General features: G+C 58.7%; 56 protein-coding genes (1 of these 56 only partly in view). 44 read left to right on the forward strand and 12 right to left on the reverse strand.

Features of this window, described 5'->3' with window-relative positions:
• Both AAHA41_RS18960 and AAHA41_RS18965 read left to right on the forward strand, forming a co-directional pair.
• Window positions 1-16, forward strand: the end of a protein-coding gene (locus AAHA41_RS18960) for a VOC family protein (protein WP_323069253.1). Its footprint begins 362 nt before the window's first position; only the last 16 of its 378 coding nucleotides appear in the window; its start codon lies beyond the left edge, outside the window; it ends in the stop codon at window positions 14-16.
• 80 nt (window positions 17-96) lie between these two features.
• Window positions 97-861, forward strand: coding sequence for a GNAT family N-acetyltransferase (locus tag AAHA41_RS18965; protein ID WP_323069252.1), 765 nt, complete (start codon window positions 97-99; stop codon window positions 859-861).
• Window positions 862-930: 69 nt separating this feature from the next.
• Here the strand turns inward: AAHA41_RS18965 and gyrB are convergent, their stop codons facing one another.
• The 4 genes from gyrB to dnaA are packed head-to-tail and all read right to left on the reverse strand — an operon-like array spanning window position 931 to window position 6,940.
• The gene (gene gyrB, locus AAHA41_RS18970) at window positions 931-3,342 is read right to left on the reverse strand and encodes a DNA topoisomerase (ATP-hydrolyzing) subunit B (RefSeq protein ID WP_323069250.1); all 2,412 of its coding nucleotides are present in this window, start codon (window positions 3,340-3,342) and stop codon (window positions 931-933) included.
• A complete protein-coding gene (recF, locus tag AAHA41_RS18975) occupies window positions 3,339-4,442 on the reverse strand; it encodes a DNA replication/repair protein RecF (protein WP_323069249.1) in 1,104 nt (367 codons plus the stop codon). Before recF ends, gyrB begins: the two co-directional genes overlap by 4 nt.
• 2 nt (window positions 4,443-4,444) lie before the next feature.
• On the reverse strand, window positions 4,445-5,548 hold the full coding sequence (gene dnaN, locus AAHA41_RS18980) for a DNA polymerase III subunit beta (RefSeq protein ID WP_042031091.1): 1,104 nt from the start codon (window positions 5,546-5,548) through the stop codon (window positions 4,445-4,447).
• Window positions 5,549-5,563: 15 nt separating this feature from the next.
• Window positions 5,564-6,940: a chromosomal replication initiator protein DnaA gene (gene dnaA, locus AAHA41_RS18985; RefSeq protein WP_323069247.1), complete on the reverse strand. Its 1,377-nt coding sequence runs from the start codon at window positions 6,938-6,940 to the stop codon at window positions 5,564-5,566.
• A 311-nt stretch (window positions 6,941-7,251) separates the two neighbouring features.
• On the opposite strand from dnaA, the gene AAHA41_RS18990 reads away from it, so the two are divergent.
• The 34 genes from AAHA41_RS18990 to AAHA41_RS19155 all read left to right on the forward strand — a co-directional run bounded on the left by AAHA41_RS18990 (window position 7,252) and on the right by AAHA41_RS19155 (window position 40,024).
• On the forward strand, window positions 7,252-8,010 hold the full coding sequence (locus tag AAHA41_RS18990) for an amino acid ABC transporter substrate-binding protein (RefSeq protein WP_033115252.1): 759 nt from the start codon (window positions 7,252-7,254) through the stop codon (window positions 8,008-8,010).
• Window positions 8,011-8,679 carry an amino acid ABC transporter permease gene (locus AAHA41_RS18995; protein WP_323069246.1) on the forward strand — a complete coding sequence of 223 codons (669 nt, stop codon included), beginning with the start codon at window positions 8,011-8,013 and terminating at the stop codon, window positions 8,677-8,679. It abuts the gene before it with no gap.
• Between the two features lie 12 nt (window positions 8,680-8,691).
• Window positions 8,692-9,426: an amino acid ABC transporter ATP-binding protein gene (locus AAHA41_RS19000; protein WP_043851676.1), complete on the forward strand. Its 735-nt coding sequence runs from the start codon at window positions 8,692-8,694 to the stop codon at window positions 9,424-9,426.
• A gap of 270 nt (window positions 9,427-9,696) precedes the next feature.
• Window positions 9,697-9,831 (forward strand): 50S ribosomal protein L34, encoded by a 135-nt coding sequence (gene rpmH, locus AAHA41_RS19005; RefSeq protein ID WP_005307156.1) that lies wholly within the window; start codon window positions 9,697-9,699, stop codon window positions 9,829-9,831.
• The gene (gene rnpA, locus AAHA41_RS19010) at window positions 9,831-10,190 is read left to right on the forward strand and encodes a ribonuclease P protein component (protein WP_005342318.1); all 360 of its coding nucleotides are present in this window, start codon (window positions 9,831-9,833) and stop codon (window positions 10,188-10,190) included. Before rpmH ends, rnpA begins: the two co-directional genes overlap by 1 nt.
• The gene (gene yidD, locus AAHA41_RS19015; protein WP_010672280.1) at window positions 10,157-10,405 is read left to right on the forward strand and encodes a membrane protein insertion efficiency factor YidD; all 249 of its coding nucleotides are present in this window, start codon (window positions 10,157-10,159) and stop codon (window positions 10,403-10,405) included. The genes rnpA and yidD overlap by 34 nt, the downstream gene beginning before the upstream one ends.
• A 5-nt stretch (window positions 10,406-10,410) precedes the next feature.
• Window positions 10,411-12,057, forward strand: coding sequence for a membrane protein insertase YidC (yidC, locus tag AAHA41_RS19020; protein WP_323069245.1), 1,647 nt, complete (start codon window positions 10,411-10,413; stop codon window positions 12,055-12,057).
• A gap of 110 nt (window positions 12,058-12,167) precedes the next feature.
• The gene (gene mnmE / locus AAHA41_RS19025) at window positions 12,168-13,529 is read left to right on the forward strand and encodes a tRNA uridine-5-carboxymethylaminomethyl(34) synthesis GTPase MnmE (RefSeq protein ID WP_071914522.1); all 1,362 of its coding nucleotides are present in this window, start codon (window positions 12,168-12,170) and stop codon (window positions 13,527-13,529) included.
• Window positions 13,530-13,943: 414 nt separating this feature from the next.
• A complete protein-coding gene (mioC, locus tag AAHA41_RS19030) occupies window positions 13,944-14,393 on the forward strand; it encodes an FMN-binding protein MioC (RefSeq protein ID WP_071914511.1) in 450 nt (149 codons plus the stop codon).
• A 508-nt stretch (window positions 14,394-14,901) separates the two neighbouring features.
• On the forward strand, window positions 14,902-16,791 hold the full coding sequence (gene mnmG, locus AAHA41_RS19035) for a tRNA uridine-5-carboxymethylaminomethyl(34) synthesis enzyme MnmG (protein WP_323069244.1): 1,890 nt from the start codon (window positions 14,902-14,904) through the stop codon (window positions 16,789-16,791).
• Between the two features lie 21 nt (window positions 16,792-16,812).
• Window positions 16,813-17,439, forward strand: coding sequence for a 16S rRNA (guanine(527)-N(7))-methyltransferase RsmG (rsmG, locus tag AAHA41_RS19040; RefSeq protein WP_033115246.1), 627 nt, complete (start codon window positions 16,813-16,815; stop codon window positions 17,437-17,439).
• 26 nt (window positions 17,440-17,465) lie between these two features.
• Window positions 17,466-18,269 (forward strand): ParA family protein, encoded by an 804-nt coding sequence (locus AAHA41_RS19045; protein ID WP_033115245.1) that lies wholly within the window; start codon window positions 17,466-17,468, stop codon window positions 18,267-18,269.
• Entirely contained in the window at window positions 18,266-19,174 is a 909-nt protein-coding gene (locus tag AAHA41_RS19050; protein ID WP_104016726.1) for a ParB/RepB/Spo0J family partition protein, read from the forward strand. Before AAHA41_RS19045 ends, AAHA41_RS19050 begins: the two co-directional genes overlap by 4 nt.
• A 190-nt stretch (window positions 19,175-19,364) precedes the next feature.
• Window positions 19,365-19,775 carry an ATP synthase subunit I gene (locus AAHA41_RS19055; protein ID WP_033115243.1) on the forward strand — a complete coding sequence of 137 codons (411 nt, stop codon included), beginning with the start codon at window positions 19,365-19,367 and terminating at the stop codon, window positions 19,773-19,775.
• 8 nt (window positions 19,776-19,783) lie between these two features.
• A complete protein-coding gene (gene atpB, locus AAHA41_RS19060) occupies window positions 19,784-20,563 on the forward strand; it encodes a F0F1 ATP synthase subunit A (RefSeq protein ID WP_033115242.1) in 780 nt (259 codons plus the stop codon).
• Between the two features lie 61 nt (window positions 20,564-20,624).
• Entirely contained in the window at window positions 20,625-20,867 is a 243-nt protein-coding gene (gene atpE, locus AAHA41_RS19065) for a F0F1 ATP synthase subunit C (protein WP_005307205.1), read from the forward strand.
• A gap of 55 nt (window positions 20,868-20,922) precedes the next feature.
• Window positions 20,923-21,393, forward strand: a complete 471-nt coding sequence (atpF, locus tag AAHA41_RS19070; protein ID WP_005342350.1) for a F0F1 ATP synthase subunit B — start codon at window positions 20,923-20,925, stop codon at window positions 21,391-21,393.
• A gap of 13 nt (window positions 21,394-21,406) precedes the next feature.
• The gene (atpH, locus tag AAHA41_RS19075; RefSeq protein WP_041210473.1) at window positions 21,407-21,940 is read left to right on the forward strand and encodes a F0F1 ATP synthase subunit delta; all 534 of its coding nucleotides are present in this window, start codon (window positions 21,407-21,409) and stop codon (window positions 21,938-21,940) included.
• A gap of 15 nt (window positions 21,941-21,955) precedes the next feature.
• Window positions 21,956-23,497 (forward strand): F0F1 ATP synthase subunit alpha, encoded by a 1,542-nt coding sequence (gene atpA, locus AAHA41_RS19080; protein WP_042031086.1) that lies wholly within the window; start codon window positions 21,956-21,958, stop codon window positions 23,495-23,497.
• A gap of 42 nt (window positions 23,498-23,539) precedes the next feature.
• Complete coding sequence (gene atpG / locus AAHA41_RS19085; protein WP_041210471.1) at window positions 23,540-24,406, forward strand: F0F1 ATP synthase subunit gamma; 867 nt, start codon at window positions 23,540-23,542, stop codon at window positions 24,404-24,406.
• Between the two features lie 33 nt (window positions 24,407-24,439).
• Window positions 24,440-25,828, forward strand: a complete 1,389-nt coding sequence (gene atpD / locus AAHA41_RS19090) for a F0F1 ATP synthase subunit beta (RefSeq protein WP_026455856.1) — start codon at window positions 24,440-24,442, stop codon at window positions 25,826-25,828.
• 18 nt (window positions 25,829-25,846) lie between these two features.
• Window positions 25,847-26,275 (forward strand): F0F1 ATP synthase subunit epsilon, encoded by a 429-nt coding sequence (locus AAHA41_RS19095; RefSeq protein ID WP_033115239.1) that lies wholly within the window; start codon window positions 25,847-25,849, stop codon window positions 26,273-26,275.
• 94 nt (window positions 26,276-26,369) lie between these two features.
• Window positions 26,370-27,737, forward strand: coding sequence for a bifunctional UDP-N-acetylglucosamine diphosphorylase/glucosamine-1-phosphate N-acetyltransferase GlmU (gene glmU, locus AAHA41_RS19100; RefSeq protein ID WP_201968457.1), 1,368 nt, complete (start codon window positions 26,370-26,372; stop codon window positions 27,735-27,737).
• Window positions 27,738-27,757: 20 nt separating this feature from the next.
• Entirely contained in the window at window positions 27,758-29,161 is a 1,404-nt protein-coding gene (locus AAHA41_RS19105) for an undecaprenyl-phosphate glucose phosphotransferase (RefSeq protein WP_323069243.1), read from the forward strand.
• Window positions 29,145-30,500: an outer membrane beta-barrel protein gene (locus AAHA41_RS19110; protein WP_323069242.1), complete on the forward strand. Its 1,356-nt coding sequence runs from the start codon at window positions 29,145-29,147 to the stop codon at window positions 30,498-30,500. The genes AAHA41_RS19105 and AAHA41_RS19110 overlap by 17 nt, the downstream gene beginning before the upstream one ends.
• Window position 30,501: 1 nt before the next feature.
• Window positions 30,502-31,041: a polysaccharide biosynthesis/export family protein gene (locus AAHA41_RS19115; RefSeq protein ID WP_201963337.1), complete on the forward strand. Its 540-nt coding sequence runs from the start codon at window positions 30,502-30,504 to the stop codon at window positions 31,039-31,041.
• 15 nt (window positions 31,042-31,056) lie between these two features.
• Window positions 31,057-33,198, forward strand: a complete 2,142-nt coding sequence (locus AAHA41_RS19120) for a polysaccharide biosynthesis tyrosine autokinase (RefSeq protein WP_323069241.1) — start codon at window positions 31,057-31,059, stop codon at window positions 33,196-33,198.
• Window positions 33,195-34,409, forward strand: coding sequence for a hypothetical protein (locus AAHA41_RS19125; RefSeq protein WP_323069240.1), 1,215 nt, complete (start codon window positions 33,195-33,197; stop codon window positions 34,407-34,409). Before AAHA41_RS19120 ends, AAHA41_RS19125 begins: the two co-directional genes overlap by 4 nt.
• Window positions 34,406-35,785: a capsular biosynthesis protein gene (locus AAHA41_RS19130; protein WP_323069238.1), complete on the forward strand. Its 1,380-nt coding sequence runs from the start codon at window positions 34,406-34,408 to the stop codon at window positions 35,783-35,785. The genes AAHA41_RS19125 and AAHA41_RS19130 overlap by 4 nt, the downstream gene beginning before the upstream one ends.
• Complete coding sequence (locus AAHA41_RS19135; protein ID WP_323069237.1) at window positions 35,782-36,792, forward strand: glycosyltransferase family A protein; 1,011 nt, start codon at window positions 35,782-35,784, stop codon at window positions 36,790-36,792. Before AAHA41_RS19130 ends, AAHA41_RS19135 begins: the two co-directional genes overlap by 4 nt.
• On the forward strand, window positions 36,789-38,006 hold the full coding sequence (locus tag AAHA41_RS19140; RefSeq protein WP_323069236.1) for a glycosyltransferase family 4 protein: 1,218 nt from the start codon (window positions 36,789-36,791) through the stop codon (window positions 38,004-38,006). Before AAHA41_RS19135 ends, AAHA41_RS19140 begins: the two co-directional genes overlap by 4 nt.
• Complete coding sequence (locus AAHA41_RS19145; protein ID WP_323069234.1) at window positions 38,003-38,506, forward strand: serine acetyltransferase; 504 nt, start codon at window positions 38,003-38,005, stop codon at window positions 38,504-38,506. The genes AAHA41_RS19140 and AAHA41_RS19145 overlap by 4 nt, the downstream gene beginning before the upstream one ends.
• Window positions 38,493-39,620, forward strand: coding sequence for a glycosyltransferase family 4 protein (locus AAHA41_RS19150; RefSeq protein WP_323069233.1), 1,128 nt, complete (start codon window positions 38,493-38,495; stop codon window positions 39,618-39,620). Before AAHA41_RS19145 ends, AAHA41_RS19150 begins: the two co-directional genes overlap by 14 nt.
• Window positions 39,617-40,024, forward strand: a complete 408-nt coding sequence (locus tag AAHA41_RS19155; protein ID WP_124242573.1) for a hypothetical protein — start codon at window positions 39,617-39,619, stop codon at window positions 40,022-40,024. Before AAHA41_RS19150 ends, AAHA41_RS19155 begins: the two co-directional genes overlap by 4 nt.
• Window positions 40,025-40,056: 32 nt before the next feature.
• On the opposite strand, the gene AAHA41_RS19160 is transcribed toward AAHA41_RS19155, so the two are convergent.
• From AAHA41_RS19160 to blrA, 6 genes are all read right to left on the reverse strand, one after another.
• On the reverse strand, window positions 40,057-41,454 hold the full coding sequence (locus tag AAHA41_RS19160; protein ID WP_323069232.1) for a DUF4832 domain-containing protein: 1,398 nt from the start codon (window positions 41,452-41,454) through the stop codon (window positions 40,057-40,059).
• Window positions 41,455-41,588: 134 nt separating this feature from the next.
• The gene (gene creD, locus AAHA41_RS19165; protein ID WP_323069230.1) at window positions 41,589-42,938 is read right to left on the reverse strand and encodes a cell envelope integrity protein CreD; all 1,350 of its coding nucleotides are present in this window, start codon (window positions 42,936-42,938) and stop codon (window positions 41,589-41,591) included.
• Between the two features lie 118 nt (window positions 42,939-43,056).
• Complete coding sequence (locus AAHA41_RS19170) at window positions 43,057-43,536, reverse strand: DUF1566 domain-containing protein (RefSeq protein ID WP_323069229.1); 480 nt, start codon at window positions 43,534-43,536, stop codon at window positions 43,057-43,059.
• Window positions 43,537-43,647: 111 nt separating this feature from the next.
• On the reverse strand, window positions 43,648-44,442 hold the full coding sequence (blaOXA, locus tag AAHA41_RS19175; protein WP_323069228.1) for an OXA-12 family class D beta-lactamase: 795 nt from the start codon (window positions 44,440-44,442) through the stop codon (window positions 43,648-43,650).
• 83 nt (window positions 44,443-44,525) lie between these two features.
• Window positions 44,526-45,947: a beta-lactam sensor histidine kinase BlrB gene (gene blrB, locus AAHA41_RS19180; protein ID WP_323069227.1), complete on the reverse strand. Its 1,422-nt coding sequence runs from the start codon at window positions 45,945-45,947 to the stop codon at window positions 44,526-44,528.
• Window positions 45,944-46,615, reverse strand: a complete 672-nt coding sequence (gene blrA, locus AAHA41_RS19185) for a beta-lactam response regulator transcription factor BlrA (protein WP_323069225.1) — start codon at window positions 46,613-46,615, stop codon at window positions 45,944-45,946. The genes blrB and blrA overlap by 4 nt, the downstream gene beginning before the upstream one ends.
• Window positions 46,616-46,737: 122 nt before the next feature.
• On the opposite strand from blrA, the gene AAHA41_RS19190 reads away from it, so the two are divergent.
• Together AAHA41_RS19190 and glmS are read left to right on the forward strand one after the other, a co-directional pair.
• A complete protein-coding gene (locus AAHA41_RS19190; RefSeq protein ID WP_041210464.1) occupies window positions 46,738-47,511 on the forward strand; it encodes a DeoR/GlpR family DNA-binding transcription regulator in 774 nt (257 codons plus the stop codon).
• A gap of 56 nt (window positions 47,512-47,567) precedes the next feature.
• Window positions 47,568-49,400, forward strand: coding sequence for a glutamine--fructose-6-phosphate transaminase (isomerizing) (glmS, locus tag AAHA41_RS19195; protein ID WP_323069224.1), 1,833 nt, complete (start codon window positions 47,568-47,570; stop codon window positions 49,398-49,400).
• Window positions 49,401-49,460: 60 nt separating this feature from the next.
• On the opposite strand, the gene AAHA41_RS19200 is transcribed toward glmS, so the two are convergent.
• Entirely contained in the window at window positions 49,461-50,237 is a 777-nt protein-coding gene (locus tag AAHA41_RS19200) for a LuxR family transcriptional regulator (RefSeq protein ID WP_033115220.1), read from the reverse strand.
• Window positions 50,238-50,447: 210 nt separating this feature from the next.
• On the opposite strand from AAHA41_RS19200, the gene AAHA41_RS19205 reads away from it, so the two are divergent.
• Genes AAHA41_RS19205 through AAHA41_RS19230 form a run of 6 tightly spaced genes read left to right on the forward strand, consistent with a single transcriptional unit; the run spans window position 50,448 to window position 55,278 of the window.
• Window positions 50,448-51,209, forward strand: a complete 762-nt coding sequence (locus AAHA41_RS19205) for a DUF3450 domain-containing protein (protein WP_182926623.1) — start codon at window positions 50,448-50,450, stop codon at window positions 51,207-51,209.
• Complete coding sequence (locus AAHA41_RS19210) at window positions 51,206-52,513, forward strand: MotA/TolQ/ExbB proton channel family protein (RefSeq protein WP_323069222.1); 1,308 nt, start codon at window positions 51,206-51,208, stop codon at window positions 52,511-52,513. Before AAHA41_RS19205 ends, AAHA41_RS19210 begins: the two co-directional genes overlap by 4 nt.
• Window positions 52,510-53,040, forward strand: coding sequence for a MotA/TolQ/ExbB proton channel family protein (locus AAHA41_RS19215; RefSeq protein ID WP_042037184.1), 531 nt, complete (start codon window positions 52,510-52,512; stop codon window positions 53,038-53,040). Before AAHA41_RS19210 ends, AAHA41_RS19215 begins: the two co-directional genes overlap by 4 nt.
• Window positions 53,037-53,438, forward strand: coding sequence for a biopolymer transporter ExbD (locus AAHA41_RS19220; protein WP_005339369.1), 402 nt, complete (start codon window positions 53,037-53,039; stop codon window positions 53,436-53,438). Before AAHA41_RS19215 ends, AAHA41_RS19220 begins: the two co-directional genes overlap by 4 nt.
• The gene (locus AAHA41_RS19225) at window positions 53,435-54,097 is read left to right on the forward strand and encodes an energy transducer TonB (protein WP_021230422.1); all 663 of its coding nucleotides are present in this window, start codon (window positions 53,435-53,437) and stop codon (window positions 54,095-54,097) included. The genes AAHA41_RS19220 and AAHA41_RS19225 overlap by 4 nt, the downstream gene beginning before the upstream one ends.
• A gap of 2 nt (window positions 54,098-54,099) precedes the next feature.
• Complete coding sequence (locus AAHA41_RS19230) at window positions 54,100-55,278, forward strand: hypothetical protein (protein ID WP_323069221.1); 1,179 nt, start codon at window positions 54,100-54,102, stop codon at window positions 55,276-55,278.
• 151 nt (window positions 55,279-55,429) lie between these two features.
• Here AAHA41_RS19230 and AAHA41_RS19235 read toward each other — a convergent pair.
• On the reverse strand, window positions 55,430-55,634 hold a 205-nt coding region (locus tag AAHA41_RS19235), incomplete at its 5' end, for a hypothetical protein (protein ID WP_342697334.1).

Genomic DNA, 55,634 nt, shown 5'->3' on the forward strand with positions numbered 1-55,634 from the left:
ACCTGAGCTGAGGTAATCCGGTTCAATGTTCCACGTGGAACGACCCTATCCGATCGGCTGTGTTATCATCTGCGCGCATCTTTTTATGGATAAACAATGACCACTCGACATAATCCACTCAAACTGTATCAGCCAGATAACTGCACAGCCGATAAACTGAGCGAGAAGCAGTTGGCACTTTTTTCCCTGCTGCAACTGCGTGAGCAGGAGTTTGGCTTCAACCCCAACGTCATCGTCCACTACCCGGAAGCCAGCTTTCTCGGTACTCCGCTCGATTATCTGGATCAGCTGATCGATGAACAACGGCAGCAGGGCCACCTCATCAATGAGGTGGTGATACTCACCACGTATCAGGAGCTCTATACCCCTCTCACTCAAAGCGGTTATCAGCACGAAGCCGTTCATATGCCCGCAGGCCCGGATCACACTGCAATATTCAGAGCGCATTGCGGTTCTCAGCCAGCAGGCAAAATCCTCTATATCGAAGCGGTCAACGAGCAGGATCCCAAAATCCGGCCGACCTTTGTTTTGATGCTGCATGATGAGAATGGTGAACTGCAGGGAGGTATGTCCGGGTCTATCTACTCCACAGACAATCGGCGATACGCCTATATCGGCACTGTGGTGGTGCAACCTGGGCAACCCGCAGGAACCGGCACCCTGCTCGCCAATACCGTGCAGGAGTACCTGACGCAGCAAGGGGTTTACGAGGTCAATCTCGGTACCCAGACCGCCGAGCCTTTCTATACCAAGCTGGGGTTCAGGGTTATCCACCACATAGTGCCAGCGTTGCGTCATCGCACGGCTAGCGATGACGCTGTGCTACCCCACAACCTGGTCATCATGAGCAAAATGCTCTGATAAAGCAGACTGCAGATGTAAAAAAGCCGCTCTTGTGAGCGGCTTTTTATTGCAATCAGCGAGTCTGAATTAGACGTCGAGGTTGGCTACGCGCAGGGCGTTGGTCTCGATAAAGTCGCGACGCGGCTCTACTGCATCACCCATCAGGGTGGAGAAGAGCTGGTCGGCACCGACGGCATCATCGATGGTGACGCGCAGCATGCGACGGGCTTCCGGATCCATGGTGGTTTCCCACAGCTGGTCCGGGTTCATCTCGCCCAGCCCTTTATAGCGCTGGATGTAGATGCCACGTTTGCCTTCGCCCATCAGCCACTCGACCGCTTCTACGAAGCTGGAGACCGGCTTCACCTTCTCGCCACGCTTGATGTAACCACCTTCCTCGATCAGGTTGGCGATCTCCTTGCCCAGCGAGACCAACTGACGGTACTCGGAGGATTGCAGGAAGTCATAGCTGATCGGGTATTCGCGGTCGACACCGTGCTGACGTACCACGGCATGCGGCACGAACAGACGGCGCTCTTCATCGCGGCGAACCTGCATCTGATACTGGATACCCTGGTTGCTCTCGTTGAGCACGGCTTCCATACCATGACACCAGGCCAGCAGATCGCTCTCGCTGTTCAGCAGCGCTTCGTTCAGCTCCGGCTGATAGATCAGCTGGGTCAGTACAGCTTCCGGTGCACGACGAGACATGCGGGTGATCAGGTGAGTCACCGAGCGGTGCTGGTTGACCAGACGCTCCAGCGCCTCGCCACCGATGGCCGGGGCAGACTCATTGACGTGCAGGGTCGCACCGTCCAGCGCCATGGCGGTCTGGTACTGCAGCAGCGCATCTTCGTCTTTCAGATACTGCTCCTGCTTGCCCTTCTTCACCTTGTAGAGCGGCGGCTGGGCGATATAGACATAGCCACGCTCGATGATTTCCGGCATCTGACGATAGAAGAAGGTCAGCAGCAGGGTTCGGATGTGCGCACCATCGACGTCCGCATCGGTCATGATGATGATGTTGTGATAACGCAGCTTGTCCGGGTTGTACTCGTCGCGACCGATACCGCAGCCCAGTGCGGTGATCAGGGTGCCCACCTCTTGGGAGGAGATCATCTTGTCGAAACGGGCCTTCTCCACGTTCAGGATCTTGCCCTTGAGCGGCAGAATGGCCTGGTTTTTACGGTTGCGACCCTGCTTGGCGGAACCGCCAGCAGAGTCCCCTTCCACTATGTAGAGTTCGGAGAGAGCCGGGTCTTTTTCCTGACAGTCAGCCAGCTTGCCGGGCAGACCGGCGATATCCAGCGCGCCTTTGCGGCGGGTCAGTTCGCGGGCCTTGCGGGCTGCTTCACGGGCACGGGCCGCATCGATGATCTTGTTGACCACGATCTTGGCATCACCCGGGTTTTCCAGCAGGAAGTCGGCCAGCTTCTCACCCATCGCCTGCTCGACAGCAGTCTTCACTTCGGAAGAGACCAGCTTGTCCTTGGTCTGGGAGGAGAACTTGGGATCCGGCACCTTGACGGAGATAACGGCAATCAGACCTTCACGCACGTCATCACCGCTGGCGGCAGATTTGGCCTTCTTGCTGTAGTCCTCTTTCTCCATGTAGGAGTTGAGGGTACGAGTCAGCGCGGTACGGAAACCAACGAGGTGGGTACCACCATCGCGCTGCGGAATGTTGTTGGTGAAGCAGTAGACCCCTTCCTGATAGGCGTCATTCCACTGCATCGCTACTTCCACACCGATGCCATCCTGTTCAGTGGTGAAGTGGAACACCTTCGGGTGGATCGGGGTTTTGTTCTGGTTCAGGTACTCAACGAACGCCTTGATGCCGCCTTCGTAGCAGAAGTGCGCCTCGCGGCCATCACGCTCATCCATCAGACGAATGGAAACGCCGGAGTTGAGGAAAGAGAGTTCGCGCAGACGCTTGGCCAGGATCTCGTAGTGGAACAGGGTGTCGCTGAAGATGGTCGGGCTCGGCCAGAAGCGAACTTCGGTCCCGGTGCCAGTGCTGTCGCCGATCTGCTTGAGCGGAGCCTGCGGCTCACCCAGATGATAGGTCTGTTCGTAGACGTGGCCGTTACGACGAATGGTCAGCAGCAGCTTGTCAGAGAGTGCGTTAACAACAGAAACGCCGACGCCGTGCAGACCACCGGAAACCTTGTAGGAGTTGTCATCGAACTTACCGCCAGCGTGCAGCACGGTCATGATGACTTCGGCAGCGGAGCGGCCCTCTTCCGGGTGAATATCGACCGGAATACCACGGCCGTTATCGCGCACGGAGACGGAGCCATCGGAATGGATCTTGACCTGAATATCGGAGCAGTAGCCAGCGAGCGCCTCGTCAATGGAGTTATCGACGACTTCGAACACCATGTGGTGCAGACCCGAGCCATCATCCGTATCGCCGATATACATCCCCGGGCGCTTGCGGACCGCATCCAGGCCCTTCAGCACCTTGATATTCGAGGAGTCGTAAGTATTTTCACTCATAGCTTACTCTCTGCCTTCTCTAACGTTTCGGAGATCTTGCCTTGTTCCACGTGGAACAACTTGCAGTCATTCGCATCCATCATGTCTGCGAGCTGACCGGTATCGATGGCGGTGATAAACACCTGGGACGCGCACTGCTTCAGCCTTGCGGCCAGGAGGCGACGCTTCTCGACATCCAGTTCAGAGGCAAAATCGTCAATTAAAAAAATACAGCCACGGCTGCTATGTTGATTCAAATAGAGCCCTTGGGCCAAGCGCATGGCACAAACCAGCAGCTTGAGCTGACCCCGGGACAAAATATCCTGCGCAGGCACCCCGTTCGCCTTGAGGCGCACATCGGCTTTCTGCGGACCGACACCGGTGTAGCCCAGCGCCCGATCCCGCTCAAACCACGCCTCCAGCAGTTCGTTGAGGGGGGTATCTTTCTCCCAGCCCCGGTAAAAACCAAGACTGATATCGAATTCCGGCAGAAAATCCGCCGTCATCTCCTTGATCAGGGGCGTAATGGCCTGACAATAACTGGCGCGAAAGCCTGCCAGTTCACCACCCAGCCGCACCAGCTCCTGATCCCAGAACGCCAGCTGGCGATATTGGGTGCTCTGGCGCAGCAGCGCATTACGCTGTTTCAGCAGCCGCCGCACCCGCCCCCACAGGGCGAAGAAGGTGGGTTCCTGATGAAACACCCCCCAATCGAGCCAGGCCCGACGAGCCTGCGGCCCCCCGGTCAACAGATTGAAGCCATCCGGATGGATGAGTTGCACCGGCAGCAGTTCGGCCAGATCGGCCAATCGCTGCGCCTGCGTCCCGGCAATCTTGAGCTGGGTCTCGCCACTCTTGTCCTTGGCAAGACCGATAGGCACCTGACGCCCATCCAGTTCGCACTGGGCAAACAGGGTAAACGCCCTCTCCCCCTGGCGGATAACCCGCCCGGTCAGATGAGTGCGAAAGGAGCGCCCCAGACCAAGGTAGTGAATGGCTTCCAGCACGCTGGTCTTGCCGCTGCCATTGCACCCGACCAAAATATTGAGGCCGGGTGACAACGCGAGACTGGCTTGCTGGATATTGCGAAAGTCGCTGAGCTGGAGTTTGACCAGAGACACGACTAGATCCGCATCGGCATTACCACGTACTGAGCATCCTGATTTTCAAAATCCTCAATAATGGCGCTGCTGACGGAATCGCTCAGGCTAACCCGGATTTGCTCACATTTTAACGTATTCAGCACGTCCAGCACATAAGAGACGTTGAATCCGATCTCCATCTCGCCAGCAGCGTATTGTACGTCAAGCAGCTCTTCCGCTTCTTCCTGTTCCGGGTTGTTGGCGGTGATGCGCAGCAGGTTTTCCTGCAGATTGAGACGCACCCCACGGAATTTTTCGTTGGAGAGGATCGCCGCGCGGGCAAACGCCTGACGCAGATCCTCACGGCCGGCGATCAGGGCCTTGTCGCTGTTGCGCGGAATGACCCGACGCCAGTCCGGGAAACGGCCATCCACCAGCTTGGAGGTGAAGATGAAGCCGTCGAGGGCGGCACGCAGGTTGCTGCGACCGATCTGCAGTCGCACCGGCTTCTCTTCCGCTTCCAGCAGACGCACCAGCTCCAGCACCCCTTTGCGCGGCAGGATAACCTGATGATCGGGCAGCGATTCCCCTACTACCTCGCGGCGGCAGGTGGCCAGACGGTGACCGTCGGTCGCCACGGTACGCAGACCGTGACCTTCGCTTTCGAACAGCATGCCGTTCAGGTAGTAACGCACATCCTGGCTGGCCATGGAGAACTGGGTCGCATCGATCAGCTTCTTCAGCTCCAGCTGGCTGATATCGAACTCGAGCACGGACTCCCAATCCTCGATGTTCGGATACTCGGTTGCCGGCAGGGTCGACAGATTGAAACGGGAACGACCGGAACGGATGATCAGGCGATCGCCTTCGGTATTGAGACGGATCTCGGCACCTTCCGGCAGACCACGGCAGATGTCCAGCAGCTTGCGCGCCGGCACAGTGGTGCGGCCATCTTCGCTGGCACCATTCAGATAGACCTGACCGATCATCTCTACTTCGAGATCGGTACCGGTCAGCGACAGCAGACCGTTGCTGACATCAAGCAGCACGTTGCCGAGGATCGGCAGGGTCGGTCGGCCACCCAGGGCACCGGACACCAGTTGCAGAGGACGTAACAGGGCCTCACGGCTAATTTCGAGCTGCATCTGTGCTCTCCGTTATCAGGAAGAAAGGGTACGGATCAGGTTGGAGTAGTCCTCCTTGATGTCGTGACTCTCCTCCTTCAGCTGCTCGATCTTGCGGCAGGCATGAAGAACGGTGGTATGGTCACGGCCACCAAAGGCATCACCTATCTCCGGCAAACTGTGGTTGGTCAGCTCCTTGGCCAGTGCCATCGCCAGCTGGCGCGGGCGGGCCACGGAGCGGGAACGGCGCTTGGAGAGCAGATCTGCAAGCTTGATCTTGTAGTACTCCGCCACCGTCTTCTGGATATTGTCGATGGTGACCAGCTTCTCCTGCAACGCCAGCAGATCGCGCAGCGCTTCGCGTACGAAGTCGATGTTGATGGCGCGACCGGTAAAGTTGGCGTTGGCGATCACCCGGTTGAGAGCCCCTTCCAGTTCACGGACGTTGGAACGCAGCCGTTTGGCAATGAAGAAGGCCACTTCGTCCGGCAGGTGGATCTGGTTCTCGTCCGCCTTGCGCATCAGGATGGCGACGCGAGTCTCCAGCTCAGGCGGCTCGATCGCCACGGTCAGGCCCCAGCCGAAGCGGGACTTGAGGCGATCCTCGACACCGTTGATCTCTTTCGGATAGCGATCCGAGGTGAGGATGATCTGCTGGTTGCCTTCGAGCAAAGCGTTGAAGGTATGGAAGAACTCCTCCTGGGAGCGCTCCTTGTTGGCGAAGAACTGGATGTCATCGATGAGCAGGGCATCGACGCTGCGGTAGTAACGCTTGAACTCTTCAATAGCGTTGTTTTGCAGCGCTTTCACCATGTCCTGCACAAATCGCTCGGAGTGCATATAGATGACTTTCGCATCTTTTTTGCTCTCCTTGATGGCATTGCCAACGGCGTGCAGGAGGTGGGTTTTACCCAAACCGGTACCGCCATAGAGGAACAGCGGGTTGTAAGCACCACCCGGATTGTCCGCCACCTGACGGGCCGCCGCACGAGCCAACTGGTTGGACTTACCCTCGACGAAATTTTCGAAGGTATAGTTCACGTTGGTGTTGCTCTTGTGGTTCGGCTCGGGCTTGGTTTCGGGCTTGCTTTCCCAGCTCTTCTGCAAGTTATTCACAGGCGCAGCACCCTGCGCCGGCACTCTGCTTGCAGCGACGGTGACGGGGTGGGGACGATTGCCAATATCAAAACGCAGGGCGGGGCCATCGACCCCGCAAAGTTCGTTAATGATGCCGTTCACCCGGATGAGGTACTTGTCTCGTACCCAGTCCAGAACGAAGCGATTCGGTGCATACAGGGTCAGAGTATTGTCACTCAACTCCGCTTGAAGCGGCCGGATCCACATGCTGAATTCTGCCGAGGGCAACTCATCTTGCAGCCGGTTAAGGCACTGCTGCCATAGCGAAGCAGTCACTCTAAACTCCTGTCGATTGATTAACTAAAGACCGGCTATTCTACGTTTTTCGCCGCCGGATCTCCAGCCGTGACCCCGCGGATCCAGCAAATAAGATCCTTGACTTTCAAGGATCCAGCGCCTCCGGATCATCTTTCATCCCCAAAGTTACCCACAGCTTGATCCACTGCTGCAACTAGCGGATCTCGTGCTGCACTCCTGTTATTTCATATAACCAAATGTCATTTATTTTTTAAATTTTATTCCAATAACATCAGTGCCAAAGCAGTTATTACAACTACAAATACAAGACATTTAGAGAGAGAAACCCCATGAAAACTTCCATCAAGCTTATTTCCGGCGCAGCCATCCTGTTGGCTACCCTGTCTGGTCAGGCCATCGCCCAGGAGACCATCAAGGTCGGTATGTCCGGCAAGTACTTCCCGTTCACTTTCGTCAAGCAGGACAAGCTGCAGGGCTTTGAAGTGGATATGTGGAACCAGATCGGCGAACGCACCGGCTACAAGGTCGAGTTCGTGACCGCCAGCTTCTCCGGTCTGTTCGGCATGCTGGAAACCGGCCGTGTCGATACCATCTCCAACCAGATCACCATCACCGACGAGCGCAAGGCGAAGTACGACTTCTCCCAGCCCTACGTCTATGACGGCGCCCAGATCGTGGTCCGTCAGGGCAACAACACCATCCACGGCATCAAGGATCTGGAAGGCAAAAAGGTCGCGGTCAACCTTGGCTCCAACTTTGAAGAGCTGCTGCGCAAGAACGATCCGAACCACAAGATCGATATCCGCACCTATGACTCCGCCTTCGAACAGGATGTCGCGCTGGGCCGCATTGACGCCTTCGTGATGGACCGCGTCTCCACCGCCCAGCTGATCAAGGAGTCCAAGCTGCCGCTGCAACAGGCTGGCGCACCGTTCGAAACCATCGAGAACGCCCTGCCCTTCCTGAAGACTCCAGAGAAGCAGGCGCTGCTGAAAAAGGTCGATGAAGCTCTGACCGCCATGCGCAAGGATGGCTCCCTGCGTCAAATCTCCGAGAAATGGTTCGCGTCCGACATCACCGACAAATAAATGATGCACTTCGATATCGAGTACACCGTAGGGCTGTTTCCCATCCTGCTCAAATATCTGGGCACCACGATGGAGATGGCCCTGTGGGGATTCGCGTTGGCACTCGTACTGTCGCTGGCACTGGCGATAGTACGGGTCTTTCGCATCCCCGTGATCCACTGGCTGGCGATGCTCTATATCTCGTTCTTTCGGGGTACACCGCTGCTCGTCCAGCTGTTTCTGCTCTATTACGGGCTGCCACAACTGTTCCACGTATTTTCCGGGATGGATGCCTTTACCGCCGCCATCATAGGTCTGACCCTCCACTTTGCCGCCTACATGGCCGAGTCGATCAGAGCGTCGATCCTGGGTATCCATAAAAGTCAGATGGAAGCGGCGCTCAGCATCGGCATGAGCCGGCTGCAGGCAATGCAGCGGATCATCTTGCCGCAGGCGGCACGCATAGCCACCCCGTCGCTGATGAACTACTTCATCGACATGATCAAGAGCACCTCGCTGGCCTTTACCCTCGGTGTGGCCGAGATCATGGGCAAGGCGCAGATGGAAGCCTCCTCCTCTTTCAAGTTCTTCGAGAGCTTTATGGCGGTGGCGCTTATCTACTGGGTGGTGGTCATCTTCTTTACCCGCTTGCAGCACCTGCTGGAAATTCGTCTCAACCGTGCCTATTAAAGGAGGGCTCTCATGATCAAGCTAACCGGCCTCTCCAAGGCATATCAGGGCAATCAGGTGCTCAACGGCATCGATCTGGAGGTAAAGAAGGGGGAGATAGTGGTCATTATCGGCCCCTCCGGCACCGGCAAGTCGACTCTGCTGCGCTGCCTCAACCTGCTGGAGACCCCGGATGCGGGTTCGCTTGCCATCGACGATCTGCAGCTCAATCTGGCAAATGCCAGCGAGCAGCAGGCCATCGAGCTGCGCAAGCGCGCCTCCTTCGTGTTCCAGAACTACGCCCTGTTTGCCAACAAGACGGCGCAGGACAACATTGCCGAAGGGCTGATCACCGTCTGGAAACAGCCAAAGGCGGAAGCCCGTGCTACCGCCCTCGGCATCCTTGAGGATATAGGTCTTGCCGACAAGAAGGACGCCTATCCGGCCTCCCTCTCCGGCGGCCAGCAGCAACGGGTCGGCATCGGCCGTGCCATGGCGGCCCACTCCAAGGTGATCCTGTTTGACGAACCCACCTCGGCGCTCGATCCGGAATGGGTCGATGAAGTGCTCGGGCTGATGAAAAAGCTGGCTAGCCAGCACCAGACCATGGTGGTGGTGACCCACGAGATTGAATTCGCGCGGGATGTGGCCGATCGGGTGATCTTCATGGAAGGTGGCCGGATCGTGGAGCAAGGCCCGCCGGATCAGATATTGGTCGATCCCAAGGATCCCCGTACCCGGGAGTTCTTGCGGAAAGTCCTTAAATAGCTCTCTCTTTGGCGGCCTGGCCGCCTTTTTTATTGAGGGATCCCTTGTTTAACACCGGGTTGCCAGTATAATCCGGAGCCCTCGATCCTCTGGATCCTCACACTCGGCAGCGGCCTTTTCAAGACCACCGCAGGATGAGAGGGAACGGCGGATTGACTAAAAGCCGAACTCTGTTTAGAATTCGGCCTCTTTTGCTAGTCGTCACACGCTATAGCTGGCGCGTCGGCTAAGTGTGACAATCAAAACTGTACAGTAATACGGAATCGAATCATGAAACGTACTTTTCAACCGTCCAACCTGAAGCGCAAGCGCTCTCACGGTTTCCGCGCCCGCATGGCAACTGCCAACGGTCGTAAAGTTCTGGCCGCTCGTCGTGCCAAGGGTCGTGCCCGCCTGGTAGTCTAATGCCTACCCAGCACACCTTCTCTCGGGAGTTACGTCTGTTAACTCCCGAACACTTCAAACGCGTTTTCGCCGAGCCTGTCCGGGCCGCCTCTCCGCAGATTACTCTTCTCGCCTCTCCCAATTCGCTCGAACACCCTCGTCTTGGTCTCGCTGTGCCCAAAAAAGCACTCAAGCGTGCCGTTTGGCGTAACCGTGTCAAACGGGTGGTTCGGGAAAGTTTCCGCCTCAAACAACATCAGCTGCCCGCTATCGACATCGTGGTGATCGCCAAGGCCGGTGTGAAAGAGATGGATAACGAGGAACTGTTCAAGTTACTGGAAAAGCTATGGCGCACTCTGTCACGCCGTTGCAATGGGTAGCTATCAAACTGATACGTCTGTATCAGCTAATCATTAGTCCCCTGCTGGGGCCGCGCTGCCGTTTTACCCCGACTTGTTCCCAATTTGCGATAGAAGCAATCCGACTTCACGGTTTCATAAAAGGCGTTTGGTTAGCCAGCAAACGTCTATTAAAATGCCATCCCTTATCCGAGGGTGGTTATGACCCGGTTCCGCAACCAAAGCGAAGAAACTGAAGACTATGGAATCACAACGCAATCTACTCCTGATCGGTTTGCTGTTCGTGAGCTTTTTGCTCTGGCAACAGTGGGAGTCCGACAAGGCTCCCAAGCCGGCCCCGACTACCGTGGCCCAAACCGAACATTTCGTACCTGAAGCCGGTCAATCCGGTGATATTCCTCAGGTTTCCGAGCAAGCCAATGCGACTGCCGCACGCAAGCTGATCACCGTCTCCTCCGACGTGCTCAAGCTGACTCTGGATACCCAGGGTGGCGACATCGTCTCTGCTGAACTGCTGGCCCACAAGCTGGAAGAAGGCAAGGATCAACCGTTCGTACTGCTGACCAGCCAACCTGAGCACCTTTATGTTGCCCAGAGCGGTCTGGTTGGTCGCGATGGTCCTGACAGCCAGGCCCAGGGTCGTCCCACCTATGAAGCCGCCCAGACCAGCTACCAGCTGGCTGATGGTCAGGATCAAGTCGTCGTTCCGATGACCTGGACCGACAGCAAGGGCGTTGTCTTCACCAAGGAGTTCATCCTCAAGCGTGGTGACTATGCCGTTGGCGTCGACTACAAGATCGACAACAAATCCGCCGAGCCGGTACAGGTGCAGTTCTACGGTCAGCTGAAGCAGACCGTGGCGACTCCGAAAGACCAGCAAGGCCATGCCATGGTAGCCAGTGCTTACCGCGGCGGTGCCTTCTCCACTGAAGATACCCGCTACAAGAAGTACACCTTCGACGAGATGAAGGATGCCGACCTGAGCAAGACCACCAAGGGTGGTTGGGTCGCCATGCTGCAACACTACTTCGTCTCTGCTTGGGCTCCGAACGCAAACGATACCAACAGCTTCTACAGCCGTGTGATCCCGGGCAAAGGCCAGGCCATCATCGGTTACAAGGCGCCGATTGTTGACGTGGCTGCCGGTCAACAGGCTGAAGTGACCAGCAAACTGTGGGTTGGTCCCAAGCTGCAAGACCAGATGGCCAAGGTGGCAAACCACCTCGACCTGACCGTCGATTACGGCTGGCTGTGGTTTATCGCCCAACCGCTGCACTGGCTGCTGACCGTGTTCCACGGTTTCGTCCAGAACTGGGGTGTGGCCATCATCATGCTGACCCTGCTGGTGCGCGGCATAATGTTCCCGCTGACCAAGGCCCAGTACACCTCCATGGCCAAGATGCGCATGCTGCAACCCAAGATTGCGGCCCTGCGCGAGCGCTTCGGCGACGATCGCCAGAAGATGTCTCAGGGCATGATGGAGCTGTACAAGAAGGAGAAGGTCAACCCGCTGGGTGGCTGTCTGCCGATCCTGGTTCAGATGCCCATCTTCATTGCTCTCTACTGGGCACTGATGGAGTCTGTTGAGCTGCGCCACGCGCCGTTCGCCCTGTGGATCACCGACCTGTCAGTGAAGGACCCCTTCTTCGTGCTGCCAATCCTCATGGGTGCCTCCATGTGGTATCTGCAGAAGATGAGCCCGACCACCGTGACCGACCCGATGCAGCAGAAAGTGATGCAGTTCATGCCGATCATCTTCACTTTCATGTTCCTCTGGTTCCCGGCTGGCCTGACTCTCTACTGGCTGGTGAGCAACGTCATTTCCATTACCCAGCAGACCATCATCTATCGTCAGCTGGAGAAGAAAGGCCTGCACACTCGCAACTGATGCGCAGCTAATCTTCCCGTGATGACAAAAGAGGCGGCCTTCGGGCCGCCTTTTTTATTACAATGTCTCCCACTACGTTTTCCTATCAGCGAACAAACGAGCCAAGCAAGATGACTACAGATACGATCGTGGCCCAGGCCACCGCCCCCGGCCGTGGTGGCGTCGGCATAGTCCGGGTATCCGGTCCCGCCGCCGAACAGGTTGCCGAGATAGTGCTCGGCAAGTGCCCGCGGGTACGCTACGCCGAATATCTGCCGTTCAGGGATGAGCAAGGCGAAGTACTGGATCAGGGCATAGCCCTGCTGTTCAAGGCCCCCAACAGCTTTACCGGCGAAGATGTGCTGGAGCTGCAGGGCCACGGCGGCCCCGTCATCATGGACATGCTGATCCGCCGCATTCTGCAAATTGAAGGGATCCGCCCTGCCCGCCCCGGCGAGTTCAGCGAGCGCGCCTTCATCAACGACAAACTGGATCTGGCCCAGGCCGAGGCGATAGCCGATCTTATTGAAGCCTCCAGCGAACAGGCTGCCCGCAGCGCTATGCACTCCCTGCAGGGGCAGTTCTCCAGCAAGATCCAGCAGCTGGTGGAAAACCTGACCCGGCTGCGTATCTATGTGGAAGCGGCCATCGACTTCCCGGACGAGGAGATCGACTTCCTCTCCGATGGCAAGGTGGCGGGCGACCTCTACGCCATCATGTCCGAGCTGGACGACGTGCGTGGTGAAGCCAAGCAGGGCGCCCTGCTGCGGGAAGGGATGAAGGTGGTGATCGCCGGTCGTCCCAACGCCGGCAAATCGAGCCTGCTCAACGCTCTGGCAGGCCGTGAGTCAGCCATCGTTACCGAGATTGCCGGTACCACCCGCGACGTGTTGCGCGAGCACATCCATCTCGATGGCATGCCACTGCATATCATCGACACCGCCGGCCTGCGCGACACCCAGGACAAGGTGGAGCAGATCGGTATCGAGCGCGCCTGGGCCGAGATCGAGCAGGCCGATCGGGTGCTGTTTATGGTGGATGGCACCACCACAGACGCAGTAGACCCGCGCGAAATCTGGCCGGAATTTGTTGATCGGTTGCCAAAAAACATCGGTCTCACCGTCATTCGCAACAAAGCTGACTTGACTGGCGAAGATCTAGCACCGAGTCAGGAGCAGGGCCACGCAGTCTATCGCATCTCCGCCAAGACCGAGCTGGGGCTGCCTGCCCTGCGCGAGCACCTGAAAGCCTGCATGGGCTTCCAGGGCAACACCGAAGGGGGCTTTATGGCCCGCCGCCGCCATCTGGATGCTCTGGAGCGCGCCGCCGAGCGGCTGCTGGTGGCCAAGGAGCAGCTGGAAGTGTTCGTGGCTGGCGAGCTGGTGGCCGAAGAGCTGCGCCTGGCGCAGGAGTCCCTCTCCGAGATCACCGGTGAATTCAGCTCCGACGATCTGCTGGGCCGCATCTTCTCCAGCTTCTGCATCGGCAAATAAGCCGGTTCGGCAGACAATAAAAAGCCCGGGTTCGTCCCGGGCTTTTTTGTGCATTTTTCGTCCACAAACCTAGAGGCGACGCAGGCACCACATGAAGTAAGCACCTCCTTACCGCCGCTTTATATCGTGCAATAAAGGGAAATCCCCACCATTTCACATGCTCAAGCATTTGCTGAAAAGGAAGTAGAAAGAGCCCAGCAGCCTTAAGATGCCATCGGGAAATGACCCCCAAGGCTCCTGACAAGCCTCTTTTATTTCATCCGCTCAACAACGCCACCCGGCGGATCTTACAGAGACAAGATCCACAGCTATCTCTGAGTGGATCCATTATCCCCAAGCTTTATCCATATTTATCCACATCCTTTGGAGTTAGAATCCGGCTTCGCCTCTTTTCTCTGAATCAGGATCCATTCCATGGCAAAACTCAATATCGTCGTCGGTTCCATGCTGGGGGCCGCCGAATATGTCGCCGATCATGTGGCCAATCTGCTGGAACAGGCGGGTCACCAGACCCGGATCCACAACCCAGCCTCGCTGACCGAGGTACTGGATGAGCCCGGATCCATCCTGCTGGTGGTCACTTCCACCCATGGTGCCGGGGATGTGCCCGACAACCTGCAGCCCTTCGCCAAGGATCTTGCCGAGCAGCATCCGGACCTTAACTCACTGAAATATGGAGTGATCGCCCTTGGTGACAGCAGTTATGACACCTTCTGTCAGGGCGGCAAGACAGTGGATCGGCTGCTGGCCGAGTGTGGTGCCAGCCGGATCGGAGAACGGCTCGACATCGATGTAACCCGTTACGAGATACCGGAAGATGCCGCAGAAGCCTGGATCCATAACTGGATGACCATGATCGCCTGATCACTCACGGGAGATCCGCAATAAAAGTGCGATCTCCCGACTTATCCCCAGATCGGCTATCCACCAGGTTATTAACAGCTGGATCTTGCCAAGTTGTTCTACACGGTTACCCACAGCAATCCATATAAATGTGCATAACTACAGGTTTAACCTCTGTAAAACCTATAGTTATCCTATGAATGAGATCTTGTGCAGGTTTGCACTGTGCATAAAAGTCAGGGTTGTCCCACGGTTCAAGGAGCCAGGATCCAAGCTTTTCCACAAGCTGGGATCGCCTTTAACTGAATGATCTTTATGATCAAAAAGTGCTTATCAACAGATCTGGCTGATCCTAATAAAAGATCCAGTAAAAGATCGATCTAAAGATCCTTAAGATCTATTTAGTGGATCCTCTCTTCATACTGAACGTTAAGTAGACGTTCCCCTCAGGGCGTGAAACAGATAGAATGTTCCGCCTTTTAGCCCAGGCAAATACAGATCTTCAGGCGTGCAGATCAAGGTGATCCCAATGCAATACCATGAACAATTTGATGTGATCGTCGTCGGTGGCGGTCATGCCGGAACCGAAGCAGCAACAGCGGCAGCCCGTATGGGCATGAATACCCTGTTGCTGACCCACAATATCGATACGCTGGGGCATATGTCCTGCAACCCGGCGATCGGCGGGATCGGCAAGGGACACCTGGTCAAGGAAGTTGACGCTCTCGGCGGGATCATGGCTAGAGCCATCGATCTTGGCGGGATCCAGTTCCGCACTCTCAACTCATCCAAAGGGCCGGCAGTACGCGCTACCCGCGCTCAGGCGGATCGCCTGCTTTACAAGGCTGTCGTGCGCCAGATGCTGGAGAACTACCCCAACCTGAAGATCTTCCAGCAGGCCTGTGACGATCTCATCATGGACGGGGATCGTGTTGCCGGTGTGGTGACCCAGAGCGGGATCCGCATTAGCGGCAAGACTGTGGTGTTGACCGTAGGCACCTTCCTGAATGGTTTGATCCATATCGGGATGGAGAACTACAAGGGCGGCCGTGCCGGGGATCCTCCCTCGATCGCCCTCGCCCAGCGCCTGCGCGAACTGCCGCTGCGCATCGATCGCCTCAAGACCGGCACACCGCCCCGCATCGATGCCCGCAGCGTCGATTTCTCCGTAATGCAGGAGCAGCACGGTGACGATCCGCGTCCGGTATTCTCTTTCATCGGTGATGCCAGCCAGCATCCCCGTCAGGTGCCTTGCTACGTAACTCATACCAACGAGCGCACCCACGATGTGATCCGCAATAACCTGGATCGCAGCCCCATGTACGCCGGGGTGATCGAGGGGATTGGCCCGCGCTACTGCCCATCGATCGAGGACAAGATCACCCGCTTTGCCGACAAGATTGCACACCAGATCTTCGTCGAGCCGGAAGGGCTGACCACTCACGAACTCTACCCGAACGGGATCTCCACCAGCTTGCCGTTTGACGTGCAGGTGCAGATCGTTCGCTCCGTGCGTGGCTTCGAGAATGCCCACATCACCCGCCCGGGTTATGCCATCGAGTACGATTTCTTCGATCCGCGGGATCTCAAGGCCAACATGGAGAGCAAGTGCATTCCAAACCTGTTCTTCGCTGGCCAGATCAACGGGACGACCGGTTACGAAGAGGCGGCGGCACAAGGCCTGATGGCTGGTCTGAACGCGGCCCTGCGTGCGCAGGACAAGGATCCCTGGCATCCGCGTCGGGATCAGGCCTACATGGGCGTGATGATGGACGATCTCTCCACTCTGGGAACCCGCGAGCCCTATCGCATGTTCACCAGTCGTGCCGAATATCGCCTGCTGCTGCGTGAAGACAACGCCGATATCCGCCTGACCACCATTGGTCGCGAGCTGGGTCTGGTGGATGACGAGCGCTGGAGCAAGTTCAACGCCAAGATGGAACAGGTTGAGCTGGAGCGTCAGCGCATGCGCTCGACCTGGATCCACCCGCAGCATCCGTCACTGGAGGCGGTCAACACCCTGGTCAATACCCCGCTGACCCGCGAACAGAGCCTGGAAGAGCTGCTGCGCCGTCCGGAAGTGACCTACGATGCCCTGATGACCATCGACGGGATCGGCCCTGCTGTGGCGGATCCTGCCGCTGCCGAGCAGGTGGAAATCCAGATCAAGTACGCCGGTTACATCGATCGTCAGCAGGACGAAGTTGAGAAGCAGCTGCGCAACGAGAACACCCTGTTGCCGCTGGATCTCGACTATCGCGATGTGAATGGCCTCTCCAACGAGGTGAAAGCCAAGCTCAACGATGCCAAACCGCAGACCATCGGTCAGGCTTCCCGCATCTCCGGCATCACCCCGGCGGCCATCTCCATTCTGCTGGTGCACCTGAAAAAACACGGCCTGCTGCGTAAAACCGCCTGAGGATTCTTACCGTTGGAAAATATGCTGGAAAGATTGAACGGCCTGCTCATGCAGGCCGGAATTGTTATCACCGATACCCAAAAGAGCCAACTGGTGCAGCTGGTCGAGTTGCTGCACAAGTGGAACAAGGCTTACAATCTCACCTCGGTTCGTGATCCGGACGCCATGCTGGTCAAGCATATCCTCGACAGTCTGGTGGTAAGCCCCCACTTGCACGGGGAGCGCTTCATCGATGTGGGGACCGGTCCCGGCTTGCCTGGACTGCCGCTGGCCATCATCAACCCGGACAAGCAGTTCGTTCTGCTGGACAGTCTGGGCAAACGGATCAACTTCATCCGCCAGGTCATTCTGGAGCTGGGGTTGACCAATGTGACGCCGATCAAATCCCGGGTGGAAGAGTATCAACCCGAAGTCGGGTTTGATGGTGTACTCAGCAGAGCGTTCGCTTCGCTGGAGGACATGCTGAGCTGGTGTCACCACCTGCCGTCAGAACAGGGCAGCTTCCTCGCGCTCAAGGGACAATATCCCGCAGAGGAGCTGGCCCAGTTGCCTGCCAATATCCGTCTGGTAGCCTGTCATGAGTTGCGGGTGCCGGAGCTGGAAGGCGAACGTCATCTGCTGGAATTCAAACATATCCAGCCCGAATAGGGTCGCAGTTTCATTTAGGGGATAGTGTGGGAAAAGTCATTGCCATAGCCAACCAGAAGGGTGGAGTGGGTAAAACCACCACCTGTGTGAACCTGGCCGCCTCCATGGCCGCCACCCGGCGCAAGGTGCTGGTGATCGATCTGGATCCGCAGGGCAATGCCACCATGGGCAGCGGCGTCGACAAGTACGAAGTCGAGCGCACCGCCTATGAGCTGCTGATCGAAGATGCCCCCATCAGCGAGGTGATTATCCCCGAAACTTCCGGTGGCTATCACCTGATCGCTGCCAACGCCGACGTGACCGCGGCCGAAATCCGCCTGATGGAGTTTTTCGCCCGCGAGATCCGCCTGCGCAATGCGCTGGCCTCGGTGCGGGACAAGTACGACTACGTCTTCATCGACTGTCCCCCGTCCCTCAACATGCTGACCGTGAATGCCATGGCCGCCGCCGACTCCGTGCTGGTGCCCATGCAGTGCGAATACTATGCGCTGGAGGGGCTCACTGCTCTGGTCGATACCATCAGCAAGCTGGCCGCCGTGGTCAATCCCGATCTCAAGATCGAAGGGGTGCTGCGTACCATGTACGATCACCGCAACCGGCTGGCCAATGATGTGTCCGATCAGCTAAAACAGCACTTCGGCGACAAGGTCTACCGCACCATCATTCCCCGCAACGTCAGACTGGCGGAGGCGCCGAGCTTCGGTGCGCCGGCCATGCACTATGACAAATCATCGGTGGGCGCCAAGGCCTACCTGGCTCTGGCTGGCGAGATCCTGCGCCGTCAGGAGCAGGAACGTCAGGCGACCATCGCAGACCGAGAGAGCGTATGACTCCGAAAAAACGTGGACTGGGCAAGGGGCTGGATGCTCTGCTCAGTACCAGCACGGCTGCCCGCCAGAAACAGGTGATGAGCGATCAACGTACCGAGCAGGCCATGGCCCCCACCAATCAGGGTGAGCTGCGCAAGCTGCCAGTCGAGTGGCTGCACTCGGGCAAGTACCAGCCGCGCAAGGACATGTCGCAGGATGCGCTGGAAGAGCTGGCCAACTCCATCCGCGCCCAGGGGGTGATCCAGCCCATCGTGGTGCGTCCGGTCGCCGAACACTCTTTTGAAATCATCGCTGGCGAGCGGCGCTGGCGCGCGTCCCAACTGGCCCGGCTTGAAGTGGTTCCCTGCATCGTCAAGGATGTTCCTGACGAAGCAGCGGTGGCCATCGCGCTGATTGAGAACATCCAGCGCGAAGATCTCAACGCCATCGAAGAGGCGGTCGCCCTGCAGCGACTGCTGACCGAATTTGAACTCACCCACCAGCAGGTGGCCGAGGCGGTGGGCAAGTCCCGCACCACGGTGACCAACCTGTTGCGTCTCAACCAGCTCAACGATGACGTGAAGCGTTTCGTCGAGCATGGCGATCTCGACATGGGCCATGCCCGTGCCTTGTTGGCCCTGAGTGGCCAGGCCCAGTCCGAACTGGCCAAGCTGGTTGCCCAGAAAGGGCTGACTGTGCGTGATACCGAAAAGCTGGTGCAAAAGGCGCTGGAGCCGGCAAAAGACAGGGTCGAACCGGCCCGCGATCCGCAGATCGGTTACCTGGAGCGCCAGCTGGCTGAAAAAATTGGCAATCAGGTACAACTTCAGCCTGGCAAGCGGGATAGCGGAAAGTTAGTAATTAGTTACGAGAACTTGTCCGATTTGGACCGCATATTGGGCTATTTTGGCGTGTCGGAATCGTGATTTTTACGCTTTTTGTAGTAATAAAACATCCATTCCTTTTGATATGGGCATAACCCTGATTTTGCGCTGAAAGCCGCAAAAATTAAGGATTTTTGTCATATTGCAATAGTGGCCCTCAAGGGTATAATTTGACCGGCTTTTAGAGCTGTTAACATGGGGTCTTCGGATCCCGATTTTTTACAGTTCTGTAATGTTCAGGGGTAGGTTGGTGAAGCAGAAAATAGCCTTGGAAGGTTTGACACTGGCCTTGGTTATGCTCGTTTGTCAGCTGGTCCTGATCCTGGCGATGAGTGCCGTCTGGTATTACCTGACTGGTGCCAGCGCCGGTTATTCCGCCCTTTACGGAGGGGGGATGTACTGGGTTCCTCAGGCCTTGTTCACTCTCTGGGTACTGCGCCGCAAGGTAACGGCCGAGAGTGTGGGTCTGGTTCTGCGGGACTTTTATGGTGGGGCAGGGATTAAGCTCATTACTACAACAGGTCTATTCGCCCTGATGTTTGGTGCGGGAGTCGAGGTCGTTACCGTCTCGTTTTTCGCCACTTATATCCTCGCCCTCGTTGTACAGTGGATAGTCTCATTCACGCTTAACAACCACTATTAGGAAAACTCATGTCTGCAACCGGAGAAGTCCTGACTCCTCAGGGATATATCTCCCACCACCTGACCCACCTGCAAGTCGGGTCCGGGTTCTGGACGGTCAATATCGACTCAATGGTATTTTCCGTCGTGCTAGGCGCCCTGTTTATCCTGTTGTTCCGCAAAGTAGCCGTCAACGCTACCAGCGGGGTGCCGGGTAAGCTGCAGTGCTTTGTGGAGATGCTGGTCGAGTTTGTGAATGGTAACGTCAAAGACATCTTTCACGGTCGCAACAAGGTCATCGCACCTTTGGGGCTGACGGTGTTTGTCTGGATCTTCCTGATGAACCTGATGGATCTGATCCCTGTTGACTTTATCCCTCACGCTGCACAATTGATGGGTATTCCCTATCTGCGTGTGGTTCCCTCCGCTGACGTTAACATCACCATGTCCATGGCTTTGGGCGTGTTCTTCTTGATCCTGTACTACAGCATCAAGGTCAAGGGTATCGGCGGGTTTGTGAAGGAGCTGACGCTTCAGCCTTTCAATCACCCGGCTGCCATCCCGGTTAACCTCATCCTGGAAACTGTTACGCTGGTATCCAAACCGGTCTCTCTGGGTCTTCGACTGTTCGGCAACATGTATGCTGGCGAACTGATCTTTATCCTGATTGCGGGTTTGCTACCCTGGTGGTCACAGTGGATTCTGTCCGTGCCTTGGGCAATTTTCCACATCCTGATCATCACTTTGCAGGCATTCATCTTCATGGTTCTGACCATCGTCTATCTGTCGATGGCGCAGGAAGACCATTGATGATGCGACTCAAATAATCCTTTTTATACAATCAATTACATCTAAATAAATGGAGATCCTCATGGAAAACTTGAACATGGACCTGCTGTACATCGCTGCTGCAATGATGATGGGTCTGGCTGCTATCGGCGCTTCCATCGGTATCGGTATTCTGGGTGGTAAATTCCTGGAAGGTGCTGCTCGTCAACCTGACCTGATCCCTGTTCTGCGTACCCAGTTCTTCATCGTAATGGGTCTGGTCGATGCGATCCCGATGATCGCCGTTGGTCTGGGTCTGTACGTGATGTTTGCGGTTGCTGGCTAAGTCGTTACGACATCTCCAGGCATAACCCATTAACTAACTAAAGAGGACATCGGCTGTGAATATCAACGCCACCCTCCTCGGCCAAGCAATTGCTTTTTTCTTCTTCGTAGTGTTTTGCATGAAGTACGTATGGCCGCCGTTGATTGCTGCCATCGAAGCCCGTCAGAAAGCTATTGCTGATGGTCTCTCTTCTGCTGAGCGTGCCAAGAAAGATCTGGATTTGGCCAAGGCCAACGCCGTCGATCAGCTGAAAGAAGCCAAGCTCCAGGCTGCTGAAATCATTGAACAGGCCAACAAACGCAAGGCCCAGATCATTGATGAGGCAACTGTCGGAGCCCAGTCTGAGCGGGAAAAAATCCTGGCTCAAGGCCGTGCCGAGATTGAAGCTGAACGTCATCGTGCCAAAGAAGAACTGCGCAAGCAGGTTGCTGCTCTTGCCATTGCTGGTGCAGAGAAGATCCTGGCGCGCCAAATCGACCAGGCTGCCAACAGCGACATCGTCGACAAACTGGTAGCAGAACTGTAACGGGAACGGGGCTATGTCTGAACTGACTACAATCGCTCGCCCCTACGCCAAGGCTGCTTTCGAGTTTGCCGTTGAGCACAAGGCGGTTGATCAGTGGCTGGGGATGCTCAGCTTCGCTGCGGAAGTAGTGAAGAACGAGACCATCCACTCCCTGGTAAACGGCTCTGTGGCTGCCGAAGAGCTGGCAAAACTGTTTGTCAGCATCTGCGGTGAGCAACTCGACGAGCATGGCCAGAACCTGATCCGGGTAATGGCTGAGAATGGTCGCTTGGGTGTGCTGCCGGCGGTCGTTGCCGAATTTGTGGTGTTCAAGGCTGAACTGGATAAAGAAGTTCAGGCTGACGTGACATCGGCGATTGCACTGACCGACCAGCAGAAAGCCAATATTCAGGCTTCTCTGGAACAACGTCTCGCGCGCAAAGTGAAGCTGAATTGCAGCATCGATGCGTCCTTGATGGCCGGGGTGCTCATCAAGGCCGGTGATCTGGTTATCGACGGAACTGTCCGCGGTAAGCTGGATCGCATGGCTGACGCGCTGCAATCTTGATTGGGGTATTAGAGCATGCAACTGAATTCCACTGAAATCGCCGAGCTGATCAAGCAGCGCATTGCGCAGTTTGATGTAAAGAGCGAAGCGCGTAACGAAGGTACCATCGTCTCTGTAAGCGACGGTATCATTCGTGTCCACGGCCTGGCCGATGCCATGCAGGGTGAGATGATCGAGCTGCCGGGCAACCGCTACGCTCTGGCATTGAACCTGGAGCGTGACTCCGTTGGTGCCGTAGTAATGGGTCCCTATGCCGATCTGGCCGAAGGGATGAAAGTAAAAGGTACTGGCCGCATTCTGGAGGTGCCGGTTGGTCGTGGTCTGTTGGGCCGGGTGGTCAACACCCTGGGTCAGCCTATCGACGGTAAAGGTCCGGTCGAGCACGATGGCTTCTCTCCGGTAGAAGTGATTGCCCCGGGCGTTATCGAGCGTAAGTCTGTTGACCAGCCTGTCCAGACCGGTCTGAAAGCCATCGACGCCATGATCCCTATCGGTCGTGGCCAGCGTGAGCTGATCATCGGTGACCGCCAGGTAGGTAAAACTGCCATCGCGATCGACACCATCATCAACCAGAAAGACTCCGGCATTAAGTGTGTCTACGTTGCGATTGGCCAGAAGGCCTCCACCATCGCCAACGTGGTGCGCAAGCTGGAAGAGCACGGTGCTCTGGCCAACACCATCGTGGTGGTTGCCTCTGCTTCCGAAGCTGCTGCCCTGCAGTATCTGGCTCCGTACTCCGGTTGCTCCATGGGTGAGTACTTCCGTGACCGCGGTGAAGATGCCCTGATCATTTATGATGACCTGTCCAAGCAGGCCGTTGCATATCGTCAGATCTCCCTGCTGCTGCGCCGTCCGCCAGGACGTGAAGCATTCCCGGGCGACGTATTCTATCTGCACTCCCGTCTGCTGGAGCGTGCTGCTCGCGTCAACGACGAGTACGTAGAGAAGTTCACCAAGGGTGAAGTGAAGGGCAAAACCGGTTCTCTGACCGCGCTGCCGATCATCGAAACCCAGGCTGGTGACGTATCCGCGTTCGTTCCGACCAACGTGATCTCCATCACCGATGGCCAGATCTTCCTGACTTCCCAGTCTTTCAACGCCGGTATTCGTCCTGCGGTTGATCCGGGTATCTCCGTATCCCGTGTGGGTGGTGCCGCCCAGACCAAGATCGTCAAGAAGCTGTCCGGTGGTATCCGTACCGCGCTGGCTCAGTACCGCGAACTTGCTGCGTTTGCCCAGTTCTCTTCCGACCTGGACGATGCGACTCGCAAGCAGCTGGACCACGGTCAGAAAGTGACCGAGCTGATGAAGCAGAAGCAGTACTCTCCGATGAGCGTTGCTCACCAGTCTCTGGTGCTGTTCGCCGCGGAAAAAGGCTATCTCTCCGATGTCGAGCTGAACAAGATCCTCGATTTCGAAGCCGCTCTGCTCTCTTTCGCCGATACCCAGCATGCCGAGCTGATGGCTGAAATCAATGCCAAGGCTGACTACAACGACGCGATCGTTGGCAAGCTGACTGCGTTGCTGGACAACTTCAAGGCAACCCAGACCTGGTAAGCGTGTGTGGCAGCGCAAGCTGCCACCTGATGGAGAGAAGAGATGGCCGGCGCAAAAGAGATACGTAACAAGATCGGGAGTGTGAAAAACACTCAGAAGATCACCAGCGCTATGGAAATGGTGGCAGCAAGCAAGATGCGCCGTGCGCAGGATCGCATGTCTGCCAGCCGTCCGTACGCTGAAACCATGCGCAAGGTGATCGGCCATATCGCTCAGGGGAACCTGGAATACAAGCACCCCTACCTCATCGAACGTGAGGTCAAGCGAGTGGGTTACATCGTCGTCTCCACCGACCGTGGCCTGTGTGGTGGTCTGAACATCAACCTGTTCAAGGCTGCCCTCAATGATATGAAGCAATGGAGCGCGAAAGGTGCCAAGGTTGACCTGGCTCTGATCGGCAACAAAGCCTCCAACTTCTTTGAACGGCACGGCGCCAAGGTGAAAGCTCACGTCGCAGGACTGGGCGATAACCCGAGCGTCAATGACCTGATTGGTTCAGTCAAGGTCATGCTGAAGGCTTACGACAACGGTGAGATTGACAAGCTGTATCTGGTGTACAACAAGTTCGTCAACACCATGGTGCAGCAACCACGGGTCGATCAACTGCTGCCTTTGCCCGTAACTGAAGACAGCAAGCTCGCCAAGAAACACCACTGGGATTACCTCTATGAGCCGGATCCCAAGAAGCTGCTGGATACCCTGCTGGTTCGCTATGTCGAATCTCAGGTTTACCAGGGTGTAGTGGAAAACTTGGCCAGTGAACAGGCAGCCCGAATGGTTGCCATGCAAGCCGCGACTGACAACGCCGGTAACCTGATTAACGATCTGCAACTGGTATACAACAAGGCCCGTCAGGCCAGTATTACCCAGGAGCTGACAGAGATCGTATCCGGTGCTGCTGCGGTGTAAGGCAAGGGTTATCAAAGGTTTAGAGGATTTGACATGAGTAACGGTTTCATCGTCCAAATCATCGGCGCTGTAGTGGACATCGAGTTCCCGCAGAATGCCGTGCCCCAGGTGTACGATGCACTGAAGGTCGTTAGCGAAGGTCAAGGCCAGGGTCTGGTGCTGGAAGTTCAGCAACAGATCGGTGGCGGCGTCGTTCGTTGCATCACCATGGGTTCCTCCGACGGTCTGCGTCGTGGGTTGGAAGTAATGAATAGCGGTAAATCCATCCAGGTTCCGGTCGGTACTGCGACCCTGGGTCGGATCATGAACGTACTGGGCGAGCCAATCGACGAGAAAGGCCCGATCGGTGAAGAAGAGAGCTGGTCAATCCACCGTGAAGCCCCCAGCTACGAAGATCAGTCCAACAGCACCGAGCTGCTGGAGACCGGCATCAAGGTTATCGACCTGGTATGTCCGTTCGCCAAGGGTGGTAAAGTGGGTCTGTTCGGTGGTGCCGGTGTAGGCAAAACCGTAAACATGATGGAGCTGATCCGTAACATCGCGATCGAGCACAGCGGTTACTCTGTGTTCGCCGGTGTAGGTGAGCGTACCCGTGAGGGTAACGACTTCTACCACGAGATGATGGAGTCCAACGTACTGGACAAAGTATCTCTGGTTTACGGTCAGATGAACGAGCCGCCCGGAAACCGTCTGCGCGTAGCGCTGACCGGCCTGACCATGGCCGAGAAGTTCCGTGACGAAGGTCGTGACGTGCTGTTCTTCGTGGACAACATCTACCGTTACACCCTGGCCGGTACTGAAGTATCCGCACTGCTGGGCCGTATGCCTTCCGCAGTAGGTTACCAGCCGACTCTGGCCGAGGAGATGGGTGTTCTGCAAGAACGTATCACCTCCACCAAGACCGGTTCCATCACCTCCGTACAGGCCGTTTACGTTCCTGCGGATGACTTGACTGACCCGTCTCCGGCGACCACCTTCGCCCACTTGGATGCGACCGTCGTACTGTCCCGTCAGATCGCGGCACTGGGTATCTACCCGGCCGTTGACCCGCTGGACTCTACCTCTCGTCAGCTGGATCCGCTGGTAGTTGGCAAAGAGCACTACGAAACCGCCCGTGGCGTTCAGACCGTACTGCAGCGCTACAAAGAGCTGAAGGACATCATCGCCATCCTGGGTATGGATGAACTGTCAGAAGAAGACAAACTGACCGTAGCCCGTGCCCGTAAGATCGAGCGTTTCCTGTCCCAGCCGTTCTTCGTAGCAGAAGTGTTTACCGGTTCTCCGGGTAAATACGTGCCGCTGAAAGAGACCATCCGTGGTTTCCAGGGCATCCTGAAAGGCGAGTATGACGATCTGCCCGAGCAGGCGTTCTACATGGTTGGCGGTATCGACGAAGTCGTCGAGAAATCCAAGAAACTGTAAGCCTCTACTGGAGGGCCCATGGCTGAGATGATCTCCTTTCACCTGGACGTGGTGAGCGCCGAAGGAAAACTGTTTTCCGGTCGCGTGCAATCCGCTCAGGTATCAGGCTCCGAAGGTGAGTTGGGTCTCCGCCACGGTCATGCTCCGTTGCTGACTGCCATCAAGCCGGGCCTGGTCCGCTTGGTGAAGCAGAATGGAACTGAAGAGGTGCTGTACATCTCCGGCGGTATGCTGGAAGTACAACCCGAAGCCGTGACCGTGCTGGCGGACACCGCGATTCGTGCCGACGACTTGGATGAGGCGAAAGCCCAGGAAGCCAAGCGCGCAGCCGAAGAGCGGATCCACAGCTCCCATGGCGATATGGACTACGCCCAGGCCGCTACCGAGCTGGCCAAGGCGATGGCTCAACTGCGAGTCATCGATATCGTCAAAAAGAACTACCGCTAATAACGGTGATGTAAAAAGCGACCTTCGGGTCGCTTTTTTTTTGCCCGTTGGATAGACTCCGCCGAGTATTTCCTCATGTTCCAAAGGTCAATTTATGTCCCTCAACGTCGTGATCCTGGCTGCGGGTAAAGGCACCCGCATGCGCTCTTCCCTGCCCAAGGTACTGCACCCGGTTGCTAACAAACCCATGGTCTCCCATGTGATCGATACCGCCCGTCAGGTCGGCGCCGAGCAGTTGCATCTGGTTTATGGCCACGGTGCCGAGCTGCTGAAAGAGCGGATCGTGGCGGCTGATGTCAACTGGGTGCTGCAAGCCCAGCAGCTGGGAACCGGTCACGCCGTCGCCCAGGCCATCCCGTTCTGGAAGGATGAGGACGACGTGCTGGTGCTCTACGGCGATACCCCGCTGATCCAGCCCGAGACCCTGCAGCGCTTGCTCGCCGCCAAAGCGGAAAACGGGATGGCACTGCTGACCGTGGTGCTGGACAACCCCACCGGCTATGGCCGCATCGTCCGTGAAAGTGGTCAGGTAGTCGGCATCGTCGAGCAGAAGGATGCCAACGCTGAACAGCTGGCGATCCGTGAGGTAAACACCGGCGTGCTGGTGGCCAATGGGGGCCAGTTGCGTCAATGGTTGTCTCGTCTCGACAACAAAAACGCTCAGGGCGAGTTCTATCTGACCGATGTGATCGCGATGGCTCACGGCGATAATTGCCCGATTGCAGCCGTTCATCCGGAGCGCGCCGCTGAAGTGGAAGGGGCTAATAATCGGGTTCAATTGGCTCAACTTGAGCGCAGCTATCAGCAGATGCAGGCCGAGAAACTGATGATTGCAGGTGCAACCATGATCGACCCCGCACGCTTTGATTTGCGTGGGGTTTTGGAAATTGGTGAAGAGGTCGTTATTGATGCAAACGTCATCATTGAGGGCAAGGTGACTCTTGGCAATCACGTTCGTATCGGAGCCGGTTGCGTACTGAAAGATTGCGTCATTGGCGATCACACCGAGGTGAAACCCTACTCGGTTATCGAGGGTGCACAGGTGGCAGATCAGTGCTCAGTGGGTCCGTTTAGCCGCTTGCGCCCGGGGGCGGTTCTGGAGCAGGATGCGCACGTTGGCAACTTCGTCGAGATGAAGAAGGCCCGTCTTGGGGTTGGTTCCAAGTGCGGTCATCTGACCTATCTGGGTGATGCCGAGATCGGAGCCGGGGTGAATATCGGTGCCGGTACCATCACCTGCAACTACGACGGGGTCAACAAATTCCAGACCATCATCGAGGACGATGTGTTCGTCGGTTCTGATACCCAACTGGTAGCGCCTGTTCGCATCGGCAAGGGGGCCACCCTGGGTGCCGGCTCTACTATTACCAAGGACGTGGGTGAAAATGAACTCGTGATAACCCGGGTACCCCAGCGTCACATCAAGAACTGGGCTCGTCCGGTCAAGAAAACTGATAAGTGATATCAGTATGAAGGCGACCCATGAACAAACGAATCATCAAGCTCGCAGACGCGAGCCACAGTCTGTTTTCCCGCTTTGTCGATCTGGTGGGAATTTCAGTCTCAATGGTGCTGCTTTCGCGGCACTTTGGTTTGTTTCATGGGTTGGACGAGATGTCACTGGCCACGCTGGGCATGGTGGTCTTCTTTCTGGTTTCCCAGAATACCGGGCTCTATTGCAGCCGAGTTCGTAAAAATCTGGCGCAGTCTCTGCTGCGCCTCATCTTCTCCTGGTTGGTAACAGCTACCCTGCTCTACCTGCTGGTCTATCTGGTTCCCATCTTTAAACCCTACCACCCTTTCCCGCTTGAGCTGGCAGTGCTCTGGCTTGCCATGGCCTGTCTTATTTCCACCGGCTATCGGGTGCTTTACCGACTGGTGACCCTCTGGTTCAGCGGTGCTTCCTGTTGTCGTCGTGTGGCCATCATTGGCGTGACTCCGGCTGGACTGGCGCTGGAGAAATCCCTCTGGGAGAGTCCTCGTCACGATATCCAGATGCTCGGATTTTTCGATGCCCGCAGCGAAGAGCGCTTCGGTTACCCGACTCGCAGTCCTCTGTTGGGTGATGTCGACGAACTGCTCGAGCTGGCCCGCAAAGGGCTGGTCGACGAAGTCTATCTGGCGCTGCCCCTGACTGCCCGGGAGCGCATCAATCACTACCTCTACGAACTCTCCGATACCACGGTCGATACCTATCTGGTACCCGATTTCTACGAGTACGGTCTGACCGTATCCCACATCGATCGGGTGGGCGATATCTATACCTTCAGCTTTTTCGATTCCCCGTTTGAAGGTGGCGCCGCCCTGCTCAAACGGATTGAAGATCTGGTGCTGGGTTCACTCATCCTGCTGCTCATCTCTCCGGTCATGGCGCTGGTAGCTCTCGGGGTGCGTCTCTCTTCACCCGGACCTGTGCTCTTCAAGCAGGATCGCTACGGTCTGGGGGGGAAACGGATCCAGGTCTGGAAATTCCGTTCCATGCGCGTCATGGAGAATGATGCCGTGGTGACTCAGGCAACCAGAGGCGATCCCAGAGTGACGCCATTCGGTGCGTTTTTGCGTCGTACCTCGCTGGATGAGCTGCCGCAGTTTTTCAATGTGATTCAGGGTTCCATGTCGATCGTTGGGCCGCGTCCCCATGCCGTGGCGCACAACGAGCAGTACCGCTCACTGGTGGAGCGTTACATGCTGCGTCACAAGGTGAAACCGGGGATTACCGGGCTGGCCCAGATAAATGGATTTCGTGGTGAAACCGACACCCTCGACAAGATGGAGATGCGGGTCAAGTTCGATCTCAAGTACATCCAGTACTGGTCGCTCGGACTGGATTTCAAAGTCATTTTCCTGACTGTATTCAAGGGGTTTGTCGGTGCATCCGCTTACTAGCCTCGTTTGCGTCGGACTGCTGCTCTCCCCCTCTCTTTCAGTCCGCGCCGAGGTCACCCCCGTATCCCATCAGGGGCCGCTTGGTCTGGAGATCCAGACCGAGGTGGAGAGCCGTTACGGCCACGACAGCAACCTGCTGTGGCTGCGTGACAGTGGTCAGGCGATTGACTCCGATTTCGTCGGGATCTCCCCGGAATTTCGCATGGTGGGTGAACGCGGCCTGGATCGTTATCAGTTCAGCTATCTGGGTGATTATCGTCGCTATGGCAGCAGCCATGCGGATGACTATGCCGATCACCAATTCCAGTTTGACGGCAGCTGGCGCTTCTCCCTGCGCAACGCCTTCAAACTGATGTACCAGTATCGGCTGGGCCATGAGGCGCGTGGCGAGGGGCTGACCGAAGGCTTTATGTTGCAGGGAGATGCCTCTCCTTGTCCCAGCGACGCTGATAAGAAAGGTCGTGCGCTCTGTGGTGATGCCACATTCGGCAGATTTCAGATAAATGAGCCGCTGCGCTTCAAACGCAGCGAAGTGGGTGGCCGCTACAGTTACGGCGCTCCCGATGCCAGAGGCAAGCTGGAGCTGGCGCTCTCCCACAAGGAGCTGGGCTATCTCGACAAGCACCTCTACCTGCATGACTTTGAACGCTATATGGCCGAGCAGGAGTGGCAGGAGAACACCGCTATTGTCGAGCTGTTCGATCAGGTGAGCCATGTCAGCCGTTTTCGTTACACCCTGCAGACCAATCTGCGACGCTATCCGGCCAATCCGCGCAAGGATTCCGACGAGTTTTTTCTCATCACCGGGGTGATGAGCCAGCTGACTGGCAAGACCCGGATCGATGCCAATATCGGCGGGATCTACAAGCGTTTCGTCAACGATCCGCAGGCAGAGAGTTTCAAAGGGCTGAACTGGGATCTACGTCTGGAGTGGCAACCGCTCGATTACAGCAAGCTCGCGCTGCTCTCCAGCCGGACCATTCGTGATCCGGGTGGTGACGGCGGCTATGTCAGCAGCCAGCTATATGGCGCCGAGTGGCAGCACCACTGGTCACCCGGAGTTGCGACCACGCTCTCTTATCACGATATCCGGGATGATTATCACCAGTCGGTGGTCTGTGGTAACGACAACCGCCACCGTCAGGACGATATCCATCGCTGGGGCATGGGCATCAGCTACGACATTCGTCCCTCCGTCAATCTGGGGCTCCACTACCAGCAGGCCGACTCCGGCTCCAGCTTTGCCGGGCAGCCCATCGACATCGGCGGCAATTGCTATGGCCGTGCCCTCGGTTACGACAAACAACAGCTTTCTCTTTCACTCAAGGTAGCCATTTAACATGAACAAAAGCGTGATGGTGCTTCTGCTTGGCTGGTTGTTCAGCCTGTCGGTCTGGGCTGGCCAGAGCCCGCAAGGCAACGATTCCGCCTACCGGTTGGCGCCGGGGGACGAGGTCGAAATCCGGGTGTATGGCGAGCCGGATCTGTCGATGAAGTTCAAGGTCGATACCAGTGGCCACGTCAATTACCCCTATCTGGGTCAGGTGCTGCTGATGGGCCATACCACCACTGAGGTGGCCGAGCTGCTGACCAGAGGGCTCAAGCACGGCGTACTGCTCGACCCCATGGTGACGGTCAACGTGACCACTTTCCGCCAGGTGTTTGTTGCTGGCGAGGTGGCTCACCCGGGTGGCTACGAATACCAGCCCGGCCTGACGGTGGAGAAGGCCGTCGCGCTGGCGGGTGGTTTCACCGATCGCGCCGCCAGACGGGATATCAGCCTGCGCCTCAATGGCAGCGATCAGTTGCTGGAAGAGGTGAGCCTGCAACGGCAGCTAAATCCCGGCGACATCATCACCATCGAACAAAGTTTCTTCTGATCCAGGACGCTCTTCATGACTTCATTGTTGGTTGAAAATGGCCGTGCGCTAGAGAGTCGCCTCGATTTCAGCGGCCCCTGGCGGGTGCTCAAGGCAAACTGGTGGAAGGTGGTATTGTTTGCCGCCGTGGTGACCCTGGCGGCAGCACCCTTTATCCTCAGCATGCCGCCCTACTATCAATCCAGTGCGACCCTGCTGCTGAAGGCAGATGCCAACAGCGCTTCTCCTATCGAGCCCGTCTATCGGGTCGATACCAGCCGCCGCGAGTACTACAACACCCAGTTCGAGCTGCTCAAGTCACGCCGGGTGGCCGAGAAGGTGGTTACTCATCTGGGCTTGGCCGAGCTGCCGGAATTCAACGGGCAGCCCAATCCGGACAGCTGGCTGAGCCGCATCAAGGGGCTCTGGAGTGCCGGACATCAAGAGGATGCCTCCTCACGCCACCAGCATGCGCTGGAGTATCTGGCCAGACACCTGACCGTCTCGCCGGTGCGCGATACCCAGCTGGTCAGCATCGGGTTCGAATCCCGTTCTCCCGAGCTGGCCGCCAGCGTCGCCAATGAGGTGGCCCAGACCTACATCGATCTCAATGTGGAGGAGCGGGTCGATGCCAACACCACGGCATCGCACTGGAACCAGAGCCGGCTGGTGGAGATAAAGGCCAGTCTGGAGAAGCAGGAGAAGCAGCTCGGCGATTTTCTTGCTCGCAATGATCTGCTGACGTTTCGCGGCGTAGATGGTCTGCAAACCGAAGAGCTCGGCATCATCACCAACAAGTACGCGGATGCCCGCGAGCGGCGGCTGGCGGCGCAGGCCGAATTCCAGTCCATTCAGGAGTACGGCCGCAATCCGGCGGCGCTGGCCTCCCTGCCCGAGGTCTCCAACCACCCCCAGATGCAGGATCTGCGCATCGCCCTCATCAAGGCCCAGCAGGAGCTCTCCGAGCTGGCCAAGCGTTATGGCCCCAAGCATGACCGCATCCTGCAGGCAGAGGCGCGCATCAAGGCGCTCAATACCCAGTCAAACCAGCTGATGCGGGAGATTGCCGACGGTATCGAGGATCGCTACCAGAGCAGCCAGCGCAAGGAGCAGGAGTACCTCGCCCAGCTTGACGAGAAGAAGCGGGAGTTCTCCTCGCTGGCAGTCAAGAAGGATGAGTACAACAACCTGAAGAACAATATCGACAAGACCCGTCAGCTCTATAACGAGCTGTTCCGCCGTCAGGAAGAGACTCGCCTGAACGCTCAGCTGCACGAGTCGAATGCCATCCTCTACGACGCGGCATCGGTGCCCTTGTTGCCTGCCAAACCAAACAAGATGCTGTTTCTGCTGATGGTGGTGATCATGGCGGGCATGGTTGCCGTGCTGGTAGTCATCACTGCCGGAGCGCTGCGCAATACCCTGGATCGTCTGAGCCAGCTGGTCTCCCAGCTCGGTGGTCGGGTGCTTGGTGAAATCCCGCGGCTGGCGGCCCTGCAGGATCAGAGTGCTCTGCTGCGGGTGGGGGCGGTCAATCCCAGAGTAGGTGCCAGTGCCGATGACCTCTACGCCATCATGCGGCTGGAGCAGGGTCAGCTGCAGCGCATCATGATCACCTCGACCCGTGCTGGTGAGGGCAAGTCGACGCTGGCGGCTCTCTGTGCCGCCAGCTTTGCCCGCCATGAGCGAGTGCTGCTGGTGGATGGGGATCTGCGCCGGGGCTCCCTTGGTCGCCAGTTGCTGGGGCAGGCAGCCAGACCGGGGTTGGCCGAGCTGCTCGCAGGCGAAGCCGATTTGGCTGCCTGTCTGGTGGCAAAAGAGGGATTGACCCTGCTGCCGGCTGGCCAGCCGGTCTCCTCCCCGCTGGCACTGCTTGGCTCGCCACGCTGGAGCGAACTGCTGGCAACTCTGGCCGGGCAGTTTGACCGCATCATAGTGGACACCCCTGCGCTGGAGGTCGGCAAGGATGCCCTGCTGCTGGGACAGCCGCTGGATGGTGCCATTCATGTGATCCAGTCCGGCCAGCTGCCGGCCAGTCGGGTGCTGAGCGTGCTTGCACAGCTGCGGGATGCCAGAGTGGCGGTGTTGGGGACAGTGCTGACCCAGGTCGCCGAGCGCGATCTGGAAGGGGCGGAGAACCTGAGATTCTGTGGTGCACCCACCCGGGGCGCGCTATGAAACTGCTACGCAGCATCACCACCATAGGGGGTGCTTCCGTGCTATCCCAGCTGATCGGGGCGTTCTCGGTCTGGTCACTGTCGCACAAGTTCGACATGGCTGCGGTCGGGCTCTATGCCCTCAGCTACAGTCTGGTGCTGATCGGTGCCCAGCTTGCCACCTTTGCCTCGCAACTGCTGTTGCCCAAGCTGGAGGAGGCCGAGCTGCCCGGCAACCTGATCTTTTCCCTGTTGCAGGTCTGGCTGCTCCCCATCCCCTATGTGCTGGTGGTGGTCTGCTTTTTCTCGCTGCCGCTCTGGCCGCTCTACCTGCTGACCGTGACCCACGGGCTGATCCTCATCGCCGAGAATCTGGCCCTGCGGGCCGGCCACTACCAGCGGCTCGGTCTGCAGCGTATCTCGGCCTCTGCCGTGGTGCTGCTCTGCCTGCTGCTTGCCCCAGACATGGCGCACTTCTATCAGTTATGGGCCTGTCTGTTGCTGCTGGTGATCGGGGGCTGGTTGTGGTCTGCCTTTACCTGGCACAGTGCCATGCTGAGGGAGGCTGCCCCGCGCCACCTGCTGCACTTCTTCTCCCGCCATAAAGCGCATCTGGCTGGTGTCGGCAGTGCCGAGGTGCTGGCGATGGTGACGGCCAATCTGCCGACCGTGCTGATCAACTTCTGGTTTTCCCCTCTGGTGGCGGGCTACTTTGCCGTGGTCAACCGCTTCTGTCTGGCGCCCGTGGTGATTGTCGGCAACGCCATCCGCCACTCCATCTTCTCGCGATGGTCGGAGGATTTTCGCCTGCGCCGTTTCAACGGGGAGGAGTTTCGCAAGGTGAAGCGGCTGCTGCTGGCGATGGGCAGTGCGGCCACCCTCGGGATCCTCATCTGCTATCCGCTGGTGATGAAGTGGTTCTTCAATGCGGAGTGGATCGCCTCCATCGATACCTCCCGCTACATGTTGCCCTATGTCTTTACTGCGGTAGCCATCTGCCCGCTTACCGTAATCGAGCTGGTGTTCGGCTCGCCCGGCTACTTTTTGCGGATCCAGCTTGAGCAGTTGCTGGTCGTGGTGATTGCCTTCGTGCTGTTGCCCAGGTTGCAGCAGGAGTACGAGCTCTGCGTGCTGGCCTTCTCTCTGCTGACTGCGGTGCGCTACGGCTTCGTCTTTTTGCGGGTCAACCGCCGGGCTGCCGAGTTGCAGGGGCGGATGGAGCTGGCCTCGTGAACAGTGCCCTCATCATGCAGGCCAATCTGCTGCTGTCGCTGGTGATCTGCGGCCTGGCCCAGTACGTTACCGGTATTACAGCCTTCCTCTGGCTGCCCTTCCTGCTGGCCATTGCCACCTTGATGTTGCTGCCGCTGCAGACGCGTTACAGCCCGTTGCGGCTCGACTATCAGGAGAAGGTGCTGCTGCTGCTCTACTGTGGTTTGCTGGTGCTGGCGCTGCTGGGCACCCTGCTTCAGCAGGGGGGCATGGTGACTATCATCGGTTTCAAGAACGAGCTGGCGCTCTCTCTGCTGCTTCCCTGCCTGTTGCTCGGCTTTTGCCGCGAGTCACAGATTTACCGCATCATGAAGCTGGTGGAGTGGGTCTTCTACCTGCAGATCCCGGTGGTGCTGTTTCAGGTGCTGGTGGTGGTGCCGAAGCGGGTGGCAATGCGCGGCGAGTTTGAGAAGTGGGACTCGGTGGTCGGTACCTTCGGGGGGGATCCCATGGGTGGCGGCAATACCGGTGCACTCGGCTTCTTCTGCCTGCTGGTGATGCTGATCAAGCTCTCCGAGTTTCGCCACGGCCTCATTTCGCGTCGTTCGGTCGCTTTTCACATTCTTGCCGCCTTTGCCATCTGCGTGCTGGCCGAGGTGAAGTTCGTCATCCTGTTGTCCCCCTTGCTGCTGGCCTGGGTCTGGCTCTCGCCAAGCTATGTCAGGGGGATGAAGAGCTATGACCTCAAGCGTCTGTTGCTGATTGCGCTGGCGATGACGGCGCTGGTGGCGGTGGCCGTTATGGTGCTGGCTGCCTCCTACTCATCCGCGTTCGAGGGGGCCGGGCAGCAGGGGGCCATTGAGCTGTTTATCGACTCCCTCGGCTATATCTTCGATCCCAACCACATCAACCCGGAAACCGGCGAGCTAGGGCGGGTGACGACGCTCTTTTTCTGGGCCAGCAACGGTGATCACCACGGTCTCAGCAATCTGCTGTTTGGTTATGGCCTCAACACCACCAACCATGGCAGCACCCTGCCCGGTTTTCTCAACCCCCTGTTCAACGTGCTGCTCGACTCCACCTCCCTCAGCGTGTTGCTGTGGGAGGTGGGACTGATGGGCACCCTGATCTTCATCGTGCTGATCGTTCTGCTGCTCTGGTGCTGCCGTCCCCGTCCGTTGCTGGATCGCCAGCTGCTGAGCGCGGCAGATGTGCGTCTGCTCAGCTATCAACCCGCTTTCATCGCGTTCGGGATCGCCTGCCTGCTGAGCTTGCCTTACAGCCAGCTGCTGATGCTGATCCCGGTGCAGCAGTTTCTCTTCTATTTCGTGCTGGGTGCCGCTCTGGTGATCCGTTCTTCGGTTCGGCAGGCCACCCGTTCCTGTGAGGTGTCATGACTCCATCCCCCCTTATCTCTGTCATCATCAAGACCTACAACGAGGAGGCAGGGATTGCCGACACCATTGCCAGCATCAGAAGCGCTCTGGCCGACTACACCCACCAGATTATCGTGGCGGACAGTCTCTCGACCGACCGCACCCAGGCGATCGCCTGCCAGCTGGGAGTGACTGTCGTCAGCCTGACCAACCCGGCCGATCGCTGTTGTGGTGTGGGGCCACAGCTTGGCTACCTCTTCAGTGAAGGGGAATTCCTGCTGCTGCTCGATGGCGACATGAAGCTGGAGCCGGAGTTTGTGCCGGCCGCCATTGCGCATATGCACTCCCATCCCGAGTGCGGTGGCGTGGCCGGGCGGGCCGAGATGGATGATGCCCACAGCTACGAGTTCAAGTCGCGCAAGCAGCGCATCAACCAGATCTATCCGCTGGGCGAGTCGCGCTGGCTGTGTGGTGGCGGTCTGTTTCGACGCTGCGCCATCGAGCAGATCGGCTATCTCACCAATCGCAACCTGCACGGTTACGAAGAGGCGGAGCTGGGTATCCGGCTGCGTCAGGCTGGTTATCGGCTGGAACGGCTCGATGTCCCCTTCTTCTTTCACACCTCCCACACCATGGACTCCCTTGCCCTGATCCGTTACCGCTGGCGCATGGGGTATCTGTTTGCCAGCGGCGAGCTGGTGCGCTCGGCGTGGGGGCAGCCCTATTTTCGCGAGGTGCTGTCGGTGATCCGCTCCGAGCTGCTGTTCGGACTCTACCTGCTGGCACTCCTGTTCTGCGTGCTGCTTTTCGTAGCCGGGCTGCCGTTCTGGTTGCCGCTGCTGGCGCTGGCACCGCTGGGTGGCTTCATTGCTCTCAAGTGGTTGAAGAACCGCTCCCTGCAAGATGCCCTGCGCAGTGTCATGAACCTCTCCATCTATGCAGCCGGGTTGGTGCGCGGCCTGCTGTTGCCCCAGCGCTCCCCGCGCGAGGCGCCCGCCCATCGTCTGATCCAGGAGTCATTGCCGTGAAGGTGCTCTTTGCCAACAAGTTCTTTTTCATGAAGGGCGGTGCCGAGACAGTCCTCTTTCAGGAGCGGGAGATGGTGCGTCAGGCGGGTCATCAGGTGATCGACTTTGCCATGCAGCATCCGGATAACCTCCCCTCGCCCCAGAGTGGCTACTTTCCGGCCAACGTCGATTATCACCAGCGGCACGGGCTCTTCGATCGGCTGAAGATTGCCGCTCGCTTCATTCACAATCAGGAGGCCTGTGATCGGCTGGCGGAGCTTATCCGTGCCGAGCGGCCCGATATCGTTCACTTTCACAACATCTACCACCAGCTCACCCCGGCGATCATCCGGGTGGCCAAATCCCTGGGCTGCAAGACGGTGCTGACGGCGCATGACTACAAGGTGGCCTGTCCCAACTACAGCATGCTGGTCGATGGCGAGCCGTTCGATCTGACCCGGATCAAGGGTTCCTGGCTCAAGCTGTTTCGCCATCAGTGGCAGGAGGGGTCGTGGGGCAAGAGCCTGCTGCTCTCTGCCGAGGCGGCCTGGCAACAGTGGCGCCGCAACTATGAGCAGGTCGATGCATTGGTGGCGCCGAGCGCCTTCATGGCCGGGATGCTTCGCACCCGGCTACCCGCTTCCCGCATCGAGGTGATCCTCAATGGCATAGATGTCGAGTCGAGCCGCGAAAGCGGAGAGGATCGGGGGTACTTTCTGTTCCTCGGCCGCCTGATGGCCGAGAAAGGGGTCGAGACGCTTGCCCGTGCCCATCAGCGCATGACGCGGCCGGCGGGCCTCAAAATTGTGGGCGGTGGCCCGCTGCTGGCGCACCTCGGGCAGCATTATCCCAATGCCGAACTGCTGGGGTTCAAGCAGGGGGAAGCGTTGCTCGATCTGCTGCGCCACGCCAAGGCCGTGGTGGTGCCGTCCGAGTGGTACGAGAACTGCTCCATGTCGGTACTGGAGGCGATGGCCTATGGCAAACCGGTGATCGGGGCTCGAATTGGCGGGATTCCGGAGCAGATCCGCGACGGTCTCGATGGCTTGCTGTTCGAGGCGGGCAATGCCGAGGAGCTGGCCCGCTGCATGGACAGGCTGGTGGCCGAGCCGGAGCAGACGGCGGCCATGGGGCGTTCGGCCCGTCAGCGACTGATCGACAACTACTCCCTCGCCAGCCACCAGCAAGCTCTGCTGGCGCTCTACCAGTCGTTGCTGGAGGAGAAACGGAGATGAGTTTCTGGCATGAGTTGAAAGCCGAACTGGCACTCAATCCGAGCAAGACGGCGCGCCTGTTCCTGTTCAGTTACCGGCTGGCACAGACCCGTTATCAGGGAGGCCGCTTTCTGGCGTTGCCCGGCTTGCTGCTGCTCAAGGGATTCAAGCTGTTGTGCGGCCTCGATATCTCGCCAAGAGCCCGGCTGGGTTGGGGTCTGCGCCTCTATCACCCGCAGAATATCGTCATCGGTGACGGCGTGCAGATGGGGCGTGACTGCACCCTGCGCCACAACTGTACCCTGGGCAACAAGCCTGATCGCCAAAGCGGCCAGCTCCTTTCACCCACCGTGGGGGACAGGGTCGAGTTCGGCACCGGCGCCATCGTCATCGGGGCCATCGCCATTGGTGACCATGCCTGTGTCGGTGCCGGCGCCGTCGTTACTCGTTCCGTCCCGGCTCGCGCCGTTGTTGCGGGCAATCCCGCCAGAATCATTCGAGAAGATCATGAAGCAGATTAGTGTGACCGTGCTCGGTACCCGGGGGATCCCCCATGTTCTGGGCGGTGTCGAAACCCATTGTCAGTCCCTCTATCCGGAGCTGCACCGCCAGTTCAAAGTGGCCGCGACCGTGCTGGCTCGCGCCCCCTATGTGAATTACCGAAGCGGCGAGTTTGAAGGGGTGGCTCTCAAGGCGTTGCCCGCCCCCAAAAAGAAGTCGCTGGAGGCAATCCTCCACTCTCTGCTCGCGGCTTTTTACTGCCGCAGCCATGCCTGCGATCTGGTGCATGTCCATGCCATCGGCCCGGGTCTGGTGGTACCGCTGCTGAGGTTGCTTGGCAAGCGGGTGGTTTTTACCCATCACGGCCCAGACTATGATCGCCAGAAGTGGGGGGCGCTGGCCAAGTGGGTATTACGCCTTGGCGAGCGCTGGGCGGTACGTTATGCCAGCGAGGTGATCGTCATCTCCGAAGTGATCAACGAGGCGATCCGCCGCCAGTACGATCGCCAGGATGCCCACCTCATCTACAACGGGGTTAAACGGGTCGAGTTGCCGGCAGCGGACAAGAGGGAGCTTACGCTGGCCCGTTTTGGACTGACCGCTGGCAGCTATCTGGTGGCGGTGGGCCGCTTCGTCGAGGAGAAGGGGCTGCACGATCTCATCGCCGCCTATCGCCAGCTCGATACCGAGCTGCTGCTGGTACTGGTGGGGGATACGGATCACCCTACCCCCTACAGCGAGCGCTTGCAGCGGATAGCGGATGAAACACCGGGGGTGATCCGCACCGGTTTCCTCAATGGCGAGGCGCTGATCAGCGTCTTTTCACAGGCGGCCCTGTTTGCCATGCCCTCTTATCACGAGGGGTTGCCGATTGCCCTGCTGGAGGCGCTCTCCTTCTCCCTGCCGGTGGTGGTGAGCGACATTCCCGCCAATCTGGCGGTGGCGCTGCAACAGGAGTGCTATTTCCCGGTCGGCGATGTGAGTGCGCTGGCAGAGCGACTCAACGCCCAGCTGACTCGCGGCAAGGTCGATTACAGCGACTATCTGCAGCGGTATGACTGGCAGCGGATCGCCGGCCAGACCATGGAGGTCTACCGCAAGGCTTTGGGCCTGCCCGCAGGAGAAAACCAATGAGCCAATTACCGCAGAAAACTCAGGGGGCGATCGACCGCTTCTACCGTGCTCTCTCCCCCGAGGTGGCCGAGAGCCTGAGCGAAACCCAGCGCGACGGTATCGAGCAGGCGCTGCGGCTGATGAGTGATGGCAAGTCACACGCCATCAACGTCAACAGCGCCTTCGGCATCGGTCGCTGGCGTTGCTATCTGGTGGTGCTGATGGGACGGGATCGCCGTCACCGCGGGCGGGAGAGCGGCTTTCGCTTTCACCTCAAGGTGCTGCTGACCACCCTGCTGTTGCTGCTGGGGATCTGCGGCATGGTGCTGCTGCTCTATCTGGTGAAGTCGGCCCTTGGCATCGACATTTTCAAGCACTTCTCGTTCGGGGTGTGGGACCTGTTCAAAAAGAGCGTGCTGATGTGATGAAAGAGGGCTCCTGCGGGAGCCCTCTTGCGTTACTGGATGTCGATCTCGGCCAGACGATACCAGCCACTCTCTGCCAGACCGGCAATGCCGAGCTGCAAAGCGGGCTGCTTGTCCTGACCGATGAAGGCCAGCTCGAGATAGTAGTGACCGCGTGCCATCCGGCTCGGCAGGGTCAGGCTGTCACGAGTGGTAGCCTTGTTGCCCGGGATCCAGCGGGTCATGTCGTTGCGGGTCACCAGCATGGCGCCGACCTGCCCTTCCTCGTTGACCAGCCGGTAGGTGAGTGGCCAGTTACGATAGGCCGGCGCTACCCCGTCGTTGTGCCAGTCACCGTTGAGGGTAAGGGTAGCCCCCGGCTTCATGGTTCCCTTGAGGGTCAGCTGGTCCAGCACGATGCGATAGCCCATCTTGCGCAGGGCATTGTCGACGATAGGTCGATATTGGGGTGGAACCGGATCCGACTTGAGATTGATGGTGGAGGCGTGTTGGGCCAGCGCCCAGTCAAAGGTGGCCTTGACCTCCTCCATGGTGTACTGCTGCTGGCCTGGCCACTCGCTCAGCTTGCCGCACACCTCGAAACTGACCGGCGCCCGCTGCCAGCTGGAATCGAAGTTCGCCACATCGGCGCGGGCGCTCGCCAGTCGTTCCGGGTAGGCATTGCGCATGTGGCTCCAGCTTTGGGAGAAGTGGTGCCAGTCGCCGAGGCAGTCTGCCCGCCAGCCGGCTCCCTTGCCCACGGCATACTCGAACATGGGCAGGTTGTTGATCAGCATCAGCTTGGGGGTTCGCGGAAAAGCGGCCATCTGCAGGTCAACATAGGGTTTGAGCTGCTCGCTGCTGTAGCGCTGCTCCAGCGTCGGGCCGGGGAAGTTGCTCATGTGCCACTCTCCCCATGAACCTATCATGCCGATGTCGACATGACTCAGCGCCGGATTGCCATCGTAATGGTCTCCCAGCGCCTGGAACAGCCGGGTGGCCCGGGCGAGGAACTGCGGGTCGCTGTAGTCGGGCACAAAGGTCTGGTGGTTGTTCACCCACTCTCCCCGAACCCCCTTGTTGATGAGCCACTCCGGGATCTTGCTGCCCGAGAAGGGCTCATCAAGGGTCATGACCCTGAGGGCAATCGACTGTTTCGGGGTGGCGTGCTGTGCCTGATCGATGGCCCTGTCGATCAGGGCAAAGTTGTATTCGCCCTCCCGTGGCTCCAGCTCGCTCCAGTAGAAGCGGAAGTAGTCGACCGTGCTGACCGGATGTTCAGCCAGAGAGAGGGGATGACCCCAGCTGTTGTGAAACTCTTCGATACCAACGCCGGGATTGTGCAAGAGGTCGTCGACCGGTTCGGGATGAATGGTGAGGGTACCGGCCAGAGCTCCCTGAGCCCATAGCAAGCCGGAATAGAGCAGGATCCTGCCCGGATGCATTTTCATGTGATCGTCCGCCAGTGGAACATGGTTGCATGCTAGGAAATTGGCGGGCAAAGGCCCAGCCGGTTCCGCTGTTTTCGAGAAGAACCGACTGAAGCCTTTGTTGTCTAGGTCAGAGATTGACGGAGGTTGTGCCCTCAGTCGTTATTGTCATGTCCGGCTGGGCGGGACTCGACACTCTGTTGCCCCATCACCTGATACCAGTCGAGTTTGCGGGTCAGCAGCATGATCAGCGCCAGAGTGGCGAACAGCAGTAGTGCACCGAGCAGCAAGGCAATCTCTTCGGCCTGCAGCAGGCTGTAGAGGATGGCATAGACCAGCCCGAGCAGCGCAGCAAAGCCTATCCCCTGCTTCGGGCCGCCCAGCACATGACTGAGGTAGAAGCCGTTGAGCAGCACGCTGGCCAGCGCGGCCACCAGATAGGCCCAGCCAAAGCCGAGGTGTTCGGTCAGGGCCAGCAGCACCAGATAGAAGATGGCCAGCCCCATGCCCACCAGCGCGTACTGGATCGGGTGAACCCGCAGCCCCTTGAGCAGCTCGAACATGAAGAAGCTGATAAAGGTGAGACCGATGAAGAGCAGGGCATACTTGGCCGCCCGTTCGTTGAGCTGATAGTGATCCACCGGTTGCACCAGACTGACGCTGAAGGTCGGCAACACACCCTCCCCACCGTTCATCGCCCGGTTGAAGCGGTTCTCCATGTCGGTGGCGAACCAGCTGGTCTGCCAGTTGGCGCTGAACCCCTCCTGATTGAGGCTGCGACTGGCCGGCAGGAAGTCACCGATAAAGTTGGGGTGGGGCCAGTTGCCTGCCAGCTGCAACTTGCTCTCCCGGCCGAGCGGCACCACTTCCAGCTCGTTCATCCCCTGCAGATTGAGCTCCAGATGGAAGGTGCCATCCTGTTGCGGCAGGCTGTCGAGAGGAGCATGGATCCCGGCCTGGGTGCTGCCGAGGCGGGCTCCCGGAGCAAAGGGGGTGCGCTGCTTACCGAGCTGCAACTCGGGCACGCTGTTGATGCCGCGGGCATCGGAGAGCACCAGACTCAGGTAGGGTTTGCCTGCCACCAGCTCGTCATCCCCGGCGAGCGGCGTGCTCTCTTGTAGTTGAGCTGCTGTCGGCAAACGGCCAGAGAGGGAGAGCCGGGTCTGATAGACCTGCGCCTGATAGATGCCGAGCTTGCGCGGGGTCACCTCCATGGTGGCCTGCACGTCGAGCTGTTCCGGCAGCAGGTAGCGATAGGTCTGCTCCTGACGGACGAAGCGTTTGCCATCCTGCTCGACCGTCATCAAACGGGTATAGGGCTGCACGATAACCGGCCCCATCAGCCGTTGCGGGCCACTGCTGCTGGCCATGATGCTCTGGATCGCCTGATTGCGGTAAATCTGCCGCTCCCGGTTCAGCTCCATGATGGATTGCACCGGTACCATCAGCAGCAGGCTGAGCAACAGCAGCAGAAAGATCTTGTGGGTGAATATCTGTTTGACCATGACACGTCTCCTTGTTCTGAGGAGCGAGTCTGTCAGTCCGGCGTGAAGTGGTGATGGGCTTGTGTGAAGTGGCGGTGAACTTGTTGCAAAATGGCGCCATCAGGCGCCGTCGGATTGTTCAGGGGCGGGAGCGCACCAGCCGGGCGGCTTGCGCGAAGCGATCGGTATGGCCATCGATCACTCCGTTTATAAAGTCGATGTAGTAGACCAGTTCCGGCATCTCCTCGATGGTGCTGGATGTCCAGTAGGGAGCAGCATTTTCCCCGTTGTCATGGATGTCCGGAAAGAAGTTGGGGTCTGTCATCGGCGCCCGGCAATTTTCGTCGAGCAGGGTGAAGAGCTCCTCGATGGTGGGGAGACGCCACCCCTCGCCAAGGCGGGCCGCTTCATCCTTGGCTTCAAGCAGCGTCAGCAGGGCCGGTGTGCCCACGCACCCTTTCCCCTCCTGCCACTCGCTGCCGAGGCTGCACGCCTGCCATTCGAGCTGGTTGAGCCGATCATGGATGACTCCCCCTTGCCGACTCAGGCGATCGGAGAGGTCGCAGGCGGCCAGCGCCATGCTTGACGGAAGCCAGAGCAGCCACAGGAATAATTTCATTTTTGTCTCTTGTGCGGATGGCGGTCAGCGCAGTGTCGGCGGGCTGACCCTGATGACCGGAGCGGGCTGCGAAGCTTTGGCCTCCAGCCCTGTCGTCAGGTTATGTGGGGATCAGAGCTTCTTGAGTTGCGCGGGCAGGGCAGCCAGCACCTCTTCTTTCGCCTTGATCGAGGCGAACTGCTTGCCCGGTTTCTGCACCACGGTATGAACGAAAATGAGCTGCTTGCCAGGTTTGCTGGCCCAGCCGACGAACCAGCCGATCTGCTGATCGCGGTTGAGGCTGCCATCCAGCTTCTTCGGGTAGCCCATGCCGGTCTTGCCGTGGATCTGCCAGCCGTCGATCTCGCTCACCTTGAGGATATTGGCGGTGTACTGCAGGGTCTGCGCCGAGACCGGCAGCTTGCCGCTCACCATCTTGCCGAGGAAGCGAGCCTGCTCCTCCGGACTGATGGCGAGGCTGGAGCTGAGCCAGGCCTGAGTCAGGCCGTCATGCTTGCCCGGATTGCCGGAGAGATCCCGGTTGCCGTAGTCGAAGTGGTCGACGTATTGCTGGAAGCGCTCCATCCCCAGCCACTCGGTGATCTGCTGGGAGAACCAGACCACCGAGTAGGTTTCCCAGCGGCGCGGGGTAGTGGTTTCGCGCCAGGCGGGCAGCCAGCCGTCATAGCTCGGTTTGTAAGGCAGCGCCGGATGCTCTTCATCCACCAGATAGCCGCTGTCGTAACCCATCAGCGCGAGCGGGATCTTGAAGGTGGATGCGGGCGGCAGCTGGCTGGAGCAGTCCCCTTCGCTGGAGAGAGTCTGACCGTTGCCATCGGCATAGAGAAAACAGCCGCTGGCGGCGGAGGCCGGCACGGCGCAGAGCAGACCGGTAGCCAGCAGGCCGGAAAGAAGCAGGCGAGACATGGGGCGATTCCTTGGGTTGATAAGTGAAAGAGCGGCAGGATAGCGCCACTCTGTGTGGTAAATGTGAAGTTGTGGGGAGGTGACTAGGCGAATGGCAGCCAGAGTTCCGCCAATGCGCCACCTTCCGGCCGATTGGCGAGGGTCAGACGCCCGCCATGCTGGTGGGCCACCTCATGGGCGAAACTGAGCCCGAGACCACTGCTCTTGCCCTTGTCGGGGCGCGGCAGGGAGTAGAAGCGCTCGAAGATCCGTGGCAGGGCGTAGTCGGGAATGCCGGGGCCGCTGTCGGTGACCCGAAAACAGTAGCCATCCTCCTGCTGGGTGCCGCTGAGAGTGACGCTGGCGCCTGCCGGTGAAAAGTCGATGGCGTTGTCCAGCAGGTTGCCGATGGCCTGCTCCACCAGCAGCGGGTCCCACTTCTGCTTGGGGGCACCGGCCAGCTTGGCCACCAGCGCTACCTGCCGGCGCTGGGCGATAATCTGGCGGGCATCGAGCGCCCGCTTGCCGAGCCCGGCTGGCTCTACCGCTTGCCGATCCAGCCCCTGCCCCGACTCCAGCCGTGCCAGTTGCAGCATCCGCTCGATCAGCTGCTGCATGCGGGCGCTCTCCTGATTGATGTTGCCGATAAAGCGCCTGGCCACCTCGGGGGGCGGCGTTTCGGCCAGGATCTCTCCTGCCCCGCGAATGGCCGCCAACGGGCTTTTCAGCTCGTGGGTCAGGCTGTGGACATAGCCCTCGATATAGCTCTTGCCATCGAGCTGGTGGCGCATGGTTTCAAGGGCGTGGCCGAGCCGATCCAGCTCGACGGTGTGCAGTTGCGGCAGCGGCGCTGCTTCCCCCTTGCTGACCGATTCGGCGTAGTGCACCAGTTTGCCGATGGAGCGGTTGAGCCACCAAACCAGCAGACTACCGATCAATAGCGAGATGAACAGCATCTGGCCGGCGGCCTGCAGCAGTTCCCGTTCACCCCGCTCGATGGCGGGCATCAGGGTCCGATTGGGTTTGGCGACGGTGAGGGAGCCGATGATCTCTGTCCCCTCCCGCAGCGGTGCCGCCACATACATGGTCGAGCTGGCGGCATCGTCGGGATCGGTGCGGGTGCTGCGGGCGCCATACTGGCCGCGCAGAGTGCGGTAGACATCGTTCCAGCGGGAATAATCCTTGCCCAGATCCGTGCCGTCGGAGTCGTAAATCACCATCCCCCGCCGATCCGTCACATAGATGCGGTACTCCGCCTGCTGTTTGAGGTGGCCGTCGATCATCGCATTGATGGGATTCTGGTTGAGACGGGCGAAGGCGCTGGCCAGCCGCCCGTTCATCATATTGCCCTCTTGCAGATCATCGAGTGCCAGCGGTGCCAGCAGCTGGGTCATGTCGACCAGGGTATCCTCGGTGGCGCTGCGCACTCCGGGTTTGATCTCCTCGACGAAGATCTCCAGCACGAACCAGGCGGCCAGTGCGAAGATCAGCAGCAGGCCGCACAGCAGTTGCAACCCGAGTCTCATGCCAGCTCCAGGCTATAGCCCAGCCCGCGATGGGTGAGGATCAGGCTGGCTTCGGGATCATGCTCGCGCAGCTTGGCGCGGATGGTCTTGATATGGGTATCGACGGTGCGATCCAGACTCTCTTCGGCATCCTGCCACACCAGATCCATCAGCTGCTGGCGGGAGTAGACCCGGCCCGGCGCTTGCATCAGGGTCTTGAGCAGCAGATATTCGTAACGGGTGAGGGCCAGCGGTTGACCGCGAAAGTGAATACGGGCTCGCTCCTCATCCAGTGCCAGTAATGGGGCTGGCTGGGCCGAGGGCTGGCTGCGGCGCAGGATGACCCGCACCCGGGCACACACCTCCCGTGGCGAGAAGGGTTTGGCCACATAGTCGTCGGCGCCGATCTCCAGCCCGATCAGCCGATCAATCTCTTCGCTGCGGGCGGTGAGGAACATCAGGGGTGTGTCGGTCAGCGTTCTGACCTGCTTGCAGAGCTCGAAGCCGCTGATGTCGGGCAGCCCCACATCGAGGATCAGAAAGTCGGGCCGGCTCTGGGTCAACCGGCTCAGCAGCTGCTGGCCCAGAGTGAACCACTCCACCTCGAAGCCATCGGTCTGCAGGGCATAAATCAGGGTGTCGGCGATGCTGGCCTCATCTTCTACCAGCCAGATAACTCTCTTTTGCATGGCATCCTCGTCGCAAATCGGCTCCTCATTCTGGCATTGAAGCAAAGCGGATCCTATTTGCTGTTTTATTTTTCCAAAAAAGGCGCTAACATTTCGATGTTCTTTCGAATCGAAACTTAAAAATGACCAAACGTAATACCCAACAGCGCCGCCACACCATAGTCACCCTGGTACAAGAGCAGGGGGAAGTGAGCGTCGATGCCCTCGCCAAACACTTTTCTACCTCTGAAGTGACCATCCGTAAAGATCTGGCAGTGCTGGAGACCGGTGGTCTGCTGCTGCGTCGCTACGGTGGCGCCGTCCCCCTCCCCTCCGAGATGGTGGTGGAGTCGAACCCCGAACAAGTTTCGAATCGAAAGTTGGCGATTGCCCGTGCGGCAGCCGAACGGCTGCGTGATCACAACCGCGTCATCATCGACAGCGGCAGCACCACCAGCGCCATGATCCCGCTGCTTGGCAACAAGCGCGGCCTCATCGTGATGACCAACTCCCTCAACGTGGCGGGCGCCCTGCGCGAGCTGGAGAACGAGCCCACCCTGCTGATGACCGGCGGTACCTGGGATCCCCACTCCGAGTCCTTTCAGGGTCAGGTGGCGGAGCAGGTGCTGCGCTCCTACGACTTCGACCAGCTCTTTATCGGGGCTGACGGCATAGACCCGGATCGCGGTACCACCACCTTCAACGAGCTGGTGGGCTTGTCGCGGGTGATGGCCGAGGTGTCGCGGGAGGTCATCGTCATGGTCGAGTCGGAGAAGATCGGCCGCAAGATCCCCAATCTCGAACTGCCCTGGTCAAGCATCCACACCCTGGTGACCGACGAGGGGCTGGCCAGCGAGGCCAGAGAACAGATTCAAGCCCAAGGGGTGACGCTTATCTGCGCCCCGGTCACTTGCTGACATCGAGCTCTGAACCATCCAACCGAATTTACGATTTGCATCTCAAGGAGAAGTGTATGTGTGGCATCGTCGGGGCTGTTGCCCAACGTGATGTGGCTGAAATTCTGGTAGAGGGCCTGCGCCGCCTCGAGTACCGCGGTTACGACTCGGCCGGTGTGGCGGTGTTCAGCGCCAGCCAACCGCTGCAGCGGGTACGCCGTCTGGGCAAGGTGGCCGAGCTGGCCAAGGCGCTCGACGAGCAGTCCGTCCACGGTGGTACCGGCATCGCCCACACCCGCTGGGCCACTCATGGCGAGCCCTCAGAGCGCAACGCCCACCCCCATGTCTCCGACCATATCGTGGTGGTACACAACGGCATCATCGAGAACCACGAAGAGCTGCGTGAAACCCTCAAGGGGCTGGGCTACGAGTTCAACTCGGATACCGATACCGAGGTGATCGCCCATCTGGTGCATCACGAGCTGAAAACCGCCGATTCCCTGCTGGCTGCCATGCAAAAGGCGGTGAAGCAGCTGCGCGGCGCCTACGGTACCGTGGTGATGGACTGCCGCGACGACAGCCGTGTGGTGGTGGCCCGCTCCGGCTCGCCGCTGGTGATTGGCCGCGGTATCGGCGAGAACTTTATCGCTTCCGACCAGCTGGCCCTGCTGCCGGTAACCCGTCGCTTCATCTTCCTGGAAGAGGGTGATGTGGCCGAAGTGACTCGCCGCGACGTGCACATTTTTGACGTCACCGGCAACCCGGTTGAGCGTGAGGAGAAAGAGTCCGAAATCTCCCACGATGCCGGTGACAAGGGCGAATATCGCCACTACATGCTCAAGGAGATCCACGAGCAGCCCAAAGCCATCACCAACACTCTGGAAGGGCGTCTGGGCAGCGATCATGTGGTGGTCGAATCGTTCGGCAACGGCGCGCGCGCCATCTTCGAAAAAGTGGAACATGTACAGATCGTCGCCTGCGGTACCTCCTACCACTCCGGCATGGTTGCCCGTTACTGGTTTGAAGAGATCGCCGGCGTCTCCTGCGACGTGGAGATCGCCTCCGAATTCCGCTACCGCAAATCCGTGGTGCGTCCCAACAGCCTGCTGATCACCCTCTCCCAGAGCGGTGAGACCGCCGATACCCTGGCCGCCCTGCGTCTGGCCAAGGAGTCCGGCTATATGAGCTCGTTGGCTATCTGCAACGTACCTGGCTCCTCGCTGGTGCGTGAATCGGCGCTGGCCTTTATGACCCGTGCCGGTGCCGAGATCGGCGTAGCCTCTACCAAGGCATTCACCACCCAGCTGGCTGGCCTGCTGATGCTGGTGGCATCTGTCGGTCACTGCCGCGGCAATCTGAGTGCGGCCGCCGAGGCCGAGCTGGTCAAGGCGCTCTACGCCCTGCCCCAGCGTATTAAAGAGAGTCTGGCGCTGGCCAAGCAGATCGAGACGCTGGCCGAAGAGTTTGCCGACAAGCAGCACAGCCTGTTCCTCGGCCGTGGCAGCCAGTACCCCATCGCCATGGAAGGTGCGCTCAAGCTTAAAGAGATCTCCTATATTCACGCCGAAGCCTATGCCGCTGGCGAGTTGAAGCATGGCCCGCTGGCGCTGATCGATGCCGAGATGCCCATCATTGTGGTGGCGCCGAACAACGATCTGCTGGAGAAGCTGAAGTCCAACGTGGAAGAGGTGCGTGCCCGCGGCGGTATCCTCTACGTCTTCGCCGATGCCGATACCGGCTTCAAGAGCGACGAGACCATGCGAGTCATGAATCTCAACCATGTGGAAGAGGTGATCGCCCCCATCGTCTATACCGTGCCGCTGCAGCTGCTCTCCTACCACGTTGCCCTCATCAAGGGCACCGACGTGGATCAGCCGCGCAACTTGGCAAAATCGGTGACGGTCGAGTAAGTCGCTGTCAGAGATAAAAAAAGAGCCGCAATTGCGGCTCTTTTTGTTACTGGCCTCCGCTCAGGAGAGGCGCAGGTTGGTGATGGTCACCTCGTCGAGGGAGGGCACTATGATGCCGCTGGTGATCCCCTTGGCGATGGCCTGACTGCGGTTCTTCGAGTCGGTCTTGTTGGTCACCTGATTGAGATGGAAGTTCACCGTCCGTTCGCTGATGCCGAGGATGGTGGCGATCTCCCAGGAGGTTTTGCCCTCGCTGGCCCAGAACAGGCACTCCTTCTCCCGATCCGACAGCTCGGTCAGATATCTCATCAGATCGGGGCGGCTTTTGATCAGCTGCAGCGCCGAGTTGAAGATGTAGCTGGCGCAAAACGACAGCAGGGGAACGTTTTCAAACATCAGATCGGTGTTGGATTTGTCCTTGGTAATGAATGAGAGGATGCCGTGCTCTCCCTGCGGGGTATGGAGCGGGAAGGATACGCCGTTGCGCACCCCGAAATCGGCAGCCAGATTCATCACGTCGCGGCTGGCGCTGGGCAGCCAGGGCGAGTCGCAGTCGAGTTTGTTCCAGAAGATCGGCTGGGTCTGTTTCAGCCCCAGATAGACCACCGGATCCTGGGTCAGATACTGGTTTTCGCTGTAGGCATCAAACCAGCTGGTCGGACAGTTGTTGAACAGTGCCACGTGGGATTTTTGCATGCTGATGGGGAAAATAATCAGCAGCCGGAAGTAATCAAAGCCCATTTGATGACTAAAGCGCTCCAGCAGCTGCTGGATATCGCTGGTTTTTGTTGCCTTGGTGAACTTGTCGATATGTTCCCAGATAGCATCGTTGAGCATGACTTTCTCCTTTTTCGATCTCTATCACACTGATCGAAAAGATTTTTCTCGTTATTTATGTTTTTTTGAGATGGCACTCGATGCCATTTATCCGTGCGTGTCTAAAAATTATCCTGTTTTTGTGCATAAAGGCCAAGAAAATCCTCTCGTTGCCAGCCCGCACGCCATTTGAGATAATGATAATAGTTATCATTAATAAGACGTGATTCCATGAACAAGTTATGGGGTGTGGCACTGTTGCCACTGTCAGTCCACTTTGCTGCGGTCGGTGACGAGCTGGTTGCTCCCGCCCTCAAGAACAGCATAGCCGCCGGGAAAGCTTCCCAGCAGCGGGTGGAAAAAGCCGCCGATGCCGCCGTTGCCGCACGACTGGAGCTGCAAAATGCCCAGCTGCAACTGCGTGACCTCGAAGCCTACAACCGCTACATGCAATCTCTGGTGGCCGATCAGCAAAATGAGCTGGGCAAATTGAGCCAGCAGCTGGAAGCGGTGCAAGAGACCCGTCAGGGATTGATCCCGCTGATGCTGCAGATGCAGGCCGACCTGGAACAGCTGGTGCAAAACGATATCCCGCTGCGCAAGGAAGATCGTCTGGCGCGGGTTGAACAGTTGAAAGCGACCTTGGCCCGTGCGGACGTAAGCGAGGCGGAGAAATTCCGCCAGTTGCTGCAGGCCTATCAGATCGAAGCCGAATATGGCAGTCGGATGGATAGCTATTCCGCCGAGCTGGAGCTGGATGGTGCCCCGCGTCGGGTTGATGTGCTGGCGCTGGGTCGGGTCTCCCTGCTGGCGATGACTGCCGATCGCAGTCAGGCATGGCGCTGGTCTGCCGAGGCGAAGCAGTGGCAAGCCCTCGACAGCCAGTGGCTCTCCCCCATCGCCGAGGCGATGGATGTGGCTGCCGACAAGAAAGTTCCCCAGTTGCTCAATCTCCCCCTCTCTGTCAGCCGCAGTCAGGAGGCCCAATCATGAGAGTCACCATGAAGTGGTTCCCCCTCCTTATTGCCCTCTCCTGCGGTGCCAACGCCGCTGTCGCCAATGATGAGTGGCAGCAGCAGGAACAGGCTCGCGAACAGCAGGCTCAACAAGATCTGGCATCTGTTTCCAAAGAGCTGAACAGTGCCCGCGCCAAATTGGCCGAGGCCCAGCGCCTGAGCAAGGAGCTGGCCGGCAAGTTCGCCAGCAACGAGAAGCAGCTGACTGAGCTTAACGCCCAATGGGAGCAAGCCTCCGGCGACATGAACGAGATCTTCGCAGTCACCCGTCAGGGCGCCAGCGATGCGGTCAAGCTGCTGAGCGAATCCGCCGTCGAGGGCCAGTACCCGGAGCGTCTCGCCCCGCTGAAAGCCATGGCACAGGATAAACAGGTGCCGGATCGTGCCGCCCTCGCCCTGCTGCCCGCTACTCTGCTGCAGGAGATCCGCGAATCTGGCCGGATTGCCCAGTTCAACGGCAAGGTGCTCGATGCAAAGGGGGCTGCCAGCGAGCAGTCGCTGACCCGGGTTGGCTGCTTTGCTCTGCTGGGGAGCGACGGCTTCCTGCAACCGACTGCCGAAGGCTTGAGCCCGGTACTGGGTCTGCCCGGTAGCGTGCTCTCTGCCGTTGCGGCTTATCAGGGTCAGGAAGGGGAAGCGCTGCCGCTGGATCCTTCTCATGGCACTCTGCTGGCGATGCTGGCACAGGCACCCACCTTCTGGCAGCAGGTACAGCAAGGTGGTCAGGTCGGCGCCATTATCGTGCTGCTGGCCGCCATCGGTTTGGGAATTGCTGCGGTACGGTTGTGGAGCCTCTCCCGCGAACTGGGTCGGGTGCGCCGCCAGCTAAAGAGCGGCGAGTATCACGCCGACAACGCCCTCGGCCGGGTGCTGACGGTGGCAGACAAACACCCCGAGCTGAGCATGGAGACCCTCGAGCTGCGTCTTGATGAGGCGATCCTGCAGGAGACTCCTCGCATGGAGCGCGGCATCGGCATGGTCAAGGTAATCGCGGCCATCGCCCCCATGCTGGGTCTGCTCGGTACCGTAACCGGGATGATCGGCACCTTCCAGGCCATCACCCAGTTTGGCACCGGCGATCCCAAGATCATGGCGGGCGGCATCTCCATGGCGCTGGTCACCACGGTACAGGGTCTGGTGGCGGCCATTCCGCTGATCCTGGCCCACAGCCTGCTGCAATCGCGCTTCACCGAGCTCTCCAATGTGCTGGAGCAGCAGGTGGCCGGCATTCTGGCCGAGCGTGCCGAGAGCAATAACAACGGGATGGAGCGAGCCGCATGATGCTCGACATCTGGCAACAGCTGCAGAGCTTCATGGGCCGTGGCGGTCCGGTGCTCTGGGTCATTCTGGCCCTGCTGGTGCTGATGTGGATTTTGATGATCGAGCGGCTGCTCTACCTCAATCTGGGGTTCGGCCCCTTGCAGCAACAGCTGCTCGGCCGCTGGCAGGCTCGCCGCGAGCGCCACAGCTGGCACGCCCGAGCGATCCGCAGCCGCTGGCTGGCACAGGCGGAGCTGGAACTGAACCGTCATCTGATCTTCATCCGCACCCTGGTGGTGCTCTGCCCCATGCTGGGGCTGCTGGGCACTGTGACCGGCATGATCGGCGTATTCGATGCGTTGGCTGCGGCCAACCGCTTTAACCCGGAGAGCATGGCGGGCGGGATCTCCCGCGCCACCATCCCCACCATGGCGGGCATGGTGGTGGCGCTCTCCGGCGTGTTGTTACTCAGTCGCCTCGAGAGTCAGGCCAAGCGTGCGCTGGCCAAGACCCGGGACGGCCTGCGAGAAGAGAAGGTAATGCAATGAGACGGCAATCCAAACGCCAGCGTGACGAAGTGCAGATCGACATGACTCCCATGCTGGATATCGTGTTCATCATGCTGATCTTCTTTATTGTCACCACCTCCTTCGTGCGCGAAGCCGGGCTCGAGGTGCACAGACCCCAGGCCAGTCAGGCCAAGGCGCAGAAATCCTCCAGCATCATGCTGGCGATCGGGGCTCAGGGTCAGATCTTCCTCGACCGCAAGCAGATCGATGTGGAGCGGGTACAGGCCACCATCGCCCGTCTGCTGGCGGAGCAGCCCGATGCCAGCCTGGTGATCCAGGCCGACGAGCGAGTGCCTCACGGCAAGGTGGTGCGGGTGATGGATGAGGCCAAGGCGGCAGGCATCGCCAATATCGCTGTGGCGGTGGCGCCGAAATGAAATACAAGCTGATGAGCCTGGGGCTGGGGGTTGCCCTCAGTCTGGGCATCCTGCTGTTCATGGCCACACTGGTTGAACCGCCCCGGGGCGAGAAGGTGGCGAGCGAACAGAAGCCCATCGTCATCAATATGCAGAACGAGGTGACCGAGGTGCAGGTGCGCGAGCGTCCGGTGCCGCAGGAGCCTGAACCTCTGCCAGAGCCTCCCGCCGCATTGGCCTCGACACCGCTGCCGATGCCCGCTGCGGCCCCCTTGGCGGCTGTTGAGCCGAGTCTGGATCTGGTTTCCAGCCTCAGCGCGGTGCAGGTCTATGCCCCCGGTGTAGCGACCAGTACCGCACCGGTATTGAGTGGCAATTACCACGGCCAGCAGCAAGGGGCGGGTATCGGTGCTGGTGACATGTTGATGCCGCTGCAGCGGATCGAGCCGGTCTACCCCTATCGTGCCCAACAGTCAGGGATCGAAGGTTTCGTCACCCTGCGCTTTAGCGTGAATGCGGAAGGTGGCGTGCAGGACGTGGAAGTGGTCGAGGCCAAACCCAAGCGTCAGTTCGAGCGGGCGGCCATTCAGGCGATCAACAAGTGGCGCTATCAACCGAGACCGGGCGCCACCGACAAGCTGGTGCAAGTCATCACGCTCAAATTCAAACTGGAGTCATAACTATGTTGCGGATCTGGATCTGTCTGCTGGCCCTGGTCGGCCAAGCCTGTCTGGCGATGGAGGTCAGCCCCCACTTCTTCCGTCAGCTTGAACCCGTGATGAAGCTCTATCAGTCCGGTCAGTGGCAACAAGCCCAGAGCAAGGCATCCGGCCTCAAGCCAAATAGCGATGCCGAGCGTGCCTGGCTGGCGCAGTTGCAAGCCTCACTGGCGGCCAACCTGCAACAGACCGCCCTGGCGAGCCGCTACGTCGAACAGGCCCTTGCCTATAAAGAGTGGCCCGAGCAGCAACAGCTCCAGCTGTTGCGACTGCGCGGCGATATTCAGGCCCAGCAATCCAACTGGTCTGGTGCCATCGCCAGCTACAAGGCGGCGCTGGCGCTCAAGCAAGACGATGGGCTGCGCCTGCGTCTGGCCGGCCTCTATTACCACAACAAGCAGTACGGTGACGCCGCCAGCCAGAGTGAACAGTTGTTGAAGAAGGGTTGGCAGAAGCAGGCTGCCATTATTCGTCTCTCCGCCCTCACCGCCCAGCAACGTTATGGCGTGGCGGCCGATCAGGCGGCCGAGTTGATCAGCCACGAACCCAAAGAGAGCAAATGGTGGCAGCAGGTGGTATCGCTCAACCTCTCCGCCCAACGTGGCGATCAGGCGTTGGCTCTGCTGCAAACCGCTATCGATAGAAAACTGATGGATGATGCGTCTGCCCGCAATCAGCTGATCCGCCTCTATGCCTGGCAAGGGCTGCCTTATCGTGGAGCCCGTCTGCTGGAAGCGGCCATGGCCAAGGGACAGATGAAGCAAAGTGCTGAAAATCGCCAACTGCTGGCTCAATTGTGGGAAGGTGCCCGGGAGTGGTCACAAGCGGTCGATAGCTGGCAACAGCTGGCCAACCAGCATGGTCAGCCCAAAGCGGCCATGCGCGCCGCCGAACTGCTGCTGCAACAGGGCAAGACAGATGCTGCCATGACCCAGCTCGCCGCCATCAAGTCGGTAAAAGGCGAGCAAGGCAATCGTGCCAAAGCGTTGCTGGTGCAGGCACACCTTAATAAGGAGCAGTATGCCCAGGCACTGGAACTGGCCCGTGAGCTGCAGCAACAGGATAACTGGCAACAGAAGGCAACCAGCTGGGTCAACTATATCCGGGCACAAAGCGAAGAGTTGAGCAAAAAAGCGGCGTAAAAGAGGTGCCAAGGGGCTGTTTTGGGGCGTTCAGTTCGCTTTTTCAGCAAACGAACGCATTTTTGCAAAAAGCCCTTGTCATCACGGCGCGGCTCCCTATAATGCGCCCCTACCAGCACGGCGGAACACGCCGAACTGATGAGCCAGCTTCCTAGCGAAGCAGGCGCCGAAAGAAAAGCGAAAACAACCGCTTGACTTTCGAAGTGAGAAGCGTAATATGCGCCTCCTCAACGCGATAAGCGTGACGCTCTTTAACAATTTGAATCAAGCAATCTGTGTGGGCACTCACAGCATCGAGCATCAAAAACAATTTTTGATTTTCAATGTCTGATGAAGTGACCAAAGCAACTTTATGT

This window comes from Aeromonas sp. SER (assembly GCF_038739615.1).
Lineage (GTDB): Bacteria > Pseudomonadota > Gammaproteobacteria > Enterobacterales > Aeromonadaceae > Aeromonas > Aeromonas jandaei.

Coding starts and splice junctions, on each gene's coding strand:
- AAHA41_RS19000 (WP_043851676.1), top strand. CDS start 8,692: ATGATCAAGCTAACCGGCCTCTCCAAGGCATATCAGGGCAATCAGGTG.
- atpG (WP_041210471.1), top strand. CDS start 23,540: ATGGCCGGCGCAAAAGAGATACGTAACAAGATCGGGAGTGTGAAAAAC.
- rnpA (WP_005342318.1), top strand. CDS start 9,831: ATGCCTACCCAGCACACCTTCTCTCGGGAGTTACGTCTGTTAACTCCC.
- atpE (WP_005307205.1), top strand. CDS start 20,625: ATGGAAAACTTGAACATGGACCTGCTGTACATCGCTGCTGCAATGATG.
- atpB (WP_033115242.1), top strand. CDS start 19,784: ATGTCTGCAACCGGAGAAGTCCTGACTCCTCAGGGATATATCTCCCAC.
- atpD (WP_026455856.1), top strand. CDS start 24,440: ATGAGTAACGGTTTCATCGTCCAAATCATCGGCGCTGTAGTGGACATC.
- rsmG (WP_033115246.1), top strand. CDS start 16,813: ATGCTGGAAAGATTGAACGGCCTGCTCATGCAGGCCGGAATTGTTATC.
- AAHA41_RS19135 (WP_323069237.1), top strand. CDS start 35,782: ATGACTCCATCCCCCCTTATCTCTGTCATCATCAAGACCTACAACGAG.
- AAHA41_RS19160 (WP_323069232.1), bottom strand. CDS start 41,454: ATGAAAATGCATCCGGGCAGGATCCTGCTCTATTCCGGCTTGCTATGG.
- mioC (WP_071914511.1), top strand. CDS start 13,944: ATGGCAAAACTCAATATCGTCGTCGGTTCCATGCTGGGGGCCGCCGAA.
- blrB (WP_323069227.1), bottom strand. CDS start 45,947: ATGAGACTCGGGTTGCAACTGCTGTGCGGCCTGCTGCTGATCTTCGCA.
- mnmE (WP_071914522.1), top strand. CDS start 12,168: ATGACTACAGATACGATCGTGGCCCAGGCCACCGCCCCCGGCCGTGGT.
- AAHA41_RS19125 (WP_323069240.1), top strand. CDS start 33,195: ATGAAACTGCTACGCAGCATCACCACCATAGGGGGTGCTTCCGTGCTA.
- AAHA41_RS19200 (WP_033115220.1), bottom strand. CDS start 50,237: ATGCTCAACGATGCTATCTGGGAACATATCGACAAGTTCACCAAGGCA.
- blaOXA (WP_323069228.1), bottom strand. CDS start 44,442: ATGTCTCGCCTGCTTCTTTCCGGCCTGCTGGCTACCGGTCTGCTCTGC.
- AAHA41_RS19205 (WP_182926623.1), top strand. CDS start 50,448: ATGAACAAGTTATGGGGTGTGGCACTGTTGCCACTGTCAGTCCACTTT.
- AAHA41_RS18965 (WP_323069252.1), top strand. CDS start 97: ATGACCACTCGACATAATCCACTCAAACTGTATCAGCCAGATAACTGC.
- AAHA41_RS18995 (WP_323069246.1), top strand. CDS start 8,011: ATGATGCACTTCGATATCGAGTACACCGTAGGGCTGTTTCCCATCCTG.
- AAHA41_RS19230 (WP_323069221.1), top strand. CDS start 54,100: ATGTTGCGGATCTGGATCTGTCTGCTGGCCCTGGTCGGCCAAGCCTGT.
- AAHA41_RS19115 (WP_201963337.1), top strand. CDS start 30,502: ATGAACAAAAGCGTGATGGTGCTTCTGCTTGGCTGGTTGTTCAGCCTG.
- AAHA41_RS19190 (WP_041210464.1), top strand. CDS start 46,738: ATGACCAAACGTAATACCCAACAGCGCCGCCACACCATAGTCACCCTG.
- atpH (WP_041210473.1), top strand. CDS start 21,407: ATGTCTGAACTGACTACAATCGCTCGCCCCTACGCCAAGGCTGCTTTC.
- AAHA41_RS19170 (WP_323069229.1), bottom strand. CDS start 43,536: ATGAAATTATTCCTGTGGCTGCTCTGGCTTCCGTCAAGCATGGCGCTG.
- AAHA41_RS19155 (WP_124242573.1), top strand. CDS start 39,617: ATGAGCCAATTACCGCAGAAAACTCAGGGGGCGATCGACCGCTTCTAC.
- dnaN (WP_042031091.1), bottom strand. CDS start 5,548: ATGCAGCTCGAAATTAGCCGTGAGGCCCTGTTACGTCCTCTGCAACTG.
- AAHA41_RS19150 (WP_323069233.1), top strand. CDS start 38,493: ATGAAGCAGATTAGTGTGACCGTGCTCGGTACCCGGGGGATCCCCCAT.
- rpmH (WP_005307156.1), top strand. CDS start 9,697: ATGAAACGTACTTTTCAACCGTCCAACCTGAAGCGCAAGCGCTCTCAC.
- AAHA41_RS18990 (WP_033115252.1), top strand. CDS start 7,252: ATGAAAACTTCCATCAAGCTTATTTCCGGCGCAGCCATCCTGTTGGCT.
- AAHA41_RS19105 (WP_323069243.1), top strand. CDS start 27,758: ATGAACAAACGAATCATCAAGCTCGCAGACGCGAGCCACAGTCTGTTT.
- AAHA41_RS19220 (WP_005339369.1), top strand. CDS start 53,037: ATGAGACGGCAATCCAAACGCCAGCGTGACGAAGTGCAGATCGACATG.
- mnmG (WP_323069244.1), top strand. CDS start 14,902: ATGCAATACCATGAACAATTTGATGTGATCGTCGTCGGTGGCGGTCAT.
- AAHA41_RS19055 (WP_033115243.1), top strand. CDS start 19,365: ATGTTCAGGGGTAGGTTGGTGAAGCAGAAAATAGCCTTGGAAGGTTTG.
- creD (WP_323069230.1), bottom strand. CDS start 42,938: ATGGTCAAACAGATATTCACCCACAAGATCTTTCTGCTGCTGTTGCTC.
- AAHA41_RS19215 (WP_042037184.1), top strand. CDS start 52,510: ATGATGCTCGACATCTGGCAACAGCTGCAGAGCTTCATGGGCCGTGGC.
- yidC (WP_323069245.1), top strand. CDS start 10,411: ATGGAATCACAACGCAATCTACTCCTGATCGGTTTGCTGTTCGTGAGC.
- AAHA41_RS19120 (WP_323069241.1), top strand. CDS start 31,057: ATGACTTCATTGTTGGTTGAAAATGGCCGTGCGCTAGAGAGTCGCCTC.
- AAHA41_RS19210 (WP_323069222.1), top strand. CDS start 51,206: ATGAGAGTCACCATGAAGTGGTTCCCCCTCCTTATTGCCCTCTCCTGC.
- AAHA41_RS19050 (WP_104016726.1), top strand. CDS start 18,266: ATGACTCCGAAAAAACGTGGACTGGGCAAGGGGCTGGATGCTCTGCTC.
- yidD (WP_010672280.1), top strand. CDS start 10,157: ATGGCGCACTCTGTCACGCCGTTGCAATGGGTAGCTATCAAACTGATA.
- AAHA41_RS19225 (WP_021230422.1), top strand. CDS start 53,435: ATGAAATACAAGCTGATGAGCCTGGGGCTGGGGGTTGCCCTCAGTCTG.
- AAHA41_RS19145 (WP_323069234.1), top strand. CDS start 38,003: ATGAGTTTCTGGCATGAGTTGAAAGCCGAACTGGCACTCAATCCGAGC.
- glmU (WP_201968457.1), top strand. CDS start 26,370: ATGTCCCTCAACGTCGTGATCCTGGCTGCGGGTAAAGGCACCCGCATG.
- atpA (WP_042031086.1), top strand. CDS start 21,956: ATGCAACTGAATTCCACTGAAATCGCCGAGCTGATCAAGCAGCGCATT.
- blrA (WP_323069225.1), bottom strand. CDS start 46,615: ATGCAAAAGAGAGTTATCTGGCTGGTAGAAGATGAGGCCAGCATCGCC.
- glmS (WP_323069224.1), top strand. CDS start 47,568: ATGTGTGGCATCGTCGGGGCTGTTGCCCAACGTGATGTGGCTGAAATT.
- gyrB (WP_323069250.1), bottom strand. CDS start 3,342: ATGAGTGAAAATACTTACGACTCCTCGAATATCAAGGTGCTGAAGGGC.
- AAHA41_RS19095 (WP_033115239.1), top strand. CDS start 25,847: ATGGCTGAGATGATCTCCTTTCACCTGGACGTGGTGAGCGCCGAAGGA.